This window comes from Enterobacter cloacae complex sp. 385G4, from assembly GCF_057320665.1.
This window is the reverse complement of the sequence record NZ_JBXWDD010000016.1, coordinates 1-54,263: the sequence shown is the minus strand read 5'-3', so window position 1 is coordinate 54,263 and position 54,263 is coordinate 1. Positions and strand designations below refer to the sequence as shown.

Here is a 54,263-nt window from a genome sequence, read left to right as displayed (position 1 = left end):
CCCCATGTGAGAGTAGGGAACTGCCAGGCATCAAATAAGTGAAGAGGCCATCCGAAAGGATGGCCTTTTTGCGTTTCTGCGCTGCACAAACTAATCCCCCAACGCCCTGCTTATACGGTAAACTACCTGCGTTTTTGCATCAGGATAGCGTCTATGAACCACTCCCTTAAGCCCTGGAATACCTTTGGCATTCAACGTAATGCTAATCAAATTGTACGTGCCGATACTGCACAGCAGCTGCTGGATGCATGGCAAAGCGCAACAGAAAATAACGAACCCGTACTGATTCTGGGCGAAGGAAGCAATGTCCTGTTTCTCGACGATTTCGCGGGAACGGTGATCGTTAACCGCATCATGGGCATTGGTGTGGAAGAGCATGCCGATAGCTGGCATCTGCACGTGGGGGCCGGAGAAAACTGGCATCAGCTGGTGCAATTTACCCTCGAAAAAGGGATGCCGGGTCTGGAAAACCTGGCGCTTATACCAGGCTGCGCCGGATCGTCACCCATCCAAAACATCGGTGCCTACGGCATCGAACTGAAACATGTCTGTGAATATGTCGACTGCATCGAACTGGCGACCGGAACGGCTAAGCGCTTAACGGCAGAACAGTGTCGGTTTGGCTATCGTGACAGTATCTTCAAGCATGAATATCAGGATCGCTACGTGATTGTCGCCGTGGGCCTGCGTCTGCCAAAGAACTGGCAGCCGGTGCTGACCTATGGCGATTTAACGCGTCTCGATCCAGCAACCGTCACTCCCCGCGACGTATTTGACTCAGTTTGCCATATGCGAATGACCAAACTTCCCGATCCGAAAGTAAACGGAAATGCAGGAAGCTTCTTCAAAAATCCGGTTATTAGCAGCGAAAATGCAAAAGCCTTTCTTGAAGGATGGCCCACTGCGCCACATTATCCTCAGGCAGATGGCAGCGTGAAGCTGGCCGCTGGCTGGCTGATCGATCAATGCCAGTTAAAAGGCACGTCCGTAGGTGGCGCTGCCGTTCACCAGCAGCAGGCTCTGGTACTGATTAATCAATGCGATGCGACCAGCGATGATGTTGTACAGCTGGCGCATTATGTTCGTCAACGTGTGGGCGAAAAGTTTAACGTCTGGCTGGAGCCAGAAGTCCGCTTCATTGGCCGCACAGGTGAAGTGAATGCCGTGGAGACCATTGCGTGAAGGACAATACCATTCCGTTAACCCTGATTAGCATCCTTGCTGACGGGGAGTTTCACTCTGGCGAACAGCTGGGCGAGCAGCTGGGCATGAGCCGTGCCGGCATTAACAAGCATATCCAGACGCTTCGCGACTGGGGCGTCGATGTGTTCACGGTGCCGGGAAAAGGCTACAGCCTGCCGGAGCCAATTCAATTGCTGAATGAAGACGTCATCCACAGCCAGCTTGAAAACGGCAACGTTGCGGTGCTGCCGGTGATTGATTCGACGAACCAGTACCTTATGGATCGGCTGAGCGAACTCTCGTCCGGCGATGCCTGTGTTGCTGAATACCAGCAGGCCGGTCGTGGCCGTCGCGGTCGCAAATGGTTCTCGCCATTTGGCGCCAATCTCTATCTGTCCATGTACTGGCGTCTGGAGCAGGGGCCTGCCGCAGCCATTGGCCTGAGTCTGGTCATTGGTATCGTCATGGCGGAAGTGCTGCACGATCTGGGTGCCGATCGGGTCCGCGTTAAGTGGCCAAACGATCTGTACCTTAACGATCGTAAACTTGCCGGTATTCTGGTCGAATTGACGGGTAAAACCGGTGATGCGGCGCAAATTGTTATTGGCGCGGGCCTCAATATGGTGATGCGTACTGTCCAGGATGATGTGGTGAATCAGGCCTGGACCAATCTCCAGGAAGCGGGGATCGTCATCGATCGTAACACCCTTGCCGTGCGCATGATTAAAGAGCTGCGTAGTTCACTCACGCTTTTTGAACAGGAAGGCCTGGCACCGTTCCTGTCTCGTTGGGAAAAGCTGGATAACTTCATCAACCGTCCGGTGAAGCTGCTGATTGGCGATAAAGAGATTTACGGCATTTCCCGCGGTATTGACGCACAGGGCGCGCTACTTCTGGAGCAGGATGGCGCGATAAAGCCCTGGGTGGGCGGTGAGATTTCCCTGCGAAGCGCCGAATAACCGGATGGAGTGAACGATGCGAAAATCCGTCTGCGCTACCCTGGCATTTAACGATGGGGCAGCCTTCCGGCGAGCCCGAAATCACCTCTAAAGACGACGACGATTCGGCAAGTCTGAAAATGCGGGTGTGGATTTCAGCGCAATAATGACGCACTGACTATCCCCTCTCCCCTATGGGAAGAGGGGGAAATCAGTTACTGCGGATACGGTACCCAGTCCCCGCCGTTCAGGCGAACGTACGGTTTGTTCTGATACTGAATCACCACCGCGTTGGCGTTCTCGGAGACTTCTGCCGTTTGCGGCAGGTTGCTGGTGAGCTGATCCCAGTTCACGCTATCTTCCACAAACAGCTTCCCGTCAACGGCGCGGGCAACCAGTTCTGAAATCGCCAGATAGCTGCTTGGCTGGGTAATCTCAATTGGTGCGCCCTGGTGCGGTGCCTTCATACCAAAGAATTTAATGCCTGCAGGCACGTTGGTAATGGACGGGCTTGGGATATCGCGCAGACCGGATACCTGCATTCTGTCGCCTTTCAGCGCGCCACCGTGCTCAGGTACCACGACCACCATCACTTTACGGCCAGATTTTTCCAGCTCCGTGAAGAACGCGTCCAGCTCGTCGAAGAATTTCTGCGCCCGCACTTTGTAATCCGCCGTTTTACTCACCCCCGGGAAGTGGTTACCGTCGTGAAGCGGCAGGGTGTTATAGAACGTTGCACTGCGCGGGTTACTGTCTTTTTCGATGGTCTGCAGCCAGCGCTGCAGCACGGCGGTATCGTCATAAACCGGCGAGCCATCGAAGCCCAGCAGCGTAACGGGAAGACCGGTTTGATCCATCAGTGGCGCCTGCATGCCACCCTGTTCACGTACCTCTTTCAGGAAGTTACCGAACTGACCGTTATGCCCCAGCATCAGGTGCTGCGTAAAGCCCAGCTTCGCGAGATTATCGAATAAATAACACTGGTTGCCAGCGGGCTGATACAGGTTTTTATGCGATGCCTGACCGCAGCTTGCTCGCAGCAGGCGGATTGCCGCCGGGCCGCTATACGAGGTGGCAGAGTTAAAATCTTTAAACTGGATGTCAAAGTGGGACCACAGCGGGTGAGACATCAAACCGGCGGCATCCACGTCAGCCCAGGAGAGGGAACAGATGTTAATCACCAGCAGCTCAAACGGCTGCGCATCGGCTGGCAGCGCATCCGGGAATTTCGTCTGTCGCTTATCTTCAGCGGTATAGAAGCTGGAGAGCCAGGCATTAAGATTGGTAGAGGTCGGCGGTGCGGTCTGAGTTGGAATATCGCCCACCACCGGCGTATCGCCTGCTGTTGTAACGGTAGCCGCTGCGCTTCCTCCCGTCGTGGTCACCGTTGTCGTCGGCTGGCCGGCAGGCCACAGGGAAAAGCTTGGCCCCGCCAGCGTCAGCACGTTAAGCCAGATCATAATGGCGACGACAAACACCGTGACGCGGATCCACTGAGACAGGAACAGCCAGGCAACCAGCAGTACAAAGACGGCGCCAATCATCTGCCAGTTAATGAAACGCTCAACCAGGTCAAGCATATAGTCTGCGCTGAAGCCCGCGACCTGCGATCCCTGGCTCATTATGCTTTCCGGACCAGGCAGCCAGGTATCGTGCCAGAACAGCGCAAAGCCGATGGGGATGGCCACCCAATGGCGTAAACGATGCAGCCTGATGTTCGGCAGAGGCATCAGCAGGAAGGCCATAAACACCAGGTTAAGCAGGGGATGGAAATTCAGATAACCTGCCCAAAGCAGGCCAAACTTCACCAGAAAGTAGAAGTTCCAGCCGGAAAGGCCGCGCCAGTATTGCCAGAGCGGCGAGGGTGACGAAGCGGTATAGGAAGAATTAGTCATGTTTACGGTCTGCCTTGACGTGTGATGCCCGTGTCAGTGTTCCGGCTGGTTTTACATAGCGAGGTTTTACAAACATCACTCTGGCCGTATCACGGATACGGCGTATGGAATGGCGTGCATAGTAGCCAAGCGGGAAAAAGATCAGCGCGCAGAATACGACCAGTTGGATGATATCGCTGATATTCATGATGGTGCGTTCTCCCCGTTCTCAGTTAATAAGCGAAGGGGTTCCGGAACCCGACGCCAGACATGTCCGTCATGTCTGGCATTGAGGATCGGTTTTACATCGCTCGTGATTGCGAGCGGTTTAACCCATTGTTCAGGCTGGAGAGCGCGCATTTGCACCAGCTCTGCGCTGATAGCATTATCTTCGAACCAAATCATACGGTTCGAGAAAATATCCCCGGTAGGCAGGGGGAAGATATGGTTAAGCGCGGTATCAAGATCGTTGACCCGGCAAAACGACAAAAATAGCACCAGGCGATTGTCGCCAATGGTCATGATGTCCCCTGTACGGTTCGGGCGACACAGGGTGAGCGCTTGCTCAACGCGAATGCCCGGGACCGGCCGCAGGGCAACCATAACCCCTTTCCCGTCCGCCGGAAGTAACGTGTTGCTCATCATGTTGCCGACGGCATCGCAGAACGTATCCCATTTCTGGTAGCCACGCAGCTTCATCGGCTGGGTCATGGAGAGCAGCGTGGAGATATCTTCCGGTACATGGCGGCTGAACTGCTGGCCCTGAACGCTTTCAATAAGCGTCAGGCAGCGTGACAGTGGCGCATTCCAGGGGATAACCATATTTGCCCCGCAGCCCAGAAGCAGACGCTCATCGGTAGCACGCAGGCTGGTATTATTTTCGCGCACCACAATTTTTAACGCGCTGCCGCGCTGGCGGCGCAGGGTGTGAATTTGTCTCGCCAGCGTTTCAATCTGATTATTCTGCATCAACGAGAAAACGAGGGTGGCTGCCTGGGTGGTGCGGGCTTCATGAAAAAGCGCTTCGTTAGACTCAAACAGTGTCCAGTTTTCCGAAAGCGCGGGCGCGCCCTCTAAAACCGCAATATGGCTCAGGATGCGCTTTTCATCGCTGCGCGGCTGCACCACGGTTTCTTCCTGCTGTGCCAAGTGCCATTTCCCCTCAATATGTTTAAGAGTCAGCTGTTGCCTGGCGCTCACGCCCTTTTCATTGCACCAGAAGGCAATATCGTAGAGATAGCTGCCTGCCTGGTCACGAAGACTTGCCAGTCCGAACAGGGAGCGATATTCGCCCATCAAAAGTGAGAACAGCTTGTCATTATTACTGCCGGGGTTGACGACCAATAGCGTGCAATTTTGAAACTTTGCCCATTTATTGATTTTTTCCAGCCACGACAGCAGTTTTTCAGCAGGAATATTTTGCAGTATGTTATTTGCACATTTAAGAATCACTAAATAGTGATCCGGATCTATAGAGCACTGAACGTCGCGGGACAAAAAGTATAGACTATCCGCTTCCGCTGACATGGAAAACAAACGTACTTTCTGGGGGCCGCTGTCGCTTTCGAGCGTAATTATTTTCTTCGGCTCTTCGCCCATGCTAATGACGGCCACGCGGGAATCCTTATCCTGAGCGGCAATTGTCTGGTTTACCAGGCTGATAGCGTCTTCATTACGATCCGTATTAATCCACCAGACTCCACCGACTGGCATGTGGCTCAATTCGTCCCATAATGACTGGATGCCAATAGAAAATATGGAGTCCACGATGTCCCTCTTTTCGTCTAATTTGCCTGTATCTCAGTTTACTAGCGAAAGCGTAGAAATAAACCTAACATTGAAATTAAAGAACATCAGATTTAGCATGTAAATGAAATTTGTCAGGGCAGGATGCCCCGCAACTTCCGAGCGTGCGATTTTCCTCAAAGGGATGGAATAAGAATGGATAATAACGAACCTGCAACCCCAGTCGACTCGACTCTGGGTTACACATTCCAAAACGATTTTCTGGCGCTGGCGCAGGCCTTTTCACTACCTGAAATAGATTACACCGATATTTCCCAGCGGGAACAGTTGGCTGCTGCTATTAAACGCTGGCCGTTATTAGCTGAATTCGCCCATCAACATTAAGGGAGCCATTGATGGCCATACTCGGATTACAGGGCGTCCGTGGCGGTGTGGGTACCACATCTGTTACCGCGGCGCTGGCGTGGTCATTACAGCTTTTAGGTGAATCGGTGCTGGTGATTGACGCCTGCGCCGATAATTTGCTGCGTATGTCGTTCAACGTCGATTTCACTCGCGAAGAGGGCTGGGCCCGCGCGCTGCTTGATGACAAAGACTGGCGGGATGCGGGGCTACGCTATACCTCCCAGCTGGATTTACTGCCTTTTGGCCAACTGACCACCACAGAACGCGAGAATGAAGCCGCCTATCAGCGTCTGTTTTCGCAGTTCACGCTTGCGCTGCAGAGCCTGAAAGAAAAGGGGCACTACCAGTGGATCCTGCTGGATCTGCCGCACGGCGCCGGGACGCTGACCCGGCAGCTCATCGCCCAGTGCGATCATGTACTTTCCGTGGTGAACGTCGATGCGAACTGCCATATTCGCCTGCATCAGCAAGGGCTGCCTCAGAACGCACATCTCCTGATTAACGATTTACGTATCGGTAGCCAAATCCAGGACGATCTCTATCAGGTGTGGCTGCAAAGCCAGAGACGCCTGCTTCCCATTGTGATTCATCGGGATGAGGGGATGGCGGAATGCCTCGCCTCCAAGCAGCCGCTGGGCGAATACCGCAGCGACTCGCTGGCAGCAGAAGAGATCCTGACGTTGGCGAACTGGTGTCTGCTGAACTTCGCCAGCAAGGCGGAGCCTGCTGGGAGTTCGGTATGAGTCGACTCGCCAGCTGGCTTCTTATCCCGCCGGTCAGTTCGCGTTTGAGCGACCATTACCGGCACTTTCGCCGGCATGGTGCTCCGGCATTTAGCGCCGCGCTCGGCTGTTTCTGGTTGATTCTGGCCTGGACGTTCATTCCACTCGAGCACCCGCGCTGGCAGCGCATCCGTGCGCGTCACGGCGAATTATACCCACACATTAACCCCGACCGACCACGGCCTTTGGACCCGGCGCGCTATCTTATTCAGGCCGTCTGGCTGGCAATATCGTCATCCCGAACGGAGAAAATAACGCCGCACTGGCGCAGCTATTCCCGCGTACAGCAGTTACGTGAACGCTATCACCAGTGGCTGGATAAACTGCCCGCTAGCGTCAGCGATAAGACCAGCCATCTGGATAACCATAAAGAGCTTGGGCATCTCCACCCAGGCTTGCGGCGTTTTATTCTCGGCGTGATTGTCGTGTTCTCGCTCATTCTGGCGCTGGTCTGTATTACGCAACCTTTCAACCCGCTGGCGCAGTTCATCTTCCTGATCCTGCTGTGGGGCGTGGCGTTGCTGGTTCGTCGTATTCCGGGCCGCTTCTCGGCGCTGATGCTGATTGTGCTGTCGCTGACGGTTTCCTGCCGCTACATCTGGTGGCGTTACACCTCAACGCTGAACTGGGACGACCCGGTCAGCCTGGTGTGCGGTCTGGTGCTGCTGTTTGCTGAGACCTACGCGTGGATTGTGCTGGTGCTAGGCTATTTCCAGGTGATCTGGCCGCTCAACCGCCAGCCGGTTCCGCTGCCTAAAGACACCACGCAGTGGCCGACCGTCGATCTCTTCGTCCCGACCTACAACGAAGACCTGAGCGTGGTGAAAAACACCATCTATGCCGCGCTGGGCATCGACTGGCCGAAAGATAAGCTCAAAGTCTGGATCCTGGATGACGGTAACCGTCCGGCGTTTCGCCAGTTTGCGGAAGAGGTCGGCGTTGAGTACATCGCCCGCCCGACGCATGAACACGCAAAGGCCGGGAATATCAACAACGCCCTGAAATATGCCTCCGGGGAGTTCGTCTCGATTTTTGACTGTGACCACGTGCCGACGCGCTCGTTCCTGCAGATGACCATGGGCTGGTTCCTGAAAGAGAAAGAGCTGGCGATGATGCAGACGCCGCACCACTTCTTCTCGCCGGACCCGTTTGAACGTAACCTTGGCCGCTTCCGCAAAACCCCGAACGAAGGCACGCTGTTCTATGGGCTGGTGCAGGACGGGAACGACATGTGGGATGCCACCTTCTTCTGCGGCTCCTGCGCGGTTATCCGCCGTAAGCCGCTGGATGAAATCGGCGGAATTGCCGTTGAGACGGTGACCGAAGATGCGCATACCTCGCTGCGCCTGCACCGCCGGGGCTATACCTCTGCCTATATGCGTATCCCTCAGGCCGCCGGTCTGGCGACGGAATCTCTCTCGGCGCACATTGGTCAGCGTATTCGCTGGGCGCGCGGCATGGTGCAGATTTTCCGCCTCGATAACCCGCTGATAGGCAAAGGGCTCAAGCTGGCGCAACGTCTCTGCTACGTCAACGCCATGTTCCACTTCTTGTCCGGCATCCCGCGGCTGATCTTCCTGACCGCGCCGCTGGCGTTCCTGCTCCTTCACGCCTATATCATTTACGCCCCCGCGCTGATGATTGCGCTGTTCGTTCTGCCGCACATGATCCACGCGAGCCTGACGAACTCGAAGATTCAGGGCAAATACCGGCACTCCTTCTGGAGTGAAATCTACGAAACGGTGCTGGCCTGGTACATCGCGCCGCCGACGATGGTCGCGCTGATTAACCCGCACAAAGGGAAATTCAACGTCACCGCGAAGGGCGGGCTGGTGGAAGAAGAGTACGTCGACTGGGTGATCTCCCGCCCGTATATCTTCCTCGTGCTGCTGAATATTGTCGGCGTGATCGCCGGTATCTGGCGCTACTTCTACGGCCCGGAAAACGAAATCCTGACCGTCTTTGTCAGTATGGCCTGGGTGTTCTACAACCTGATTATCCTCGGCGGCGCGGTGGCGGTGTCGGTAGAGAGTAAACAGGTTCGTCGCGCGCATCGCGTTGAAATCTGCATGCCTGCGGCGATCGCTCGTGAAGATGGTCACCTCTTCTCCTGTACGGTGCACGACTTCTCTGACGGTGGCCTGGGGATCAAAATCAACGGCCAGGCGAAAGTGCTGGAAGGGCAGAAGGTTAACCTGCTGCTTAAGCGCGGTCAGCAGGAGTATGTTTTCCCGACGCAGGTTGTGCGTGTGGCAGGCAGTGAAGTGGGTCTGCAGCTGATGCCGTTGACCAAAAAGCAACACATTGATTTTGTGCAGTGTACGTTTGCCCGTGCGGATACATGGGCTCTCTGGCAGGACAGCTTCCCGGAAGATAAACCTCTGGAAAGCCTGCTGGATATTCTGAAGCTGGGGTTCCGTGGCTATCGTCACCTTGCAGAATTTGCCCCGTCGTCGGTGAAATTAATTTTCCGGTCACTTACTTCGCTGGTTTCCTGGGTCGTGTCGTTCATTCCTCGTCGTCCCGAGCGGGATGAGACGAAGCAGGCGGACCCGGTTATGGCTCAACAATGATGATAACGCGATGAAAACAAAACTTTCCTGGTTATGTGCAGTGGCAATGGGAGTGAGTGCACTTCCCGCAACAATGGCTAACGCAGCACCCGGTAACGCAGCGGCGACGCCTGCGCCGACGGTACCTGTCGTCGCGCAGGCAACCGATCCGGTTGTTACGGCGGCACCCGGTCAAACAGAAAACATCATTCCGAACCAGCCAACGGAGGGGAACACCCTGCCGGTCGAGAATCCGGTCATCGGGCAGGTGATGCCGGGCGTGCGGGGGGCTAACGCGCCCGTTGTCGCGGATAATGTGCCGTCGCGGGACGTGAAGCTGACCTTCGCGCAAATTGCGCCGCCGCCGGGCAGCATGGTGCTGCGCGGCGTCAACCCTAACGGCAGCATTGAATTTGGTATGCGCAGCGATGAGGTTGTTTCAAATGCGGTACTGAACCTTGAATACACCCCGTCGCCATCCCTGCTGCCGACGCAGTCTCAGCTGAAGGTCTACCTGAACGATGAACTGATGGACGTTCTGCCGGTGACCAAAGAGCAGCTGGGTAAGAAAACACAGGCGCAGGTGCCGATTAACCCGCTGTTCATCACCGACTTTAACCGTATCCGTCTGGAGTTTGTTGGTCACTACCGCGATGTCTGCGAAAACCCCGCCAGCAACACGCTGTGGCTGGACGTCGGGCGTAACTCCTCGCTGCAGATGACCTACCAGCCGCTGGCGCTGAAAAACGATCTGTCGGCGTTCCCGGTTCCGTTCTTCGACCCGCGTGATAACCGTCCGCTCACGCTGCCGATGGTGTTTGCATCGTCCCCTGACGTAACCGAGCAGCTGGCGGCGACCATTGTGGCCTCCTGGTTTGGCTCCCGCTCCGGCTGGCGCGGTCAGAACTTCCCGGTAATGTATGACAAAATGCCGGACAGGAACGCGATTGTCTTTGCAACCAACGCGAAGCGTCCGAGCTTCCTGCGCGACCACCCGGAAGTCAAAGCGCCAACCATTGAGATGGTAAGTCACCCTGATAACCCGTACGTGAAGCTGCTGGTGGTCTTTGGTCGTGATGATAAAGATCTGGTCCAGGCCGCGAAGGCGATTGCTCAGGGCAACGTCCTTTTCCGCGGCAACAGCGTGGTGGTGGACGAAGTTAAGCCGCTGCTGGCGCGTAAACCTTATGACGCGCCAAACTGGGTGCGTACCGACCGCGCCGTGACGTTTGGTGAACTGAAAACCTATGAAGAGCAGCTGCAGGCCTCCGGCCTTGAGCCATCGCCGATTAGCCTGTCGCTGAACCTGCCGCCGGATCTGTACTTGCTTCGCACCAACGGCATTGATATCAATCTCAACTACCGCTATACCGCGCCAGCGACGAAAGACAGCTCGCGCATGGATATCAGCCTGAACAACCAGTTCCTGCAATCGTTCAGCCTGCAAAGTACCCAGGACACCAACCGTCTGATGCTCCGCCTGCCGGTGCTGCAGGGGCTGCTGGACGGAAAAACGGACGTCTCTATTCCGGCGCTGAAGCTTGGCGCGATCAACCAGCTGCGTTTTGATTTCCAGTACATGAACCCGATGCCTGGCGGTTCAGTGGATAACTGCATCACCTTCCAGCCGGTACAGAACCACGTTGTGATCGGCGATGAGTCGACCATCGACTTCTCGAAGTACTACCATTTCCTGGCGATGCCGGATCTGCGTGCCTTTGCTAACGCGGGCTTCCCGTTCAGCCGCATGGCCGATCTCTCTGAATCCATTGTGGTGATGCCAAAAGCGCCAAACGAAGGTCAGGTGACGACCCTGCTCGACACCATGGCAACCGTAGGCGCGCAAACCGGATTACCGGCAGTTAACGTCACGTTGACGGATGATGGCAGTCAGATCCAGAACAAAGATGCGGATATCATGGTGATCGGCACCATCCCGGACAAGCTGAAGGATGAAAAACGTATCGATCTGCTGGTGAAAGCCACCGAGTCGTGGGTTAACACGCCGCTTCGCCAGACCGAGTTCCCAAGCATTATGCCGGACGTGAACGACCGTAAGGCCAGCGCGCAGACGGCCGTAACCTCTCAGGGGGCGATGGCTGCGGTGGTGGGCTTCCAGTCTCCTTACAACGATCAGCGTAGCGTGATAGCCCTGCTGGCGGACAGCCCGCGTGGCTATGAGCTGCTGAATACCGCGATGAACGACAGCGGCAAACGTGCCGCGATGTTTGGTTCTGTGTCGGTGATCCGCGAGTCCGGCGTCAACAGCCTGCGCGTGGGTGATGTGTATTACGTCGGCCATCTGCCGTGGTTCGAGCGCCTGTGGTATGCGCTGTCGAACCATCCGGTTCTGCTCGCCATCCTGGCTGCGGTCAGCGTGGTCTTGCTGGCATGGGTGCTGTGGCGTCTGCTGCGCATCATCAGCCGTCGTCGCCTTAACCCGGATGAGTAAGACGTGATGAAAGCCATTCGCTGGTGTGTAGTCGCAGCGTTGATGCTGGCGGCGATCCCTCTTCGCGCCGCCTGTACCTGGCCTGCCTGGGAGCAGTTTAAAAAGGATTACATCAGCGAGGGCGGGCGCGTCATCGATCCGAGCGACACGCGTAAAATTACAACGTCGGAAGGGCAAAGCTATGCGTTGTTCTTTGCCCTGGCCGCTAACGATCGCAAGGCGTTTGAGCAGTTGCTGACGTGGACGCGCGATAACCTCGCCAGCGGCAATCTCAACGATCGTCTACCCGCCTGGCTCTGGGGACAGAAAGACAAAGAAAACTGGGGAGTGATTGATACCAACTCCGCCTCAGATGCCGATGTCTGGATTGCCTGGTCGCTGCTCGAAGCGGGCCGGTTATGGAAAGACCCGGACTATACCCAAACGGGCAAGGCACTGCTAAAACGCATTGCCAGCGAGGAAGTGGTGAAAGTGCCGGGGCTCGGCTCAATGCTGCTTCCCGGTAAAGTCGGTTTTGCCGAAGAAAACGCCTGGCGCTTTAACCCCAGCTACCTTCCTCCACAGTTAGCGAGCTATTTCACCCGCTACGGTGCACCGTGGACCACGCTGCGTGAAACCAATCTGCGGCTGCTGCTGGAAAGCGCGCCGAAGGGATTCTCGCCGAACTGGGTGCAGTATCAGAAAAACAAAGGCTGGCAGCTACAGCAGGATAAAACGCTGGAAGGGGGCTATGACGCCATCCGTGTCTATCTTTGGGTGGGCATGATGAGCGATAAAGATCCTCAAAAAGCCCGGCTGCTGACGCGCTTCCAGCCGATGGCGGCAAAGACAATCAAACAGGGCGTGCCGCCGGAGAAAGTGGATGTAGCGACGGGTAAACACACCGGCAATGGCCCGGTCGGGTTCTCTGCCGCGATGCTGCCGTTTTTACAGCAGCGCGATGCCCAGGCGGTTCAGCGCCAGCGCGTGGCAGATCATTTTCCCGATAACAATGCCTACTACAGCTATGTATTGACTCTTTTTGGTCAGGGATGGGATCAGCATCGTTTTCGCTTCACCGCTAAGGGTGAATTAATACCGGATTGGGGCCAGGAATGCGCAAGTTCACAATAAATCTACTCACTCTATCGCTTGGGCTGGCACTGATGCCGCTGGCGCAGGCCGTTAACTCTCCGCAGCAGAAACAGCTGCTGGAGCAGGTTCGGCTGGGCGAATCGACCCATCGTGAGGATTTGGTTCGTCAGTCGCTCTACCGTCTTGAGCTGATCGATCCGAACAACCCTGACGTCATTGCCGCCCGCTTTCGCTACCTGCTGCGCCAGGGCGATAACGCCGGAGCGCAAAAAGAGCTGGACCGCCTGAAGGGGATCGCCCCTGACTCCGGCGCGTACCAGTCCTCACGCAATACCATGCTGCTTTCCACCCCGGATGGTCGCCAGCAGCTTCAACAGGCGCGCTTACTCGCTACGACAGGGCACACGCAGGAGGCGATTGCCGCCTATGACAAGCTCTTTGACGGCAACCCGCCGGGCGGCGACGTGGCGACGGAATACTGGAATGTGGTGGCGAAAGATCCTGCCCGTCGCGCTTCGGCCATCAACCAACTGAAAAAAATAAACAGCAGCAGCCCCGGGAATACCCAGCTCCAGACGACGCTGGCCCAGCTTCTGTTCCAGAGCGGACGCCGTGATGAAGGCTTTGCGGTGCTGCAGGAGATGGCTAAATCCACCGGCGGCCGCGGCCAGGCCTCTGACATGTGGTATGAGCAGATCAAAGACCAGCCTGCCAGCAGCGCCAGCGTCACCGCGCTGCAAAAATACCTGACCGTCTTCAGCGACGGCGATAGCGTCGCGGCGGCGCGCGCCCAGCTTGAGGCGCAGCAAAAGCAGCTCGCTGACCCGGCGTTCCGCGCGAAAGCGGAAGGGCTGGCGGCGGTGGATGCCGGGCAGGGGAGTAAGGCGGTGGCGGAGCTGCAAAAAGCCGTCAGCGCCAACCATGCCGACAGTGAAGCGGTGGGTGCCCTTGGGCAGGCCTATTCCCAGAAAGGCGACCGCGCCCGCGCGGTGGCACAGTTTGAAAAGGCGATTGCCCTCGATCCGCAGAGCGATAACCGCGGTAAATGGGACAGCTTGCTGAAGGTTAACCGCTACTGGCTGCTGATCCAGCAGGGGGATGCGGCGCTGAAGGCGAATAACCCGGCGCAGGCGGAGCGTTACTATCAGCAGGCGCGCAACGTCGACAACACCGACAGCTATGCGGTGCTGGGGCTGGGAGATGCCGCTGCGGCGCGTAAAGATAACGACGCGGCGGAGCGTTATTACCGCCAGGCGTTACGTATGGACAGCAGCAACAGCAATGCGGTTCGAGGCCTTGCCAATGTTTACCGCGCGCAGTCCCCGGAGAAAGCCTCGCAGTTTATCCAGTCTCTCTCCGCCAGCCAGCGCCGGAGTATTGATGATATTGAGCGTAGCCTGACTAACGAGCAGCTTTCCGCCCAGGCAGAACAGCTGGAGAGTCAGGGGAAATACGCTCAGGCGGCAGACATTCAGCGTCGCCGTCTGGCACTCTCGCCCGGTGACGTCTGGATAACGTATCGTCTCTCGCGCGATCTCTACAGCGCGGGCCAGCGCAGCCAGGCGGATACCCTGATGCGCCAGCTTGCCAGCCAGAAACCGTCTGACCCGGAGCAGGTGTATGCCAACGGGCTCTACCTGTCCGGAAACGATCAGGACCGGGCCGCGCTGGCGCATCTGAATACCCTGCCGCGCAGCCAGTGGAACGGCAACATTCAGGAACTTGCCGACCGTCTGCAAAGCAATCAGGTGCTGGAAACCGCCAACCGCCTGCGCGACAGCGGCAAAGAGCAGGAGGCGGAAAATCTTCTGCGTCAGCAGCCTGCCTCCACCCGCATCGACCTGACGCTGGCGGACTGGGCGCAGCAGCGTGGCGATCTGAACGCGGCGAAAACGACGTACAGCGCCGTCCTGCAGCGTGAGCCGCAGAACGAAGACGCGATCCTCGGTCTGACCGAAATTTACAGCGCGGAAGGTAACAAAGATGCCGCCCGTGCAGAGCTCGCGAAACTGCCCGCCGCGCAAAACGGCCAGCCGCTGTCGCTCAATATGCAGCGCCGGATCGCGATGGCGCAGGCAGGTCTGGGCGATTCCGCTGCTGCAGAAAAGACCTTCAGCAAAATCATTCCGCAGGCTAAATCGCAGCCCGCCTCCATGGAAAGCGCGCTTGTGCTGCGTGATGCTGCCCGCTTCCAGACGCAAAACGGCCAGCCGCAGCAGGCGCTGGAGACGTATAAAGATGCGATGGTGTCGTCCGGCATTACCACGACGCGTCCGGTGGACAATGACAGTTTCACCCGTCTGACGCGCAACGATGAAAAAGATGACTGGCTGAAGCGCGGCGTGCGCAGTGACGCCGGTGATTTGTACCGTCAGCAGGATGTTAACGTCACGCTGCAGCACGACTACTGGGGCTCCAGCGGCACGGGCGGCTATTCCGACCTGAAAGCGCATACCACCATGCTCCAGGTGGACGCCCCGCTCTCTGACGGGCGCATGTTCTTCAGAAGCGATCTGGTCAACATGGACGCTGGCACCTTTGATAACAATAACGGAACCTACGACCCTAAATGGGGAACCTGCTACGACACGCCGTGTAGCGGCAACACCAGCCAGAGCGACAGCGGCGCCAGCGTCGCCGTTGGCTGGCAGAATAAAACCTGGGCGATGGATATTGGTACCACGCCAATGGGCTTTGACGTCGTCGACGTGGTGGGGGGTATCAGCTACAGCAGCGATTTAGGCCCCATCGGCTACACCGTCAACGCCCATCGTCGGCCTATCTCCAGCTCTCTGCTGGCGTTCGCCGGGCAAAAAGATACCAATACCGGCACCACCTGGGGCGGCGTGCGCGCGACGGGCGGCGGGGTAAGTATCAGCTATGACAAAGGCGAGGCGAACGGCGTCTGGTCAAGCCTGAACGCGGAAACGCTGACCGGTAAAAATGTGGAAGATAACTGGCGCGTCCGCTGGATGACGGGTTATTACTACAAGCTCATTAATAAAAACAACGAGCGCCTGACGGTCGGCGTCTCCAATATGCTCTGGCACTACGATAAGGATCTGAGCGGCTATTCCCTCGGTCAGGGCGGCTACTACAGCCCGCAGGAGTATGTCTCCTTCGCGCTGCCGGTGACCTGGCGTAAGCGTACGGAAAACTGGTCCTGGGAGCTGGGTGGCTCGGTGTCCTGGTCTCACTCCAAAACCAAAGACGAGCTGCGTTACCCGATCCAGAGCCTGATCCCGACCGATGAGCCAGGCCGCTATACCGACCGTGGCGCGATGGAAACCGGCAGCTCCTCCTCCGGGACGGGTTATACCGCGCGGGCAATTATCGAACGCCGGGTCACCTCCAACTGGTTTGTGGGCATGGGCGTAGATATTCAGGAAGCGAAAGATTACACCCCAAGCCATGCGCTAATTTATGTGCGCTACTCTGCTGCAGGCTGGCAGGGCGATATGGACTTACCGCCGCAGCCGCTTATTCCTTATGCGGACTGGTAATCGGATTTTCCTTAATCCATTTGTAAGTCTCTCTTAATAGCGCGGCAATCGGGTATACTCAGGCGCGCCAGGTTTACACCCTGGCGCGCCCTGCGCTTCGAGTTTTGTGGAGAGTCATTTTGCGTGTCAGCCGTTCCTTAACGATCAAACAAATGGCGATGGTCTCTGCCGTCACTATGCTGTTTGTACTGCTCTTCTGCGTAATTTTGCTGTTTCATTCCGTACAGCAGAATCGCTATAACACGGCTTCGCAGTTAGAAAGTATCGCCCGCTCGGTGCGCGGCCCGCTCTCCGCCTCGATCCTGAAAGGGGACATTCCCGAAGCGGAAACCATCTTAAAGCGCATTCAGCCTGCCGGGGTCGTTAGCCGCGCCGATGTCGTCTTACCCAACCAGTTCCAGGCGTTGCGGATGAGTTTTATCCCGGAGCGTCCCGTCCCGATGATGGTGATGCGCCTGTTTGAGCTGCCGGTGCAAATTTCTCTGCCTCTCTATTCGCTGGAACGTCCTGCCAATCCGCAGCCACTGGCCTACCTGGTTCTGCAGGCGGACTCGTACCGGATGTATAAATTCGTCATGAGTTGGGTGGTTACGTTAGTGACCACTTGCTTACTTATGACCCTGATCATCAGCGTAGCGCTGACGTGGTGTATAAACCGCCTCATTGTTCACCCGCTGCGCCGTATCGCCCGCGAGCTGAATGGGCTTTCGCCGCAGGATCAACTGGGGCACCAGCTTGAGCTGCCGCGTCTGCACCAAGACGATGAGATCGGTATGCTGGTGCGCAGCTACAACCTCAACCAGCAGCGCATCCAGCGTCATCAGGATGAGCTAAACAACAGCGCCACGCGCTTCCCGGTGTCGGAGCTACCTAATAAAGCGTTTCTGATGGCAATGCTGGAGCAGACCGTTGCGCGGCAGCAAACCACGGCGCTGATGGTGATTGCCTGTGAAACCCTGCAGGACACGGCGGGCGTGCTCAAGGAGAGCCAGCGTGAAATGCTGCTGCTGACGCTGGTGGAAAAGGTGAAGTCTGTCCTTGCCCCGCGCATGGTGCTGACCCAGGTCAGCGGTTACGACCTGGTGGTGATTGCCAACGGCGTGAAAGAGCCGTGGCATGCCATCACATTAGGTCAGCAAGTACTCACTGTCATAAATGAGCGGCTGCCCGTGCAGGGCATCCAGCTTCGTCCGAGCGCCAGTATCGGTATCGCCATGTACTACGGTGATTTATCGGCCGAGCAGCTGTACCGCCGCGCGTTCTCGGCGGCGTTTACCGCCCGGCGCAAAGGGAAAAATCAGATCCAGTTCTTTGACCCGGAGCAGATGGAAAAGGCGCAGCAGCGCCTGACGGAAGAGAGCGATATCCTGACCGCGCTGGATAACCGTCAGTTCGCCCTCTGGCTACAGCCGCAGGTGAATTTACAGACGGGGGAAGTGAAAAGCGCCGAGGCGCTGCTCCGCCTGCAGCAGCCGGATGGCTCCTGGGAGCTGCCGGAGGGGCTGATTGAGCGCATCGAATCCTGCGGGCTGATGGTCACCGTTGGCTATTGGGTACTGGAGGAGTCCTGCCGCCAGCTTGCCGCCTGGCAGGAGCGCGGCGTAACGCTGCCGCTGTCGGTCAACTTGTCTGCCCTGCAGCTTATGCATCCGACGATGGTCTCCGAGATGCTGGAGCTGATCCACCGCTACCGGATCAAGCCTGATACGCTGACGCTGGAAGTGACGGAGAGCCGGCGCATTGACGATCCTAACGACGCGGTGGCCATCCTGAAGCCGCTGCGCAATGCCGGCATTCGCATCGCGCTGGACGATTTTGGTATGGGCTACGCCGGGCTGCGCCAGCTTCAGCACATGAAAGCCCTGCCGGTGGACGTGCTCAAAATCGATAAATCGTTTGTCGACGGGCTGCCGGAAGACAGCAGCATGGTGCAGGCCATCGTTCAGATGGCGCGCAGCCTCAAGGTGCATCTTATTGCCGAGGGGATTGAAACCGAAGCGCAACGCGTCTGGCTGGCAGAGGCGGGCGTCGAGAGCGGCCAGGGCTATCTTTTTGCCCCCGCGGTGCCGCCAGATGTCTTCGAGCAGCGATACCTTTCTGGCGCTGACCATAACGCAAAAGTGTAATTTTGTTGCTGGCTTGTGCGAGCCAGTTCAAAGTTCTTAACATTTGTGTTTCAAATTTGAACCGGGTTTATTTCTGTCCTGTTATACGGGTGTTATTTTAGAGCCGCAGGTTAACCATAACCTTACAAAGCCTGTGGTTTTTCTTCCCAAGGACACCCTATGAAAACCTCACTCTTCAAAAGTCTTTATTTCCAGGTCCTGACAGCCATCGCCATCGGTATTCTGCTGGGTCACTATTACCCGGAGCTGGGCGCGCAAATGAAACCGCTTGGCGACGCGTTCGTTAAGCTCATTAAAATGGTCATCGCCCCGGTGATCTTCTGTACGGTGGTAACGGGCATCGCTGGCATGGAAAGCATGAAGGCGGTGGGCCGTACCGGTGCAGTGGCGCTTCTCTACTTTGAAGTGGTCAGTACCCTTGCGCTGATTATTGGTCTGGTCATCGTCAACGTGGTACAGCCTGGCGCGGGTATGAACGTTGATCCCTCTACGCTGGATGCCAAAGCGGTTGCGGTCTATGCCGAACAGGCGAAGGATCAGGGCGTGGTGGCCTTCCTGCTGGACGTCATCCCTGGCAGCGTCATCGGCGCCTTCGCCAGCGGAAACATTCTGCAGGTGCTGCTGTTTGCCGTGATGTTTGGCTTCGCCCTGCACCGTCTGGGCAGCAAAGGCCAGCTTATCTTCAACGTGATTGAAAGCTTCTCGCAGGTCATCTTTGGCATCATCAATATGATCATGCGCCTGGCGCCGATCGGTGCCTTCGGTGCGATGGCCTTCACCATCGGCAAGTATGGCGTTGGCACGCTGGTGCAGCTGGGTCAGCTGATCATCTGCTTCTACATCACCTGTATTCTTTTCGTGGTGGTGGTGCTGGGCTCCATCGCCCGTGCGACAGGCTTCAGCATTTTCAAATTCATCCGCTACATCCGTGAAGAGCTGCTGATTGTTCTGGGGACCTCCTCTTCAGAATCGGCGCTGCCGCGTATGCTCGACAAGATGGAAAAGCTGGGGTGCCGTAAATCGGTGGTCGGCCTGGTGATCCCGACGGGGTACTCCTTCAACCTTGACGGTACCTCGATATACCTGACGATGGCGGCCGTGTTTATCGCCCAGGCGACCAACAGCCATATGGATATTTTCCATCAAATCACCCTGCTGGTGGTGCTCTTGCTGTCGTCTAAAGGGGCTGCGGGCGTGACGGGCAGCGGCTTTATCGTGCTGGCGGCCACCATTTCTGCGGTGGGGCATCTGCCGGTGGCGGGTCTGGCACTGATTCTTGGTATTGACCGCTTTATGTCTGAGGCGCGTGCCCTTACCAACCTGGTGGGTAACGGCGTGGCCACGGTGGTGGTCGCGAAATGGGTGAAAGAGCTGGATCACAAGAAGCTCAACGATACGCTGAATAATCGCGCGTCTGATAGCAAAAATCCTGGTTTAACCTCCTAATCTTGTCACAATTGCCCGCATTCCCTTGTCGGGATGCGGGCTCCTGCGCATAATAACTGTTCATACCTGTCATAATTCGACAAGATTTTTTTTGGGTATATTTCACTTCGGATCGTGACGTTTTGCCGAACGCGCGGTCTAATCGACGTGTTTTCATCGTCATCTTTTAGAGTGCAGCGCGTCGCGAGACACTCTTTTTAACCAGGAATGTTGATCAGGGGTTCACATGCAGGGCACAAAAATTCGACTCTTAACCGGCGGTTTGCTGATGATGGCAGCAGCCAGTTATGTGCAGGCAGATGCGCTCCAGCCAGACCCGGCCTGGCAACAAGGCACGCTAGCGAACGGTTTTCAGTGGCAGGTGTTATCTACTCCACAGCGTCCCAGCGATCGTATTGAAATCCGTCTGTCCGTAAATACCGGCTCCCTTACGGAAAGCACTCAGCAAACCGGTTTTAGCCATTTTATTCCCCGTCTGGCGCTCACGCAGAGCGGCAGCTTGCAGGCAGTACAGGTGCGTTCGCTGTGGCAACAGGCCATCGATCCGAAACGCCCCCTTCCTCCGGCTGTGGTCTCCTATGACTACACCATGTTTAACCTGAGCCTGCCAAATAACCGTAACGACCTTCTTAAAGAAGCCCTTACCTATCTCTCCGATGCCTCTGGCAACCTGGCGATTACGCCGGACACCGTGAACTATGCATTGAGCAACGGCGACATGGTGGCGACCTGGCCTGCGGATACCAAAGAGGGCTGGTGGCGTTACCGTCTGAAAGGCTCAACGTTGCTGGGGCACGATCCGGCAGAGCCGCTGAAGCAGCCGGTGGACGTCGAACAGGTAAAATCGTTCTACCAGAAATGGTACACCCCGGACGCGATGACGCTGATCGTCGTCGGCAATGTGGATAGCCGCGCGGTGGTTGAGCAGATCAACAAAGCGTTTGGCGATCTGAAGGGCAAACGCGAAACGCCAGCCCCTGTCCCGACGCTCTCTCCGCTGCGCGCCGAGCCTGTCAGCATTATGACGGACACCGTGCGCCAGGACAGGCTCTCCGTGATGTGGGATAACGCCTGGCAGCCTATTCGCGAGTCTGCGGCGCTGCTGCGCTACTGGCGTGCCGATCTGGCGCGTGAAGCGTTGTTCTGGCACGTTCAGCAGACGCTCAGCAAAAACAACGTGAAGAACATTGGCCTTGGCTTTGACTGCCGCGTGCTGTTCCAGCGTGCGCAATGTGCCATTAACGTTGAATCGCCGGGCGATAAACTGAATGCGAACCTGGGTGTGGTGGCGAAAGAGCTGGCAAAAGTGCGTAAAGAGGGGCTCTCTGAAGAGGAGTTCAACGCGCTGCTGGCCCAGAAAAAACTGGAGCTGCAGAAACTGTTTGCCACCTACGCTCGCGCCGATACCGACATTCTGATCAGCCAGCGGATTCGCTCCCTGCAGAATCAGGTTGTCGACATTGCGCCTGAGCAGTACCAGAAGCTGCGTCAGGACTTCCTGAACGGTCTGACTGTGAATATGCTGAATCAGGATTTACGTCAGCAGCTGTCGCAGGATATGGCGTTGATCCTTCTGCAGCCGAAAGGCGAGCCGGAATATGACATGAAGGAACTTCAGAAGACCTGGGATTCCATTATGGCCACCGCGTCGCAGCCGGCGCAGGCTGCCACGGCTGATGATCTACACCAGGACGCGTCGGATATTCCGCAGGGGCAGTAACCCCCTCACGCTGACCCTCTCCCCTTTGGGGAGAGGGTTAGGGGAAACTAAACAGGCATCGCCTCGCGCGGAATAATCGCCCCGCGATACTGAATCACGGTGCTGGCCGTCAGGTGCCCACGCTGTGCCGACGCTTCCGGCGTTCCCCCCGTCAGGCGTACCGCCAGGTAGCCCGCGCTGAAGGAATCCCCCGCCGCGGTGGTATCAATCACTTTCTCTTTGTCCAGCTTCACCGCAGGGACCTCAATCACCGCTTCACCCGCAATCGCGACCAGGCACGACTCCGCGCCGCGCTTAATCACCACTTCGCTCACGCCTGCTGCGTGCGTGCGGGCAATCACGTCCTCAACCGGCTTTTCACCCCACAGGGCGTCTTCATCATCGAGCGTGAGGAAGGCGATGTCCGTGCACTGCAGCATCTGCTGATAAACCTGCTGCGTCTCTTCGCGGCTGGCCCACAGGCGCGGGCGGTAGTTGTTATCAAAAATCACCTTCCCGCCGTTGGCGCGGCATTCGCGCAGCAGCGAGAGCAGCTTTTCGCGGCTGGTCGGGCTTAAAATCGCCAGGCTAATACCGCTCAGATAGAGATAGTCAAACGTCGCCAGCTCTTCGCAGATGGCCCCAGCGGCGTCGCTCTCCAGCCAGAATTTGGCCGCGGCTTCGTTACGCCAGTAATAAAACGTGCGTTCGCCGGTGCTGTCAGTTTCGATGTAGTAAAGCCCAGGCAGGCGGTTTTCCATACGCTGTATAAGCGAGGTGTCAACATGTTCACTCTGCCAGGCTTCCAGCATCTGCTGGCTGAAGCTGTCCGTGCCGAGGGCGGTGACGTAGTTCACGGTGAGTGCCTCAGGCGCAACCTGACGGGCAATGTAAACCGAGGTGTTTAACGTATCGCCACCAAATCCGCGGCTGACTTCCGGGCCTTTTTGTGACAGCTCAATCATGCATTCGCCAATCACGGCAATTTTTTTGGACATAGTCGTGAACCTGAACAGAAGAATTTTCAGCAGTGTGCGCCGAGTGAATTAGATGGTCAACTATATTAAAACGGTGTTCCATTATTTTATTTGAGCCAGCGCGTGTTCCGGCAAATTTCTGTCATCTTAATTTCATTTTCACGGTGAATTGAACATAAAGTTCTCAATTATCGCGCCGATAATCCTGTGACGAGTCCAGAAAGGCTATCCCAACAACAGGACATCTGAAATGAAGTCAGAGCAGGTTATCCAGCGGCTGAGCACTACGCCTGAGGCAAGTATTGAGAACTTGCAGGAGCATCGCTACTGGCTGCAATGTGAGCGCGCGTACACCTGGCAGCCGATCTATCGAACGGACGGTCGGCTGATGGCAATTGAAATTTTGACCGTCGTTACGCATCCCTCAAACCCTACTCAGCGCATCGCGCCGGATCGCTATTTTGCCGAAGTTGCCGTTCGCCAGCGTCTGGACGTGCTGGAAGAGCAGCTCCGTATGCTGGCGACGAAACAGGCCTTTTTCGAGCAGCATACGATCCTCGCCTCGGTGAACGTGGATGGCCCAACTCTGCTGGCGCTGCGTCAGAACGCGAAGCTGCAGGAGCTGATCGCCACCCTGCCGTGGCTGCGCTTTGAGCTGGTGGAGCACGTGCGCCTGCCGCAGGATTCCTCGTTTGCGTCAATGTGTGAATTTGGCCCGCTGTGGCTGGATGACTTTGGCACCGGTATGGCGAACTTCTCGGCCCTCAGCGAAGTGCGCTATGACTATATCAAGGTGGCTCGCGATCTGTTCATCATGCTGCGCCAGACCCCGGAAGGGCGGAATCTGTTTACGCTGTTATTGCAGTTGATGAATCGCTATTGCCAGGGGGTGATCGTTGAAGGCGTGGAAACGCTGGAAGAGTGGCGTGATGTGCAAAACTCTCCCGCAGCGGCGGCGCAAGGCTATTTCCTCTCTCGCCCCGTGCCGATGGATCTCCTCGAAAGCGCCAGAACGACCCTCTGATAGCCCCGTTTCCCTTTGTCTGGACTATAGTTTTACAGGAAAGGTCATCAGGAAAGGGGATAACAATGACAAAAACAACCAGGGTCATTTCCTGGATTACAGGGATTTTCTTGTTGTTGATCGCGATCGTCGTCATCATTATCGCGACGTTTGACTGGAACCGCCTTAAGCCGACCATCAACCAGAAAGTCTCAACTGAGCTGAACCGTCCCTTCGCCATTCGTGGCGATCTGGGTGTGGTATGGGAGCGTCAGAAAGAGGAGACCGGCTGGCGAAGCTGGATCCCCTGGCCGCACGTCCACGCCGACGACATTATTCTCGGCAACCCGCCGGATATCCCCGAAGTGACCATGGTGCATCTGCCGCGCGTGGAAGCCACGCTGGCGCCGCTAGCGCTCCTGACCAAAACCGTCTATCTACCGTGGATCAAGCTCCAGCAGCCCGATGCGCGCCTGATCCGCCTCTCTGAAAAAAACAATAACTGGACGTTTAACCTTGCCAGCGACGGCGAAAAAGATCCGAATACCCAGCCCTCTTCGTGGTCATTCCGTCTGGACAATATTCTTTTCGATCGCGGGCGGATCGCCATCGACGATAAGGTCAGCAAGGCAGACGTGGAGATCCTGGTCGATCCGCTGGGTAAACCGCTGCCGTTTAGCGAAGTCACGGGCAATAAAGCGAAAGGCGATAGCGCCAAAGCGGGTGATTATGTCTTCGGCCTGACGGCAAAAGGGCGCTACAACGGTCAGCCGCTTAACGGGAAAGGGAAAATCGGCGGCATGCTGGCGCTTCGGAGCGAAGGCACGCCGTTCCCGGTGCAGGCGGATTTCCGCTCGGGGAATACGCGCGTGGCGTTTGTGGGGACGGTCAACGATCCGATGAACATGGGGGGCGTCGACCTGCAGCTCAAGTTCGCCGGTGACTCGCTTGGCGAACTGTATGAACTGACCGGCGTACTGCTGCCGGATACCCCGCCGTTCGAAACGGACGGGCATTTGGTTGCCAAAATTGATACCGAAAAATCGTCCGTTTTTGACTACCGGGATTTCAACGGCCGCATCGGCGACAGCGATATTCACGGCACGCTGACCTACACCACCGGAAAACCACGGCCAAAACTGGAAGGGGATGTCGAATCCCGCCAGCTGCGTCTGGCCGATCTTGGCCCGCTGATAGGCGTGGATTCGGGCAAAGGGACAAAGTCAAAAGAGGTTAAAAAGGACGTTCAGCCTGCGGGAAAAGTGCTGCCGTACGATCGCTTTGAAACCGATAAGTGGGACGTGATGGATGCGGATGTGCGCTTCAAAGGGCGCAAGATTGAGCATGGCAGCACGCTGCCGCTGAGCGATCTCTCGACGCATATCATCCTGAAAAATGCCGACCTGCGCCTGCAGCCGCTGAAGTTTGGCATGGCGGGCGGGACGATTTCCTCCAACATTCACCTGGAAGGCGATAAAAAGCCGATGCAGGGGCGGGCGGAGATCCAGGCGCGTCGATTGAAGCTGAAAGAGCTGATGCCGAACGTGGAGCTGATGCAGAAAACCCTCGGTGAAATGAACGGCGATGCGGACATTCGCGGGGTGGGGAATTCCGTGGCGGCACTGCTGGGCAGCGGCAACGGTAACCTGAAACTGCTAATGAACGACGGTCTGGTCAGCCGCAACCTGATGGAGATCCTGGGGCTGAACGTCGGTAACTTTATCATCGGGCAAATCTTTGGCGATGACGAGGTGCGGGTGAACTGCGCGGCGGCGAATGTGGATCTGGTTAACGGCGTGGCGCGTCCGCAGATTTTTGCCTTCGACACGGAAAACGCGGTGATTAACGTGACCGGTACCGCCAGCATGGCCTCCGAACAGCTGGATTTGACCATCGATCCGGAAAGTAAGGGGATTCGTATTATTACCCTGCGCTCGCCGCTTTACGTGCGTGGGACCTTCAAAAATCCGCAGGCGGGCGTCAAGCCCGGGCCGCTGATTGCGCGTGGCGCGGTGGCCGCAGCCCTCGCGACGTTGGTCACCCCGGCCGCCGCGCTGCTGGCGTTGATTTCGCCGTCAGAAGGCGAGGCGAATCAATGCCGGACGATTTTGTCGCAGATGAAGAAGTAACGCCTTTCTCCCTCTCCCTGTGGGAGAGGGCCGGGGTGAGGGCATCAGGCCGCAATGAATTACAGCGCCTGATGCTTAGTTTCATGCGTCAGCAGCAGCGCAATCAACGTCAGCGCCGCCATGGCCGCCAGATAAACGCCCACGTAGAACAGACCATAATTTGCCTGCAGCCAGGTGGCGATATACGGTGCCACGGACGCACCCAGAATAGACGAGACGTTATAGGAGAACGACGCGCCGGTATAACGCACTTCCGTCGGGAACAGCTCCGGCAGCAGCGCGCCCATCGGGCCGAAGGTCAGCCCCATCAGGCTCAGGCCAATCAGCAGGTACGCCATCACCAGCGCCGGGCTACCTGAACTCAGCAGCGGCGGGAAGACGAACAGAGCAAACAGAATGATCAGCGTGGTGATCGTAATCATGCTCGCACGACGACCAAACTTATCCGCCAGCAGGCCGGCAATCGGTACCATCACGCCAAACCCAATCACCGCCATCATCAGCATCCACAGCACTTCGTTACGCGGCAGGCCCAGCCCAACCGGTGCGGCAGCGGTACTGTAGGTCATGGAATACACCGTCATGATGTAGAACAGCGTGTAGGTCGCCAGCATGATAAACGTGCCCAGCACGGTCACGCGCACGTGTTTTGTCAGCAGGGTGCCCAGCGGCACTTTTACCTGTTTTTTCGCCGCGGCTACTTTTGCGAACACCGGCGTCTCATGCAGGGAAACACGCACATACAGGCCAATCAGCACCAGCACGGCCGAGAAGACAAACGGAATACGCCAGCCCCAGCTCATGAACTGTTCGTCCGTCAGCAGCCAGGAGAGCAGCAGGAAGGTCCCGTTGGCAAAGAAGAAGCCAATCGGCGCGCCAAGCTGCGGGAATGAACCGTACAGCGCGCGTTTACGCGGCGGGGCGTTCTCGGTCGCCAGCAGCGCCGCGCCACCCCATTCACCGCCCAGCCCCAGACCCTGACCAAAACGCGCCAGCGCCAGCAGGACCGGCGCCAGAATGCCGATGGTTTCGTAGGTCGGCAGCAGGCCGATCGCCACGGTGGAGATGCCCATCGTCAGCAGCGAGGCCACCAGGGTGACTTTGCGCCCAATACGATCGCCGAAGTGTCCAAACAGCGCGGAGCCAATCGGACGCGCCACAAACGCGATAGCAAAGGTCGCCAGAGACTGTAGCGTCGCCGCCGTCGGGTCTCCCTGCGGGAAGAAAATATGCGGGAAAACGATGACCGCTGCGGTGGCGTAAATGTAAAAGTCGAAGAACTCAATGGCGGTGCCAATCAGCGATGCGACGACAACTTTATTGCGCGAGTTTACCGGGACGTTTTCCGCACCAGAGTCGAGTGTTGTGGCTGTTGATTGCATAATATTTTCTTATTTTTTGTCGAACGAAAGGCCATATTACGCACAGCAAAAGCGACATTTCAATCTGTAACAAAATAGCTTACTGATTATAAAATCAACAAAAAGCGGATAATGTTCAGGCCAGCCAAAATGCTTCCATGAAATGCTTCACGTTTTTTAAATATTGGTGGATAAAACTGGTTTTCGGTTAAATAAAAGTTACGGACTGGATTTATATGCTGAAATGATGAGTCGGGCTGAAATATCAGCCCGAGAGCGGAATTAACGGTGTGTTTTTCCGGGCATTCGCGTGTCGCCTTTGTACTCGGCGGTGGCAATCCACGCCGCGCAGAACAGGGTTAAACGCGCGAAGAAGTAGAAGAACGCCATCAGCCCCAGCACCGAGCCAAATGCCGCGCCGGACGGGGATTTCACCAGCGACGGCAGGGTGTAGGTCATCACGATTTTAATCACTTCAAAGCCGATCGCCGCAATCAATGTGCCGCGGAGCAACGCCTTCTTACGCGGACGATGCCGAGGCAAGCGCCAGAAAATCCAGAAGAACAGCAGGTAGTTGGCGAAGATAGAAATCGCCAGCCCGATCCCGCGCCAGGCGGGCTTCAGCCATTCGATGTAATCAAGATAGAGCGCAGAAATAATCATCTGCTGCGCGGAGCCTGCCACGGAGGTAATGGAGAGCGTGACGACGAGCGCGATAAGCAGGCCAATCAGCGAAATAAAGTCGCGGAAATATTTAACCCAAATTTTCTCCTGATCCTGCGGTTTACGCTCCCACACCTCGCGCGACTGGGCGCGAATAGCTTCGCGGAGGTTGCCCATCCAGTTAACGCCGGAGTAAAGGGCGATGAGCAAACCGACGATCCCGACGGTGGTGCGCTGCTGAACGGCGGTGTTTATCGTGCTTTTCAGCGTGGTGGCGAGGGTTGGGTCACTGACGTTATTCAGGATCTTATTGAAAATATCCTGCAGCAGCGTTGGATGTGACGCGAGTACAAAACCGGCCGCTGCAAACGACACCATCAGGATGGGGATCATCGACAGGAACGAAAAATAGGTGATCGCGGCACCAAACTGGTTCCCCATGCGGTCATTAAAGCGCTCGGTCGCACGTATTAGATGCGCAACCATGGGAAACTGCTGAATTCTCTCCGCCAGGCTGGTAACGGTGCCCAGCGCCTTGCTGGCGGTACCAGGGGCTTTAGCCTCTTCCGGCTCGGTTTCCATCTTCTTGATGGGTTCATAATCTAAATGTTGGGTGGGTCGTTGCGGGTTATTTTCCGGCGTCACGCGTCTTTTCCTTTTTCGTTTGGCTGGATGTTACTGAATTATAGCTTGCGACTAGTCCACGTAAGCTTTTGTGAGTTCGGTTAGCCACTCCATAAACAGGTGAACCCGGCGAGAGAGGTTGCGCCGGTGGGGGTAAATCAGGGAGACAGGCATCGGTTCCGCGCGATACTGCGGGAGGATCTCAATCAGTTTCTTTGCGCGCAGCAGGTCGCGCACCCCAACGCGCGGGGCCTGAATGATCCCCAGCCCGGCAAGGCAGGCGGCCTGGTAAGTTTCCGTGCTGTTGACGGTTAGCACCCCGCCCGTTTTTATCCACTGCGTCGTGCTGCCGTTATAAAATTCAAAGCCCTGAGGGCGGCTTCCCAGCATCGCGGCATAATGAATCACGGCGTGCGAGCCTAAATCGTCCAGCGTGTCAGGGTAGCCAAAACGCACCAGATAATCCGGGCTGGCGCAGTTGATCACCGACAGCTTGCCCAGCGGACGGGCTATCAGCCCAGAGTCCTTCAGGGAACCCACGCGGACGACGCAATCAAACCCTTCCCGGACCACATCCACCAGACGATCGCTGCTGCTGAGCTCCAGTTCGATACCCGGATACTGCTGTAAAAACGCAGGCAGTTTGGGGATGACGACATTTCGAGCAACGCCAACGGGCATATCCACGCGCAGCCTTCCGCTGATGCTGGAGGGATCGTGCTGAAACATACCGTCCAGCTCATCCAGGTTCGCCAGCAGATCTTTTGCCCGTTCGTAATAGACCATGCCGTCCTGCGTCAGGCTGACGCGGCGCGTGGTACGGTGCAGTAGCTGGGTGCCAAGCCGGTTTTCCAGTGCCTGAATTTGCCGGGAAACGCTGCCTTTCGGCAGCGTTAATGTCTCTGCCGCGCGGGAAAAACTCTCCAGTTCCGCGACGCGAACAAACAGCTGCATTGCGTGAATTTTATCCATAGATGAAGCTCATTGTTGTTTGCAATGAAACAGTGAAGCGTTATTACCCATCTTTATTGATCTTCTATCACCTAATAAGCTCTTTCTCAATCTCCATAACAGCCAAAACGAGGTTTATGATGACTGAACGTATCGCATTAGTGACGGGTGGTAGCCGCGGCTTAGGTAAAAACGCTGCGTTAAAGCTGGCTGCTGACGGCACGGGAATTATCCTGACCTACAATCGTAGCCAGCAGGAAGCGCTGGAAGTTGTGCGCGAAATTCAGGAAAAAGGCGTCAAGGCGGCGGCATTAAAGCTCAACGTCGGGGATATCGCCAGTTTCGAAAATTTTGCTCAACAGCTTCAGGAGATCCTGAAGAGCGTCTGGCAGCGCGAAACATTTGATTGTTTATTGAACAATGCCGGAACGGGTTTATACGCACCCTATACCGAAACGACGGAAGCCCAGTTTGATGAGGCGCTGAACATTCACTTCAAAGGGCCTTTCTTCCTGACGCAGCGCCTGCTGCCTCTGCTTAACGACGGGGGGCGGATCCTCAATGTCTCCAGCGGACTGGCCCGCTTCACCCAGCCAGGCTCAGGAACCTACGCGGCCATGAAAGGGGCGATGGAAGTGCTCACCCGCTATCAGGCGAAGGAGCTTGGAGCGCGCGGTATCTCAGTCAATATTATCGCACCAGGCGCGATCGAAACCGACTTTGGCGGTGGGCGCGTGCGCGACAACGCGCAGCTTAACCAGATGCTGGCGTCGCAGACGGCGCTGGGGCGGGTAGGTTTGCCGGACGATATCGGGGATGCCATTGCGGCGCTGCTTAGCGATAAGCTTGGCTGGATGAACGCGCAACGTATTGAAGTATCAGGCGGCATGTTCCTGTGATGTCTGATGTTAAGGGGAGGGAACCCCTTAAGGACATCCTTAATATGGATGTGTCAAAATGCGGATAAATATAAAAACCACTGGTGGATTTGTAACCTCTCCATTCATTGAGTTTTTTCTTAAATAGCGTCTATGTAGAATCCCCCTTCGCTATTCTCAGAGGGAGAAATACGATGCGAGTAATCATGTTTGACAGGCAGTCGATATTTATTCATGGAGCGATACACGGTTTGCAGAAATTAATTCCTGAAATAAATATAACGGGGGCTTGTCAGGCAGATGATTTATGGACGCAAATATCCGCGTCACCGTCTGCTATCGTCATGATTGACGGCAATTTAATTCAGGATGAGGGGAGTTCTTTCCTGGATGAAATCATGCATCGCTTCCCGTCGGTCCGGGTGATGATGGTTCTGGCAAAAAAAGAGACCCGATGGGTTGAACAACTCATGCAGCGAAACGTGATGGCTATTATCCCCCGTAACGCTAACCCTGAGCGGTTTGCCGCCGTGCTGGATTCCGTGTCCAGAGGGATGGTCTGTTTTCCCGCTGAGTGGGTCAGCCAGCAATCGTCAGCGCAGGCGTTACTTTTCTTAAGCGAGCGTCAGCGTGAGGTGCTGAAGCTGCTGGCGGCGGGCGAATCAAACAAAGAGATTGGTCGCAATCTCAACATCAGTGCGGCCACGGTAAAAGCGCATCTGGAAGCGCTTTTTCGCCGGCTGGAGGTAAAAAACCGAACCCAGGCAGCCATGTACTACACCCGGGCGACGGCCTGAAGCAGCGCTTTCGGGAGTGAAGACGTCACGCCGAAACTCAGTATCATCAGTACCAGCGCGTCATGCTGCTGCTGGGTTAATGGATGTATACACTTTTCCCGCAGCAGCGTTTCACACAGCTGAATATCTTCATGGAGTAAATATTCCGCCTGAAGAGGCGTGATAAGGCCGTGAAAATTTTCCCGTTCGCGGATCACATGCCCATAGCCGATAACCCATACACCCTTTTCATCACGATATTTCTCCAGTGAAAGCCCTTGATGTTTCTTTATTAATTCTATGGCGGCAGAAGATATATTTAGCGCATGACCGTTCATATTCGTTTCCTCTTAATGGCGATACTGTAGAGGAATCGCGGTACGAGCAATATCCGCCAAATGGCTGTTGATCAGGAATTATTGTTCAGGTATTCCTGCCGTAATAACCCAAATAACCAGTCATTTTGCCAGCGACCGGAAAGGTAATAGCTTTCACGTAGCTCGCCTTCCAGCTGGAAGCGAGCTTTTTCCAGCAGGCGCCTGGAGGCGACGTTTCCCGCGGTGACGGTGGCGGTGAGCCGACGAATACCGCCCTGATGAAAGGCGTAATCGCAAAGCGCCTGCAGGGATTCGAAGCCGTAACCTTTGCCCTGCGCCTCGGGGGCAAAAAGAAAGCCCACTTCGGCGCAATCTTCTTCCCGATGAATATACCCGGTAACGCCCAGCGGGGCCTGTGAGAGGGCATCACGTACGACGAGGCACAGCCAGTGCGCGCTGCCTGGCGTCCAGGGCGTCAGGCGCGAATCAAACGCCTCCCGGATCGCTGCGACGGGGCGGTTCTCCGCCACAAAGCGCATGACTTCGGGGTGTTGCTGCAACGCCAGAAAAAAGGGCCAGTCTTGTTCCTGCAGGGGCGAGCAGTTCAGGCGTGAGGTCATTAAAACTGGCATTAAGATTCTCCTGAAGCATTTTAAATGATTTTAGGGTTGTCACTTTATTTCAACAGAAAGTCAGGTATGGTTAAGCGCGTATAAATAAAAAGAAAAACGGCCGTTAGTGCCCATTCCGGATGTCTTCGCTGTCGCTTAAGGAAAACAATGACTCTCAGCACATCACATCATATCCGCGAACAGTTTGAACACTGTCTGGCGGTCATTCGCCAGGCGTCGGTGGAAATCTTGCTTCTTCTGAATGTACATGTTTCTGAGGGAAAAGATCCACGCTGGTTTCTGGAACAGCTGGACAGCGCGCGTTTAGGCCTCGGGGGATGGGCTACGGTTGCGAAGAAGCTTAACCTGAATGATGCCGAGATGTCGGAATTTACGCTGCAGCTGCGCCTGCTGCAGCAGCGCGTCCCGCAGTACGAAAGCGGGCAGGATGTCAGTGAAAACCAGCTTATTGCGGCGATGCGGTTTGTGACTACGCTGGAACATCTTCGTCTGCAGCAGCCGCTTCTGACCTACAGCACCGAGCTGGCCCCGGGAAGTGAACTCCAGCAACAGCAGGCGCACAAGCAGGTACGCGCAATTGAGTTAATGATTAAAGGCCTCATTCAGCAGGCCTGGCCCGATCAGGTGCGGCTCAATAATCATCTTAAAACCTTATTTAACGCTGACCGCGTACGGCGCTGGCTGAAGCATGGCGAAATCAACGATGTCCTGAGCGGCATGATGTTCAGTGAACTGGCGCAAATGCTGGTGGATAAAAAAGAGTTCAGCCGCTATTACGCCTCGCTGTTTAACGACCCGTCCATGCTGACGCTCATGGTGGAGCCGCGCAAAACGCTGCAAACCTTCCTCGACGACATCCGGCAAATCCGCAACAGCATTACGGTGCAGAAAACGTTAAGTTCGGCGCAAATTCAGCTGCTGGATAACTACTACATGCAGATCTCCCGTCCGGTTCAACGCGCGTTTGAGGAGGGGAGAACGCGCGTCAACCCGGCCGGATTCATGGCGGTGGATGCCAGCGAGCTGCACGCGTTCTGGGAAAAGGCGCAAAAAATGGATCGGGTTACCGGTGGGGATCTGTTTGAAGTCCGCGACACGATTGAAAAGCCGACCCAACGCGCTCCGCGCACGCCCGAACAGCGTGAGCAGCTTATCTCCGGTGCGCTATGGGGAGCGGTCGGCGTGATGGTGATTGCCATCGTGGTAGGCGGCTTCTGGCTGGTGACCAGCAGCAAACCGCAGCCTGCGGCCGAAAATACGGCGCAAGCGGCGGCTCCGCCGCAGGAGATGCGCGAAACCCCTTCCTCGCGCGAGACGCTGACGCGCATGGGAGTGACCTGGGACGAGAGTAATTTCCGTTCGGCGATTAACCGCAACGATACCCGCGTGGCGCTGCTCTTTTTGCAGGGTGGGATGGACTGGAAGCTGTCATGGACCGAAGAGGCGATGTCGGCAGGCTATGACGACGTTCTGGAGCTTATGCTGCGCTATCGGCAGAACATGGCAGAAGAGAAGCCGTGTCGTCGTTTCATCAATACGCTCAGCCACGCCATGTCAAGCGGCGAGTCCCTGACGTCAATACGTAAAGAGTATCTGAAAGCCTTCTGTACCGTGCCGGCCGTGGTGAAGCGCCAGAAGCACGATCTTGAGATGGCAACGCGACGGGCGCAGTCACAGCCGGATGCCACCACGAAAAAATGGCAGTCTATTCAGACCGCCATTTATGAGGTGATTCGCTAAAATCTTCCCCTCTTCCCAGAGGGGAGAGGGGGGAAAAGACCGCTCCCTCTCAAGGCTCCCCATACAACCCAATCAACCGTCGCACCACGCCGTTCGTCCAGCCGAAGCCATCCTGTAGCGGATACTCCCCGCCGCCCCCTTCGCGCGGCGTACTGCTGGCGATGTGGTACTTCTCAATCAGCTTGTGGTGCGTCTTGTAGAAGTGGTTCACCGTATGCAGCCAGCTCCAGGCGATTTCATCCCCCAGCGAGTCGTTACCGTACTGCTTGAACCCCTGAATCGCCATCCACTGCAGCGGCGCCCAGCCGTTGGGTTTATCCCACTGCTCGCCGGTTTCGTACTCGGTTGCCAGAATTCCACCCGGCGTCAGCAGACGCGCTTTTACCGCGTCAGATAAACGTTCTGCCTGCTCGTGCGTCGCCATTCCAACATACAGCGGCACAATGCTGGCGGCAGAAAACAGCGCCATCTGCTCGCGTCGCCAGTCGTAATCGCGGTAACAGCCACTCTCCTCGTCCCACAGATAGCGGTTCACCGCCGCGCGGCGATCGGTGGCCTTCTGGCGGAACAGCTCGGCCGTCTCTTTATCCCCTTTCGACGCCGAGATATTGGCAATCGCGCTCTCCAGCTTAAACAGGAAGGCGTTCAAATCGATGGGGATAAATTGCGTCGTGCGAATGCTGGCGAGCCGCGCCGGATCGCGCAGCCAGCGGGAGGAGTAGTCCCAGCCAGACGCTGCTCCCGCACGCAGATCGCGATAGACCTCATTCGGCGGACGGCCCGAGTGGCGGGCGGTTTCCACGTCTTCAATCCACGATTCGTCGCGCGGGGTGTCACGGTCGTCCCAGTAGCGGTTGAGCAATGAACCGTCCGGCATGCGCACCGCGCTGCGGTATGCCTGATTAAGCAGGAGCGACTCCGCGCCGTCCATCCAGAAGGCGTGCTCCATTTTGAGATGGTCGAGGTAACGCTTCGCGCCGCGCACGCCGTCCTCTTCAAACAGCTCCACCATCAGGGCAAAGACCGGCGGCTGCGAGCGGCTGAGATAATAGGTGCGGTTGCCGTTAGGGATATGGCCGTAGCGTTCGATCAGCCATGCGAAGTTATCCGCCATGCACTTCAGCAGATCGTTACGGCCGCTCTCCGCCAGCCCCAGCATGGAGAAGTACGAATCCCAGTAGTAGGTCTCGCTGAATCGCCCGCCGGGCACGATATAGGCCTGCGGCAGCGCCAGCAGGGACGACCAGGGAATATGGTCCTGCGGTTCGCGCGTCAGGACGGGCCACAGGCTATCAATGTGCTCTTTCAGCGACAGGCCGGGGTCGGAGACATACTCCGTGCTGGAGGTTTCAGGCAGCCAGAAGTGGTTCTCAACGAACTGGCGCAGGTCGAAATCCCGGTGCCGTCTGACCTTACGGTAGCGGATCAGAATATCCAGCGGATCCATCTTCGGCGCGCAGTCGGGGAAGGTTTTGCTGTCCGCAAACAGCCGCGTCGACTGTACGTGCTCGAACAGTTCGAGGTAGCGATCGGCGGGCGTCAGGGCATCGGAGGCGGGTAGCCCCTCGATCATTTCGGGTTCCGGCTCCGCCTCAATCATCTCATCCAGTTTTAACTCGCAGGGATCGGTCTCGTAGCGCAGCTCTTCTGCAATCTCGAATTCGATGTTCTCGGTAGCCTGTAGTTTCTGGTTGAACATGGTGATAGGGACCTCCGGTTGTGTGTTCTGAAGACAGGTTTCTCCGGGCGTCCTATAAGCGTAGACATTCGCTTCGGTAGATGTGGAGGGATATGTGCGGTAGATCACTCTTTTCGGAGCATTCGTTTTGCAACGATTTATGTATGTGAATAAAAAAAGCCCCTCCGGAGAGGGGCTTCTGCATTATCGCATGGTGACAAACTCTTCCGCCGCCGTAGGGTGGATCGCCACGGTGTTGTCGAAGTCTTTCTTGGTCGCACCCATCTTCAGCGCCACCGCAAAGCCCTGCAGGATCTCATCCATGCCGAAGCCGATGCCGTGGATACCGACAATCTTCTCTTCCGGACCCACGCAGACCAGCTTCATGCGGCACGGCTGACGGTGAGAGGTGACGGCGGTATACATCGCGGTGAACGCGGATTTATACACTTTCACCTGGTCGTCGCCGTACTGCTCGCGCGCCTGCGGCTCGGTTAAGCCGACGGTGCCGATTGGCGGGTGGCTAAAGACCACGGTCGGGATATTGCTGTAGTCCAGATGCTCGTCCGGCTTGTTGTTGAACAGACGCTCGGAGAGACGACGGCCCGCCGCAACGGCCACCGGCGTCAGTTCAACCGCACCAGTGTTATCACCGACGGCGTAAATGCCCGGTACGCTGGTGTTCTGGAACTTATCGACGACGATGTAGCCTTTTTCGTCGGTTTTCACGCCGGTCACCGCCAGGTTAAAGCTGTCGTTCGCCGGTTCACGGCCAATCGCCCAGATCAGGCAATCAACGGTCTGGCTGCGGCCATCTTCCAGCTCAAGGGTCAGGCTGCCGTCCGCGTTTTTAACGACCGCTTTAGGCACGGCGTTGGTGTGCAGGGTTGGGCCTTCGGTGTTCATCACTTCAACCAGCGTATCGACGATCAGCGGGTCAAAGCTGCGCAGCGGTGCGTGTTTACGCACGAACAGGTGCGCTTCTGCACCCAGGCCGTTAATCACGCCAGCCAGCTCAACCGCGATGTAGCCCGCGCCCACCACGGCAACGCGCTCAGGCAAGGCAGGCAGCTCGAAGAAGCCGTCAGAGTCGATGCCGTATTCCGCGCCCGGAATATTCGGGTGGCTCGGGCGGCCGCCGGTGGCGATCAGGATATGATCGGCGGTGATCGTCTCGCCGTTCACTTCGATCGTTTTCGCGTCCACAAAGCGGGCGAAGCCGTGAATCACGTCGACGTTATTTTTGCCCAGCACGTTGTCGTACGAGGTGTGAATGCGGTCGATGTAGGCGGTACGGCTGGCGATCAGCTTGTCCCAGTCGAAATTGTTGATGGTGGTGTCAAAGCCGTAGTCCGGACCGTACATATGGATCGCTTCACGGATTTGCGCCGCGTGCCACATCACCTTTTTCGGTACACAACCCACGTTCACGCAGGTGCCGCCCAGCGCTTTGGCTTCAATCAGCGCACATTTCTGGCCGTACATGGCCGCGCGGTTGATGGAGGCGATGCCGCCGCTGCCGCCGCCGATGGCGATGTAGTCATAATGCTTAGTCATAGCTTTTGTCCTTAATCGTGAATTGCCGCGATTGTATACCTGAAATCAATAGTTTCCACCGATGGCTGCAATTACTCCGGCACGATCCAGCTGACGGTGGCGTGGCCCGTTCCGGCTGGCACCAGCGTTTTGTGCAGCCACGGCAGCACGTTGTTCATCTGCGCTTCCAGCTTCCACGGCGGGTTAATGACGATCATGCCGGAAGCGGTCATGCCGCGCTGGTCGCTGTCCGGGCGTACCGCCAGCTCAATCTGCAGGATTTTACGAATGCCGGTCGCCTCAAGGTCTTTGATCATGCGCTTGATTTGCGCGCGCAGCACCACCGGGTACCACAGGGCATAGGTTCCGGTCGCAAAACGTTTGTAGCCTTCGTTGATGCCGGTCACTACCGCCTGATAGTCGGTTTTGATTTCGTACGGTGGGTCGATCAGCACCAGGCCGCGACGGGAAACCGGCGGCAGCTTGGCTTTCAGTTGCTGGTAACCGTCGGCTTTGTCGACGCGGGCGCGGTTATCTTTCTGAAATTCCGAACGCAGCAGCGGGAAGTCGCTCGGGTGCAGTTCGGTCAGCTGGAGGCTGTCCTGCTCGCGCAGCAGCTGGCGGGCAATCAGCGGTGAACCAGGGTAGTAGCGCAGCTGGCCGTTGCGGTTGAAGTGATTCACCACGCCAATGTAAGGCTCCAGCTCGGCGGGCAGGTCGTCCTGCTGCCAGATGCGGGCGATGCCCTCAAGGTATTCGCCGGTACGCTCGGCATGCTCGCCGCTCAGCTGATAACGGCCCGCGCCCGCATGGGTGTCCAGATAGAGAAACGGCTTCTCTTTCTCTTTAAGCGATTCAATGATCAGGCTCTGAACGGTGTGTTTGAGGACGTCGGCATGGTTGCCAGCGTGGAAGCTGTGGCGATAACTGAGCATGGGTAATGGTATTCCGCTGAATTGACGATTTGCCACAGTTTACAGCAGAACGGCACAGATTACCCGCAGGCCCGGTAAGCGCAGCTATTGAAATCCTCTACACTTAACCCCATTACTGAAAACAATATGCACAGCGCCGGATGCGCGCTTCATTCACCTATTTCAACAGGACAGCGTTTATGACCAATCCATTACTGACGCCTTTTTCGTTGCCACCGTTTTCTAAAATCCTCCCTGAGCATGTGGTTCCAGCCGTTACCCAGTCGCTGGACAACTGCCGCGCGGCGGTAGAAAGCGTGGTTGCGCAGGGCGCGCCGTACACCTGGGAGAATCTGTGTCAGCCGCTGGCCGAAGTGGACGACGTGCTGGGGCGTATCTTCTCTCCGGTAAGCCACCTGAACTCGGTGAAAAACAGCCCGGAACTGCGTGAAGCCTACGAACAAACCCTGCCGCTGCTCTCTGAGTACAGCACCTGGGTCGGCCAGCACGAAGGGCTGTACAAAGCCTACCGCGACCTGCGCGACGGCGACCATTATGCCGAACTGAACACGGCGCAGAAAAAATCGGTTGATAACGCCCTGCGTGATTTCGAACTGTCCGGTATCGGTCTGCCAAAAGAGAAGCAGGTTCGCTACGGTGAAATCGCTGCGCGCCTGTCCGAACTGGGTAACCAGTACAGCAACAACGTCCTTGACGCCACCATGGGCTGGACGAAGCTGATTACCAACGAAGCAGAGCTGGCGGGTATGCCGGAAAGCGCCCTGGCGGCGGCGAAAGCCCAGGCCGAAGCGAAAGAGCAGGAAGGCTTCCTGTTAACGCTGGATATCCCGAGCTATCTGCCGGTGATGACCTACTGCGACAACCAGGCCCTGCGTGAAGAGATGTACCGCGCCTACAGCACCCGCGCCTCCGATCAGGGGCCGAACGCGGGCAAATGGGATAACAGCCCGGTGATGGCGGAAATCCTCGCCCTGCGTCACGAGCTGGCTCAGCTGCTGGGCTTCGACAGCTACGCGGATAAATCCCTCGCCACCAAAATGGCCGAGAACCCGCAGCAGGTGCTCGATTTCCTGACCGATCTGGCCAAACGCGCTCGTCCTCAGGGTGAGAAAGAGCTGGCCCAGCTGCGCGCCTTCGCGAAAGCGGAGTTTGGCGTGGACGAGCTGCAGCCGTGGGATATCGCGTACTACAGCGAAAAACAGAAGCAGCACCTCTACAGCATCAGCGACGAGCAGCTGCGCCCGTACTTCCCGGAAAACAAAGCCGTCAACGGCCTGTTTGAAGTGGTGAAACGCATTTACGGCATTACCGCTAAAGAGCGTACTGATATTGACGTCTGGCATCCGGACGTGCGCTTCTTCGAACTGTATGACGAGAAAAACGAGCTGCGCGGCAGCTTCTACCTCGATCTCTACGCGCGTGAGAACAAGCGCGGCGGGGCGTGGATGGACGACTGCGTGGGCCAGATGCGTAAAGCAGACGGTTCCCTGCAAAAACCGGTCGCCTATCTGACCTGTAACTTCAACCGTCCGGTAAGCGGCAAACCTGCGCTGTTCACCCACGACGAAGTGATCACCCTGTTCCACGAGTTCGGTCACGGCCTGCACCACATGCTGACCCGCATCGAAACCGCCGGCGTCGCCGGTATCAGCGGGGTGCCATGGGATGCGGTCGAGCTGCCAAGCCAGTTTATGGAAAACTGGTGCTGGGAGCCGGACGCGCTGGCGTTTATCTCCGGCCACTACGAGACCGGCGAACCGCTGCCCAAAGAGTTGCTGGATAAAATGCTGGCGGCGAAAAACTACCAGGCGGCGATGTTTATCCTGCGTCAGCTGGAGTTCGGCCTGTTCGATTTCCGCCTGCACGCCGAGTTCAGCCCGGAGCAGGGGGCGAAAATCCTCGAAACGCTGGCCGAGATTAAAAAGCAGGTTGCCGTTATTCCAGGGCCAACCTGGGGCCGCTTCCCGCACGCGTTCAGCCACATCTTCGCGGGCGGCTACGCGGCGGGCTACTACAGCTACCTGTGGGCCGACGTGCTGGCGGCGGATGCCTTCTCTCGCTTCGAGGAAGAGGGGATCTTCAACCGCGAAACCGGCCAGTCGTTCCTTGACAACATCCTGACCCGCGGCGGTTCTGAAGAGCCAATGGTGCTGTTCAAACGCTTCCGTGGCCGCGAGCCGCAGCTGGATGCGATGCTTGAGCATTACGGGATCAAAGGCTGATTGTTGCGTGAAGATCTGCTTAGTGGATGAAACGGGCGTCGGAGACGGCGCCTTATCTGTTCTGGCGGCCCGCTGGGGGCTGGAGCACGATGAAGAGAACCTGATGGCGCTGGTAATGACGTCAGCACATCTCGAATTACGCAAGCGCGATGAACCGAAGCTCGGCGGGATTTTTGTCGACTTCGTTGGCGGCGCGATGGCGCACCGGCGTAAGTTCGGCGGCGGTCGCGGCGAAGCGGTGGCCAAAGCGGTCGGCATTAAGGGGAGCTATCTGCCGGACGTGGTGGACGCCACGGCGGGGCTGGGACGCGATGCGTTTGTGCTGGCGTCGGTGGGCTGTCATGTGCGGATGCTGGAGCGTAATCCGGTTGTCGCCGCGCTGCTCGACGACGGGCTGACGCGAGGCTATGCGGACCCGGAAATCGGCCCGTGGCTGCAGGAGCGATTGCAGCTTATCCACGCGTCAAGCCTGACGGCGCTGACGGACATCACCCCGCGTCCGCAGGTGGTCTACCTCGACCCGATGTTCCCGCATAAGCAGAAAAGCGCGCTGGTGAAGAAAGAGATGCGGGTATTTCAGTCGCTGGTGGGGCCGGATTTAGACGCAGATGGCCTGCTGCAGCCTGCTCGTCAGCTCGCGACGAAGCGGGTGGTGGTGAAGCGTCCGGATTACGCGCCGCCGCTGGCGGACGTTGCTACGACCAACGCGGTGACCACGAAAGGGCATCGGTTTGATATTTATTCGGGGACGCCGGAATAAAAAAAGCCGGGTGGCGGCTTCGCCTTACCCGGCCTACATTCAGTGCCGCTTTTTTTGCACTTACTCGTCTTCTTCGTCGCGCAGCGGAACAATCAGCATGTCCACGTGAACGGTGTTAATCAGCTGGCGTGCTGAAGACATCAGCTTGCTCCAGAAGTCCTGATGGTGACCGCATACCACCAGATCCATATCGTATTTCTTAATCGCATCAACCAGCACCTGACCCAGGTCGCCGCTGCCGCTCAGGGTTTCGGTGATCGGATAGCCCGCGTTGGTGGAGAGCTCGCTCAGCGCGTGATGCGTTTCTTCAGAGATGCGTTTCTGCATATCGCCCAGATTGACGTCGATCAGACCGGTGTAGAGGTCGGAGTAATTCACATCAACGTGAATCAGGGAGACTTTCGCGTTGTAGGGACGTGCCATAGATACCGCTTTATCAACCAGCACTTTGCTCTCCGGGGAGAGATCTACCGCGATAAGAATGTGTTTGTAAGCCATAGTGTTACTCCTTCCTTAAGTTATCGATGACTAAATGGGAAAGCCGTCGTCTGATGCTTTCATTACGGCCCAGTTAAACATATTTTTCAAGCTTTGGTGTTGATAACGATTAACCTTGTGGCAAAAAAATTAACGGATCTCCTACACTATTTAATGAGCCGTTCGGATATTAAAACGCGAACCGGATCGACTTTTAGTCATTCTTTCACTGAACTGTCTGTCAGGGCATTGGGGTGCGGTAGCTCAGGAGCCTTGCTTCGTGGGCGGACGCCGGGGAGGATGTATGATTAGCACCGTCGCATTGTTTTGGGCGTTATGCGTAGTTTGCATAGTGAATATGGCGCGCTACTTCTCATCGTTACGTGCGCTGTTAGTGGTACTTCGTGGTTGCGATCCGTTGCTGTATCAGTATGTGGACGGTGGAGGGTTCTTCACCTCGCATGGACAGCCCAGCAAGCAGATGCGTCTGGTGGGGTATATCTACTACCAGCGCTACCGCGATCATCACGATGAAGAGTTTATCCGTCGCTGCGAGCGTCTGCGTCGTCAGTTCATTTTAACCAGCGCCCTGTGTGGGCTGGTCGTGGTCAGTATGATTGCGTTGATGATTTGGCATTGAGTACCACAGCAGGCGGGGATAACCCCGCCTGCTTTCCTCTGGTTCAGGGCTTCACTGAGAACCGCAGATTGGAGATATTGGTCTCAATCGAAATAACCTTCCCGCTATAGGCGATATTAACGTGTCCGTTTGTATCAATGCTGGCCGCAGTGATTGTACCCGTACCTTCAATGACAGGATGCTTCATTGCCAACTGATGGATAATGTCGGTGTCTTTCCCTGTTATCTTTTCCGAGAGATAGTAACGGTAGATTGTGGGTACGGTGGCGCCACCCTGATTGTTCACGGTCATATAGAGCCAGACGCTGTCAGATAATTTATAAACGCGTTGAAGTTTATCGCCCTCTTGCTGGTTGGGCTGGTGGTTGAGCCACACAAATCCAATGACCAGAGCCAGAAGCGAAACAGTAACAAGGCGATGCATCCATTTAGTAGCCGTTTTGAATGGCATAGTCTTTTCCGTCATGGGGGGAACTGAGAACATTCGCGGGGATAATAGTTATTTGTGCAGAAAAAATCTGAACAGATAATGTTCAGATTTTCCTATTCACAGCAATGGATTAAGTAACACAACAGCCATAAAAAAAGCGGGTCAGTTTCCTGACCCGCTTTTTGTCGCCTTCAGCCAATTAAATCAGCTTCAGCGAAATCCAGTACAACCCGCCTGACAGCAGGATAGAAGCCGGAAGCGTAAACACCCAGGCCATCAGAATGTTGGTCACGGTTTTGCGCTGCAGACCGCCGCCGTCAACAATCATGGTACCTGCCACGGACGAGGAGAGTACGTGGGTGGTGGATACCGGCATACCGGTGTAGCTCGCCAGACCGATAGACACTGCCGCCGTCATCTGCGCGGACATACCCTGCGCATAGGTCATGCCTTTCTTACCGATCTTCTCGCCGATGGTGGTCGCCACACGACGCCAGCCAATCATCGTACCGATACCCAGCGCCAGCGCGACGGCCATGATGATCCAGATTGGCGCATACTCAATGGTATTGAGCATATCGCTTTTCAGTTTCTTCAGCAGACGCTTGTCGTCACCATTCACCTCTGGCAGCTTCGCGACTTTATCGGTCACGTCGGAGATACAGAGCATGATACGACGCAGCTGACCACGCTGTTCAACGGCCAGTTTATCGTAGCTTTCGATGTTGCCCAGCATACCTTTGGCACGTTCCAGCGCGTTAATCGCGTTAGCCGGATGGCAGTGGAATTCGCCAGGCGCGGTGGTGGCACCGGCTTCCGGAGAAGGGATCAGCTGGTCAACGCCGGTCGCTTTTTTCAACAGCTCAGGGTGCTGCTGGAAATAGGTTTCAACGTTGTTGACCGCATCACGGGTACGGGTGATTTCGTAACCCGAGGCGTTCATATTCACCACGAAGCCCGCCGGTGCGACACCGATCAGAACCAGCATCACCAGACCAATGCCTTTCTGCCCGTCGTTCGCGCCATGAGAGAAGGCCACGCCGATAGCGGAAATGATCAGGGCGATACGCGTCCAGAATGGCGGCTTTTTCTTGCCGTCTTTCTTCTCACGCTCTGCTGGCGTCAGGTGGATACGCGCACGTTTCTTCGTGTTGCTCCAGTAGCGACGCAGGATGAAAATCAATCCACCCGCAACCACCAGACCCACGATAGGGGAGACGATGAGAGAAGCGAAAATGCCCAGTACTTTAGGCAGATTCAGCGCATCAACAACCGATGTCCCGGTCATCAGGGCGTTGGTTAACCCGATACCGATAATCGCACCGATGAGAGTGTGAGAGCTGGATGCAGGCAGGCCAAAATACCAGGTACCGAGGTTCCAGATAATGGCAGCAAGCAGCATTGAGAACACCATGGCGAGGCCATGACCGGAACTCACGTTAAGCAGCAGATCCGTTGGCAGCATATGCACAATCGCATACGCAACGCTCAGTCCGCCCAGGAGGACACCAAAAAAGTTAAATACCGCCGCCATAACAACCGCAAGCTGCGATCGCATTGCGCGAGTGTAGATAACCGTTGCTACTGCGTTTGCAGTGTCGTGGAAGCCGTTGATCGCTTCGTAAAACAGTACAAAAACCAGAGCAAGCAATAGTAAAAGCCCGGTATGTAAATCCAGGCCGGCAAACAAATGTAGCATAGGACGTTACGCCATTTTGAGGACATGAACGCGGCGCATTATCCAGGACAAATGCGCAACGGGCAAAGTGAAATATAGACTTTTTTTGACATACCACCTGATTTGGGAAAAGTGCCTGAAAGGATAATCGTTAAATTTCAATGGAATGGCTTTGTAATATCTTTTTACGCTGGTGTGACCACAGAGGAAACTTTACAATCCGCGGCAGTTAACGAAGAGGGTTTTGACGTGGAAAGGTTTGATGCCGTGGTTATTGGCGCCGGTGCGGCGGGTATGTTTTGTGCGGCGATGGCCGGACAGGCGGGTCGTCGCGTGCTGTTGCTGGACAACGGGAAAAAGCCTGGCCGCAAGATCCTGATGTCAGGCGGCGGGCGCTGCAACTTCACCAATCTTTATGTCGAACCCGCGGCCTATTTGAGCCAGAACCGTCATTTTTGTAAATCTGCGCTGGCGCGTTACACCCAGTGGGACTTTATCGACCTGGTGGGTAAGCATGGCATCGCGTGGCATGAAAAGACGCTCGGGCAACTCTTCTGCGACGACTCCGCGCAGCAGATTGTCGATATGCTGGTGGCCGAGTGCGAGAAGGGCGGCGTGGTCATGCGCCTGCGCACTGAAGTGCTGGAGGTGGCCCGCGACGAGCAGGGGTACACGCTGCAGCTGAACGGTGACACCGTCAGCGCCGATAACCTGGTGATCGCCAGCGGCGGTCTGTCGATGCCGGGGCTGGGCGCGTCACCGTTCGGCTACAAGATTGCCGAGCAGTTTGGCCTGAAGGTGCTGCCAACCCGCGCCGGGCTGGTGCCGTTCACGCTGCATAAGCCGCTGCTGGAGCAGCTTCAGACGCTGTCCGGCGTCTCTGTTCCCTCCGTTATTACTGCCGAAGACGGGACGGTATTCCGCGAAAACCTGCTCTTTACCCACCGCGGTCTCTCCGGCCCGGCGGTCCTGCAAATCTCCAGCTACTGGCAGCCGGGGGAATTTGTCTCGGTGAATCTGCTGCCGGACAGCGATCTGAACGCGTTCCTCAACGAACAGCGCGCCGCGCACCCGAATCAGAGCCTGAAAAATACCCTGGCTATGCAGCTGCCGAAGCGTCTGGTGGAGTGTTTGCAGGGGCTGGGGCAAATCCCGGATGTGTCGCTCAAGCAGCTTAACAGCCGCGAGCAGGAGACGTTGGTGGATACGCTGACGAACTGGCGCGTTCAGCCAAACGGCACCGAGGGGTATCGCACGGCGGAAGTGACGCTGGGCGGCGTTGATACGAATGAGCTTTCTTCACGCACGATGGAAGCGCGCAACGTGCCGGGGCTCTACTTTATTGGCGAAGTAATGGACGTAACCGGCTGGCTCGGCGGATATAATTTCCAGTGGGCGTGGTCGAGCGCCTGGGCGTGCGCGCAGGCGCTGCAAAATGCGCAATAAATTGCCGGGGAGTCTCCTCCCCGGCGGTGATGCCCATTCAGATGATGTAAGCATTAATCCGGTATGGCGTAATCCGCAATGCGGAAGGTGACCTTGCCCGTCCAGGTGTTATCACGGTAAGAACCAATGGCGAGACTGTCCTGAGTGAAGCCATTGAAGCTCCCGGCCGCAATGGAGGCGCCGAATTTTTCATACTGATTTTTACCCCAGTAGACTTTCGCAACGCCTTCTCTCACCAGCGTATTAATATTGATCATGCCTTCTTCATCGTCAGCGTAGTCATCCAGGCTTTTACCGCCGTTGATGACGTACACGGCGCCCACCTGCGTGCCGCTGCCGTTCACCGCATTCGGATCGCCGATCACCAGGTCTTTTTTACCGTCGCCGTTCAAGTCCACATTACCGAGAATGCTGTTCCCGAACCCTGCCAGCTTGCTGCCAGGCCTGTCGGCGTAAATAGCATAGCCATCATGTACGCTAAATGTTTTGTTGTAGTTCAGTCGGGTGTGCGCCGCATCGAGGAACAGAGACGATGGCAGCTTACTGCCGTCGGCCTTACCTTTAATAATCCAGACCAGCCCGGAACGTTTTTTATCAATACCCATGTCGGCAGGGGCGCTAATCGCAAAAGCGTTAGCGTGAGCATTCAGGAAGTTACCTAATGGCGTAATGGTGCCGTTATTGGGCTTATCCTGCGTATAGGCGCTATGATCGTTACTTCCTTCACCTCCGCCGGACTGACCACCCAGGAAAGCTGCCCCCATACCGTGAATGCGGGTTGCCTGCGTCGAGTTTAGCGAGGCGATGTCGAGATTCCCCTGGTTGAAGCTGCTGCCGTAGACGAGATAGGCCGTGCCGCGTCCATCAGTGCCGCTGTTCTCTGATTTACGGCCTTCATTGACCGATTCCGGGTCGACGATCAGGTAATCACTGAAGCCGTCGCCGTTAATATCCCCGACATCGCTGATCTGCTGCCCAAGGTTGTAGTTAAGGGGTTTATCCGGGCCGTTGGTGGCGGTCATCTGCGGACGAATATAGGCACCGGTCGCGGCAGGGATCTCCCAGTCGCCCAGGTTGTTGCGCTTAATATCAATGTTCTGCCACTGATCGCCTGGCTTCTGAGCGCCGTAGATAATGACGGCGCCGCCGCGTCCGCCCGTACCTTCGATATCGCCGATAGCAAGGTCGACCATCTTGTTAGCCACTGCAGAATTTTTATATTTAATTGGGCCTACCGCGGCGCCAAACCAGCCGCCGGTATTCGCATTGCCTGAAGAATTCACCGTACGGATGCGAATACCCAGGCGAGCGTCGCCGTTGTCGATATCATTGAGGTCAATCTGATTAGAAAGACGCGCGCCGGTACGGTGATGCGGTCCGCCCCAGATAATATAGACCTGATCATGCCAGTGGGAGGCGATGACTAAATCATCATATCCATCGCCGTTAATATCACCTATTTTACGTACCGCGACGCCCATCCATTTTGTCGTCACTGAGCCAGGCTTATTCGCTTTATTGCTGTGGATAATTTTAAGCGCGTTTTGCGGATCGAATTCACCTACGTTATTGACTTGCTGCATGGGTTTCCCACCGGAAGTCCCGAAAATGACGTACGCGATCCCTTTTGCGCCATCCCCCCAGGGAGCCGTAATGACAATATCTTCACCCGCGATATGCGAACCATTGTCCTTATCGGAAAACTTACCGATCGTGGTCATCGTCATACCGAAATAGTCTTTTTGTTTTTCACCCTTAATAGATACAGGGACAGAATAAGGCTCGATATCGCTGGCGATAACCTGTGATGCCGTGATGCCAGTACCTGATAAAGCTGCAACGCAAAGCGCTACACGCGTTTTCGTTTTGAGTTTCATAGTATATATCCTTATACAAATCCATTTTTCATACCCGGCAACTCATTTGTATAGCGCTATGTGTTGCCGGAAAATAAGAGGTTTCTACGCTGTATTAAGTTTTTTCTTTATTTAAACTCGAAATCCAGCGTGGATGTGGCTTCAAATTTTCCCGGTTGTGGAGACTTTTCTCCTTGTTGGACAGGTGTTGCTATAATAGTGACATTCCCCTCCTGCGTTGGTACGGCCGAACTGCTGCCATCAATTTTATTCCCGTTGTGTTCAAGTTTTATCCCTAAATCATTGCGCTCACCTTCATCATTATGGGTCTTGATAAAACCAGAGCCATTAAAATCGGACGCGCGGAACTTAATACTCACCTTGCTTTCATCTTCAGGGTTTTTGCAAGTCACACGAATATCCACGTTTTTTTGCTTACCGGTGGCCTCGGGCTTAAATTCATTCGCGGTAATACTGCCAAACGGAACCTTGATGGTTTGCCCGTCATTAATCATGCATTGTGGTGGAATATCAATTGACAGTTGGAAATTAAGTGTGACAAAAGGTCTGGAGGTGTCATAACTCCCCGTCTGTTTTTTAGCAAAAATGGTCACTAATTCCTGCATAGGAATATCAATGCGGCCTGAAGGAAGCGGTTTAGTTAATTCCAGAGAGACAGTCCCGCTGGAGCCGGTTGCGAACAGAGTATGGTCGTTTTTATCATCACAGTTATTTGTCGCAGGACGTCCATTATCAACACCGGCGGTATTACTCAAATCAACCGGGATATACCGCAATTCATCCTCGCCACCAAGAACGACATTTATACCGATATTAATACCTTTTTCCGCATCCAGAGGATAATAGATAAAGTCTGCGTTACGTTTGCCGCCTCCTGTACCCAGTTTCGCACTGGTAAATCGAAATAAGATACTTTCTGGCACGCTGGAGTCCTGACAGAGGCAGATACCATTAAAATTACCTTTATTATTCCACGTGGATTGGGTTGTGCCGGGTACGTCGTCAGCAGTAAGGTTTTCGATAATATCAAACTTGTGCGCCTGGCCAGATACGGTTGATGTCGGCCAGCAGCTTCCTACAACATCAGCATAAGCTGGCGCGCCCATCAATCCCCCTGCTGCCAGGCATGCGAGTAACGTTAATTTTTTCATTTTTAATTCCTTTATTTATTAACGGATGATTTGCAGGTCTGCGTTAACTGCACAATTCCGCTAATCGTGGGTTCCTGGCCAGAAAGCTGATAGTGAACCTGGCAACGCTGATCGGGTTTCTTACCCCAGCTCACGTCTAACGTCCCTTTTTCTGCCATCCCGGTGAGGAATACGCTGCCTTCATCACCCACAATGCTTGTGGTGGTATTCTGAGAAACAATGGCACCGAACGGAACGGGTTTGCCCTGCGCATCTTTCAGCGTCATCATCAGGCGTTTACCCACCGCCGTGGTGAAACGTGCCCGAACGATAGCCCCCCGGGTGGGAACGACTTTATGGCTGTTACTTTCCAGCTCGACATCGTCAGGTAATGTATCGGGACGCAGCTGGATATTGCTCTCCTGATAAGGTGTCAGGTAAGGCACCACCGCATAGCCCCAGGGGTCGGTGCGCACGCCAGTGTGGTTACGGACGCTGACACCTGCGGCATCCGGCGCTTCAACCAGAGCGACCGTTTCACCCAGCGACTGCGCCAGCGTGACGCCATGAGGATGAACCAGCACGCCCCCGCGCAGGCTGTAATTCAGCCGCTGCGCGTCCCGACTATAGCCATACCCGGCGCCAACCTGCGCATAGCGTCCGTTATAGCTAAGCGAGGCATCGCTGCTGTTTGCCTGGCTCCCTGGGTTGATATTCTGCTGTACGCTCCAGTTCAGGTTATTGTCCTCAAGGGCGCTGCCGCTCAGGGAAACACTGTGGCCTGGCGAGCGTTTTTCCGCCGCAGAGAAGGTGTAACCGGCACGTGTGGAGCGGAGCCATTTGTCCAGAGGGACGCTCACGCTCAGGCTGAACAGATTGTCCTGGTTATAGAGACGCTGGTTATCCTCTTTTGTCACGTTCAGATAGTGGTTGTAATTCAGGCTATAGCTGATCCCGTTCCAGCTGTTGCCATAGCCCAGCGTGGCGGAGGTCGTGCGTTTTTGGCTCGTGTGGTAGTCCTCGCTGACCAGCATGGCGGAGAGATAGCCGAGGTTTTCTCCCAGGTTTTGGTTTAGCGTCAGTTCTGTACGGCTACGGCGTCGATCCAGGCGCGAGGGTTGCGAGTGATAGCTGCTCAGGGTTTCACCGAGCGTGTAGAAATCGGACGTCGAGTAGCGATAGCCCGCAATCGCAACGTTAGTGCCGGTAGACAGCAAATTTTTGTTATAGCGCAGGCGTAGCGACTGTCCCCGGTTTTTCTCTGCCTGTTTAGTGGTGGCCCAGGCCTGGGTAATATCAAATGACAGTGCGCCAAAATCGCCCATGTTTTTACCCATGCCAAAAAGCAGGGACTGATATTGACTGGCAGCCTGCATGCCTCCGTATATCGAGGTTTCCCACGGCAGACCGTAAATCAGGCTCCCTTGTGAAAACAGGGCATTCTCAGCATCGCTGCTGCTGGAACGATAGCTGCCGCTAATGACTTCATATTTGTATTGCCCTTCCCGCTGCATAACCGCTAACGACGCGTAAGGCACTAAAGAGACTTGTTCGCTGCCATCCGCCTCTTTCACCACAACTTTCAGCTCGCCGCTGCTGCCGAGGTAAAGATCGTTGATGACAAATTCACCAGGCGGGACATAGCTTTGATAAATGCTGTAGCCGTTCTGAAAAATAGTGATCTGGGCATTAGTACGAGCAATACCGCGGATCACCGGCGCATAGCCTCGCAGGCTGCCCGGAAGCATCTGTTCATCCGAGTAAAGCTGAACGCCGCGAAACGGGGTGCTATCAAAGACTTCTGCGGTAGAACTGTTATCCCCAACAATCAGCTGGCTATTCAGGGCGCTGATATCACGCTGCAGATAGGTATAAACCGATTCCCAGCGCCCAGCTTGCCCCTGGCTGTTACTCCAGGTCGAGAAATTGCGTAAACGCCAGGGCCCAACGTTCAGACCCGGACGCAGGCTGAGGTACTGGCTATCGGTTCCCGTCCCGTTGTGCGAGGTCCACGTGGCGCCGCTGTAGTTGTAGCTGAGCATCAGGCCCGGAATACCCTGTTCCCGACGCGCAGGATCGATGTAGCCGTGAGCGTGGCTGTCCAGGGCCGCCTGGGGAATGCTGAGCCTTAACGCCTGCTCGCTGAAGTCAAATTCGCTGCTTGCGAGAGGGATCGCCGACAGATTCGCGCAGCCCTGGGTATCGTCCCGGAGCAACGGGAATGCCGCCGTTTTAACACCAAACGACTGGAGCGTCTCCTCGCTGAGGCACGGTGCGAGGATATTTTTATGCTGCGCGTTCTCTTCGAGTCGAAACGTGATATCGCGCGTGTCGAACATTTTATTGTTAATAAACAGGTCAACACGATAAACGCCGGGTGTCTGGCTCTCTTTGTTCTCAAAGAGAGAAAGATCGACGGCGGTACGCGGCGCGCCACCCGTTTCCAGAAAGGCCGGGTCGAAGTAATCACTGGCGTATAATGCGCTGGGTAATATCCAGGCAAAGCAAAGCGCTGGACGAATGCCCCAAAATATAGTCATGAAAAAATACCCCTGTGAGGTTATTGTTTTAAAATCGTTATTCTATTTTTTGTGTGATTAACTGGCTGTTGCCGCCATAATCATTGATATATTTCCATTGCACGGTGGCATTGTTTTTCAAAGGCGTGTTCCTGAGCGTGAATGTTGTGCTGCTTTTAGGCGCGAGCATGTCAATCTCTGACCATGCTTTGTTATTGATCTTCACCTCCGCAAAGGAAATGTAATAAGACGAGTTGTTGCGTACAATGAGTTCGTTATTTTTAACAGACCATTGCACATTCTTACTAATATCCGTGGGTTCATCCATTAAATTTGACGGACGATAAAATAATTTGATCCGGGTATTTACCGCTATCTGCAGTTTATTAATATCCTCTCTGGAAGAGGAGGGGATCGATTTTACGTTGATCCAGAAAAGCGACTCGCGATCCTGCGGTAAAGGCGCGCCGTTATAGATAATACGTAGCGCGTTGGACTTACCTGCATCCATGCGAAAAAGCGGTGGCGTCACAATAAACGGGGCTTTGGTGCCCTGTGAATCTTTGCCCTGTACCCAGCTCTGTACCAGGAACGGGCTGGCAGTATTATTTCTGACTGTAATATTGCTCTCTTTCTTGTCCGCATGATATACCACTCGCGTATTGGATAAGGTCACACTGGCGTGTGACATACAAGAGCCAAAGAGCAGAGCCAGCAGCGTCAGATAGCGTTTCCTTAACATAAAACGTCCTTGCGTTCCGGGCTGTTATTCATTGCCCGGAACTGAGTTGAATGATTTATTTATAGATAATGGTGTAATCCGCAACCGCATCTGCCTTACCGGCGGTCACAGCATCCAGGGATGCTTTATAACGGGCTGAATACAGCAGGGTGGCTGCCCCCGTGGTGCCATCACCGGTAATAGGAACAAATTTATTCGGGTTGTCGCCCAGTTTTAACGATGTTCCATCTTCATTCAGGAATTCAATACCCAAACCCGTTGCAGCGTCGCCATCGGTTTTAAGCGCGAGCAGATTATTATCATTAGCATCATAGGCACCGCCAAATCGTGCTCCGGCTGATTTAAGGACGGCGGTATCGCAGTTAGACAGTTCTATCTGGATACGGTGAATACCCGCAACGTCACCTTTTTCTTTAAATGCTGAAGACGAGATGGTACCCATATCGATCGTTGGGTTCCCCCCCTGACCGTTAATATCGACATCACAGGTGCTCGCGGTAATCATACCCGTGAATTCAATGGTCCCTGCGCCTTTACCTGGCGCTGCATGGCTGGAAGGACTGGCAATTGCAGCCAATAAAAATCCCATGGTAATAACGGATTTATTCATTTTTTAAAATATTCCTCAGTGTGTAAAAGGTAGAACAGTATTATTTCGGGTTAGTCACTCGAAAGCGTTGTTGTGGTCACGGGATGTGGATATTCCGCTAATATGAAACATTAAGGTGGATATTCATCATCGCTTACCAGTCCATGTGAAAAACTTCCATCACAAGAAGTCTGAATATTTTTCTGGGTCAGGTTAACAAGCGTTTAAAAAAAATAAAGTGAGAACATCATGATTTGTCTTTGGTTGTTTTAAAATCAATGAGTTATGTTGTTTTTATCAGGGTTTTATCAGCAATTCAGTGTGAGAATTTTACGGCTTATTTACTACTTGCCGTATGTCAGGTTCAGCTCAGATAATAAAACTTTCATAATAATGAAAGAATAATCTCCGGAAGAACACGTTGCCTTCCCGGAAGATGTAAGGGGAATCCTGGCGCTTTTAACATCACATTTACATTGCCGGGCTGGCGTCAAGAAGTGTTATTATTATTCTCTTGCCCGGTGATACGGGCGTTTTCTTTTTTTTGTTGCAAACGTTGCCTCTGCCAGCGCGCAGATGAAGGTTAAGGATAGATTCATGGCTTCTGCTCATCTCGGTTTCCCTACTGAAACCGTTGTTGTCTTTGTGGTGATGGCCGTTGGGGCGATGTTTATCGACCTCTTCATGCACCGTCACGATAAACCTGTTTCGCTGAAAAGTGCGGCCATGTGGTCCGTTTTCTGGTTCTCGATGGCGATGGCCTTCGCCGGTTTTCTGTACATCCACCACGGCGCCGAGATGGCGAGCCTGTTCCTCACCGGTTACGCGCTGGAAGAGGTGCTCTCCATCGATAACCTGTTCGTGATGATGGCGATCTTTGCCTGGTTCGGCGTGCCGGATAAGTACCGTCACCGTGTGCTCTACTGGGGCGTGCTTGGGGCGATTGTCTTCCGCGGTATTTTCGTGGCGATCGGCACCAGCCTGCTGAGCCTGGGGCCGTACGTGGAGGTTATTTTTGCGCTGGTCGTCGGCTGGACGGCGGTGATGATGCTCAAGCGCAATGAAGAGAGTGACGAAGTGGAAGATTACTCGGGTCACCTTGCCTATCGCCTGGTGAAACGCTTCTATCCCGTCTGGCCCAAAATCAGCAGCAACGCGTTTATCCTGACGCAGAAAGAGGTGGATGCGGAGCTTGAAAAGCCGGAAAACCAGGACGTAACGGTTGGCCGCGTGAAGAAGGCGAAGCGCTATGCAACGCCGCTGCTGCTCTGCGTGGCGGTGGTAGAACTCTCTGACGTGATGTTCGCGTTTGACTCCGTACCGGCGATTATTGCGGTAAGCCGCGAGCCGCTGATTATCTACAGCGCCATGATGTTCGCCATTCTCGGCCTGCGTACCCTCTACTTTGTGCTGGAAGCGCTCAAGCAGTATCTGGTGCACCTGGAGAAAGCGGTGGTGCTGCTGCTGTTCTTCGTGGCGTTCAAGCTGGGTCTGAATGCGACCGATCACTTCTGGCACCACGGTTACAGCATTGGCGCGACGGCCAGCCTGTTTGTGGTGTTAGGTGTGCTGGCGCTGGGGATTATTGCGAGCGTGATGTTCCCGGGGAAACGTGAGGCCTGATGCACCGCTTTTCTCCCTCTCCCTGTGGGCTGAGGAATCCCCAGTAATTTTTTCCTGAAACGATGAACATTGCTTCAGAGAAATGAATAACTAACAGCGATGTCCTGGTCCGGCTGTAAATCGCTGAGGCGTTTCCTGTAGGCCGGGGCGA

Annotated in this window: 41 protein-coding genes; 21 read left to right on the top strand and 20 right to left on the bottom strand. The window is 55.6% G+C overall.

Annotated features, from left to right (window positions below; genetic code table 11):
- The first annotated feature begins 153 nt into the window (after nucleotides 1-153).
- Nucleotides 154-1,182, top strand: coding sequence for a UDP-N-acetylmuramate dehydrogenase (murB, locus tag AC2FAJ_RS22490; RefSeq protein ID WP_060571551.1), 1,029 nt, complete (start codon nucleotides 154-156; stop codon nucleotides 1,180-1,182).
- Nucleotides 1,179-2,141, top strand: a complete 963-nt coding sequence (gene birA, locus AC2FAJ_RS22485) for a bifunctional biotin--[acetyl-CoA-carboxylase] ligase/biotin operon repressor BirA (protein WP_485454536.1) — start codon at nucleotides 1,179-1,181, stop codon at nucleotides 2,139-2,141. The genes murB and birA overlap by 4 nt, the downstream gene beginning before the upstream one ends.
- A gap of 194 nt (nucleotides 2,142-2,335) precedes the next feature.
- On the opposite strand, the gene bcsG is transcribed toward birA, so the two are convergent.
- From bcsG to bcsE, 3 genes are read right to left on the bottom strand one after another with little or no spacing between them, the layout of a single operon-like run.
- Nucleotides 2,336-4,015, bottom strand: a complete 1,680-nt coding sequence (gene bcsG, locus AC2FAJ_RS22480) for a cellulose biosynthesis protein BcsG (protein ID WP_028014764.1) — start codon at nucleotides 4,013-4,015, stop codon at nucleotides 2,336-2,338.
- Nucleotides 4,008-4,202, bottom strand: coding sequence for a cellulose biosynthesis protein BcsF (bcsF, locus tag AC2FAJ_RS22475; protein WP_072201618.1), 195 nt, complete (start codon nucleotides 4,200-4,202; stop codon nucleotides 4,008-4,010). Before bcsF ends, bcsG begins: the two co-directional genes overlap by 8 nt.
- Complete coding sequence (gene bcsE / locus AC2FAJ_RS22470) at nucleotides 4,199-5,761, bottom strand: cellulose biosynthesis c-di-GMP-binding protein BcsE (protein WP_060571554.1); 1,563 nt, start codon at nucleotides 5,759-5,761, stop codon at nucleotides 4,199-4,201. The genes bcsF and bcsE overlap by 4 nt, the downstream gene beginning before the upstream one ends.
- 174 nt (nucleotides 5,762-5,935) lie before the next feature.
- Here bcsE and bcsR point away from each other — a divergent pair, with 174 nt between their 5' ends.
- From bcsR to AC2FAJ_RS22425, 9 genes are all read left to right on the top strand, one after another.
- Entirely contained in the window at nucleotides 5,936-6,124 is a 189-nt protein-coding gene (gene bcsR, locus AC2FAJ_RS22465; protein WP_028014761.1) for a cellulose biosynthesis protein BcsR, read from the top strand.
- Nucleotides 6,125-6,135: 11 nt separating this feature from the next.
- Nucleotides 6,136-6,888 carry a cellulose biosynthesis protein BcsQ gene (gene bcsQ, locus AC2FAJ_RS22460; RefSeq protein ID WP_028014760.1) on the top strand — a complete coding sequence of 251 codons (753 nt, stop codon included), beginning with the start codon at nucleotides 6,136-6,138 and terminating at the stop codon, nucleotides 6,886-6,888.
- Nucleotides 6,885-9,500 carry a UDP-forming cellulose synthase catalytic subunit gene (gene bcsA / locus AC2FAJ_RS22455; protein WP_028014759.1) on the top strand — a complete coding sequence of 872 codons (2,616 nt, stop codon included), beginning with the start codon at nucleotides 6,885-6,887 and terminating at the stop codon, nucleotides 9,498-9,500. The genes bcsQ and bcsA overlap by 4 nt, the downstream gene beginning before the upstream one ends.
- Nucleotides 9,501-9,510: 10 nt before the next feature.
- Nucleotides 9,511-11,931, top strand: a complete 2,421-nt coding sequence (bcsB, locus tag AC2FAJ_RS22450; protein WP_319880501.1) for a cellulose biosynthesis cyclic di-GMP-binding regulatory protein BcsB — start codon at nucleotides 9,511-9,513, stop codon at nucleotides 11,929-11,931.
- A 6-nt stretch (nucleotides 11,932-11,937) separates the two neighbouring features.
- Nucleotides 11,938-13,044 (top strand): cellulose synthase complex periplasmic endoglucanase BcsZ, encoded by a 1,107-nt coding sequence (bcsZ, locus tag AC2FAJ_RS22445; protein WP_485454537.1) that lies wholly within the window; start codon nucleotides 11,938-11,940, stop codon nucleotides 13,042-13,044.
- Complete coding sequence (gene bcsC, locus AC2FAJ_RS22440; protein ID WP_485454535.1) at nucleotides 13,026-16,508, top strand: cellulose synthase complex outer membrane protein BcsC; 3,483 nt, start codon at nucleotides 13,026-13,028, stop codon at nucleotides 16,506-16,508. The genes bcsZ and bcsC overlap by 19 nt, the downstream gene beginning before the upstream one ends.
- Before the next feature lie 119 nt (nucleotides 16,509-16,627).
- Nucleotides 16,628-18,634, top strand: a complete 2,007-nt coding sequence (hmsP, locus tag AC2FAJ_RS22435) for a biofilm formation regulator HmsP (protein WP_163333504.1) — start codon at nucleotides 16,628-16,630, stop codon at nucleotides 18,632-18,634.
- Between the two features lie 159 nt (nucleotides 18,635-18,793).
- Nucleotides 18,794-20,080 (top strand): dicarboxylate/amino acid:cation symporter, encoded by a 1,287-nt coding sequence (locus tag AC2FAJ_RS22430; RefSeq protein WP_028014754.1) that lies wholly within the window; start codon nucleotides 18,794-18,796, stop codon nucleotides 20,078-20,080.
- Nucleotides 20,081-20,306: 226 nt separating this feature from the next.
- Nucleotides 20,307-21,800: a M16 family metallopeptidase gene (locus tag AC2FAJ_RS22425; RefSeq protein ID WP_041911852.1), complete on the top strand. Its 1,494-nt coding sequence runs from the start codon at nucleotides 20,307-20,309 to the stop codon at nucleotides 21,798-21,800.
- Nucleotides 21,801-21,847: 47 nt separating this feature from the next.
- Here the strand turns inward: AC2FAJ_RS22425 and kdgK are convergent, their stop codons facing one another.
- Nucleotides 21,848-22,777, bottom strand: a complete 930-nt coding sequence (gene kdgK, locus AC2FAJ_RS22420; protein ID WP_060571559.1) for a 2-dehydro-3-deoxygluconokinase — start codon at nucleotides 22,775-22,777, stop codon at nucleotides 21,848-21,850.
- A 229-nt stretch (nucleotides 22,778-23,006) separates the two neighbouring features.
- On the opposite strand from kdgK, the gene pdeH reads away from it, so the two are divergent.
- Nucleotides 23,007-23,780, top strand: coding sequence for a cyclic-guanylate-specific phosphodiesterase (pdeH, locus tag AC2FAJ_RS22415; protein ID WP_041911854.1), 774 nt, complete (start codon nucleotides 23,007-23,009; stop codon nucleotides 23,778-23,780).
- 65 nt (nucleotides 23,781-23,845) lie between these two features.
- Complete coding sequence (locus AC2FAJ_RS22410; RefSeq protein ID WP_485454534.1) at nucleotides 23,846-25,888, top strand: AsmA family protein; 2,043 nt, start codon at nucleotides 23,846-23,848, stop codon at nucleotides 25,886-25,888.
- A 59-nt stretch (nucleotides 25,889-25,947) separates the two neighbouring features.
- Here AC2FAJ_RS22410 and AC2FAJ_RS22405 read toward each other — a convergent pair whose 3' ends face one another.
- The 3 genes from AC2FAJ_RS22405 to AC2FAJ_RS22395 all read right to left on the bottom strand — a co-directional run bounded on the left by AC2FAJ_RS22405 (nucleotide 25,948) and on the right by AC2FAJ_RS22395 (nucleotide 29,508).
- Nucleotides 25,948-27,270 (bottom strand): MFS transporter, encoded by a 1,323-nt coding sequence (locus AC2FAJ_RS22405; RefSeq protein WP_028014749.1) that lies wholly within the window; start codon nucleotides 27,268-27,270, stop codon nucleotides 25,948-25,950.
- A 261-nt stretch (nucleotides 27,271-27,531) separates the two neighbouring features.
- Nucleotides 27,532-28,557 (bottom strand): inner membrane protein YhjD, encoded by a 1,026-nt coding sequence (gene yhjD / locus AC2FAJ_RS22400; RefSeq protein WP_041911856.1) that lies wholly within the window; start codon nucleotides 28,555-28,557, stop codon nucleotides 27,532-27,534.
- Between the two features lie 51 nt (nucleotides 28,558-28,608).
- Nucleotides 28,609-29,508 (bottom strand): LysR family transcriptional regulator, encoded by a 900-nt coding sequence (locus tag AC2FAJ_RS22395; RefSeq protein ID WP_045631430.1) that lies wholly within the window; start codon nucleotides 29,506-29,508, stop codon nucleotides 28,609-28,611.
- A gap of 119 nt (nucleotides 29,509-29,627) precedes the next feature.
- Here AC2FAJ_RS22395 and AC2FAJ_RS22390 point away from each other — a divergent pair, with 119 nt between their 5' ends.
- Nucleotides 29,628-30,386, top strand: a complete 759-nt coding sequence (locus tag AC2FAJ_RS22390; protein WP_333112589.1) for an SDR family NAD(P)-dependent oxidoreductase — start codon at nucleotides 29,628-29,630, stop codon at nucleotides 30,384-30,386.
- Nucleotides 30,387-30,559: 173 nt separating this feature from the next.
- Entirely contained in the window at nucleotides 30,560-31,162 is a 603-nt protein-coding gene (locus tag AC2FAJ_RS22385) for a response regulator transcription factor (protein WP_041911858.1), read from the top strand.
- Here the strand turns inward: AC2FAJ_RS22385 and AC2FAJ_RS22380 are convergent.
- Both AC2FAJ_RS22380 and AC2FAJ_RS22375 read right to left on the bottom strand, forming a co-directional pair.
- Nucleotides 31,141-31,479 (bottom strand): lysozyme, encoded by a 339-nt coding sequence (locus tag AC2FAJ_RS22380; RefSeq protein WP_028014744.1) that lies wholly within the window; start codon nucleotides 31,477-31,479, stop codon nucleotides 31,141-31,143. The genes AC2FAJ_RS22385 and AC2FAJ_RS22380 overlap by 22 nt on opposite strands.
- Before the next feature lie 71 nt (nucleotides 31,480-31,550).
- Nucleotides 31,551-32,090, bottom strand: coding sequence for a GNAT family N-acetyltransferase (locus AC2FAJ_RS22375; RefSeq protein ID WP_028014743.1), 540 nt, complete (start codon nucleotides 32,088-32,090; stop codon nucleotides 31,551-31,553).
- 147 nt (nucleotides 32,091-32,237) lie between these two features.
- On the opposite strand from AC2FAJ_RS22375, the gene AC2FAJ_RS22370 reads away from it, so the two are divergent.
- Complete coding sequence (locus AC2FAJ_RS22370; RefSeq protein WP_060571562.1) at nucleotides 32,238-33,830, top strand: STY4199 family HEPN domain-containing protein; 1,593 nt, start codon at nucleotides 32,238-32,240, stop codon at nucleotides 33,828-33,830.
- A gap of 49 nt (nucleotides 33,831-33,879) precedes the next feature.
- Here the strand turns inward: AC2FAJ_RS22370 and AC2FAJ_RS22365 are convergent, their stop codons facing one another.
- The 3 genes from AC2FAJ_RS22365 to AC2FAJ_RS22355 form a co-directional block, all read right to left on the bottom strand.
- Nucleotides 33,880-35,529, bottom strand: a complete 1,650-nt coding sequence (locus AC2FAJ_RS22365) for an alpha,alpha-trehalase (protein WP_193359190.1) — start codon at nucleotides 35,527-35,529, stop codon at nucleotides 33,880-33,882.
- Between the two features lie 183 nt (nucleotides 35,530-35,712).
- A complete protein-coding gene (gene gorA, locus AC2FAJ_RS22360) occupies nucleotides 35,713-37,065 on the bottom strand; it encodes a glutathione-disulfide reductase (protein ID WP_041911861.1) in 1,353 nt (450 codons plus the stop codon).
- Nucleotides 37,066-37,136: 71 nt separating this feature from the next.
- Nucleotides 37,137-37,979, bottom strand: a complete 843-nt coding sequence (locus AC2FAJ_RS22355; protein ID WP_041911862.1) for a 23S rRNA (adenine(2030)-N(6))-methyltransferase RlmJ — start codon at nucleotides 37,977-37,979, stop codon at nucleotides 37,137-37,139.
- Between the two features lie 179 nt (nucleotides 37,980-38,158).
- Here AC2FAJ_RS22355 and prlC point away from each other — a divergent pair, with 179 nt between their 5' ends.
- Nucleotides 38,159-40,201, top strand: coding sequence for an oligopeptidase A (prlC, locus tag AC2FAJ_RS22350; RefSeq protein ID WP_045631431.1), 2,043 nt, complete (start codon nucleotides 38,159-38,161; stop codon nucleotides 40,199-40,201).
- A gap of 7 nt (nucleotides 40,202-40,208) precedes the next feature.
- Nucleotides 40,209-40,961: a 16S rRNA (guanine(1516)-N(2))-methyltransferase RsmJ gene (gene rsmJ / locus AC2FAJ_RS22345; RefSeq protein ID WP_485454533.1), complete on the top strand. Its 753-nt coding sequence runs from the start codon at nucleotides 40,209-40,211 to the stop codon at nucleotides 40,959-40,961.
- A gap of 60 nt (nucleotides 40,962-41,021) precedes the next feature.
- Here the strand turns inward: rsmJ and uspA are convergent, their stop codons facing one another.
- Nucleotides 41,022-41,459 carry a universal stress protein UspA gene (gene uspA, locus AC2FAJ_RS22340; RefSeq protein WP_003861223.1) on the bottom strand — a complete coding sequence of 146 codons (438 nt, stop codon included), beginning with the start codon at nucleotides 41,457-41,459 and terminating at the stop codon, nucleotides 41,022-41,024.
- Nucleotides 41,460-41,742: 283 nt separating this feature from the next.
- On the opposite strand from uspA, the gene uspB reads away from it, so the two are divergent.
- The gene (gene uspB / locus AC2FAJ_RS22335; RefSeq protein WP_003861224.1) at nucleotides 41,743-42,078 is read left to right on the top strand and encodes a universal stress protein UspB; all 336 of its coding nucleotides are present in this window, start codon (nucleotides 41,743-41,745) and stop codon (nucleotides 42,076-42,078) included.
- Between the two features lie 43 nt (nucleotides 42,079-42,121).
- Here uspB and AC2FAJ_RS22330 read toward each other — a convergent pair whose 3' ends face one another.
- Nucleotides 42,122-42,529, bottom strand: a complete 408-nt coding sequence (locus AC2FAJ_RS22330) for a hypothetical protein (RefSeq protein ID WP_041911865.1) — start codon at nucleotides 42,527-42,529, stop codon at nucleotides 42,122-42,124.
- Nucleotides 42,530-42,707: 178 nt separating this feature from the next.
- Nucleotides 42,708-44,207: an inorganic phosphate transporter PitA gene (gene pitA / locus AC2FAJ_RS22325; protein WP_028014734.1), complete on the bottom strand. Its 1,500-nt coding sequence runs from the start codon at nucleotides 44,205-44,207 to the stop codon at nucleotides 42,708-42,710.
- A gap of 228 nt (nucleotides 44,208-44,435) precedes the next feature.
- On the opposite strand from pitA, the gene AC2FAJ_RS22320 reads away from it, so the two are divergent.
- On the top strand, nucleotides 44,436-45,632 hold the full coding sequence (locus AC2FAJ_RS22320; protein ID WP_485454532.1) for a BaiN/RdsA family NAD(P)/FAD-dependent oxidoreductase: 1,197 nt from the start codon (nucleotides 44,436-44,438) through the stop codon (nucleotides 45,630-45,632).
- 53 nt (nucleotides 45,633-45,685) lie between these two features.
- On the opposite strand, the gene AC2FAJ_RS22315 is transcribed toward AC2FAJ_RS22320, so the two are convergent.
- From AC2FAJ_RS22315 to AC2FAJ_RS22295, 5 genes are all read right to left on the bottom strand, one after another.
- Nucleotides 45,686-47,509, bottom strand: coding sequence for an integrin alpha (locus AC2FAJ_RS22315; RefSeq protein ID WP_041911866.1), 1,824 nt, complete (start codon nucleotides 47,507-47,509; stop codon nucleotides 45,686-45,688).
- Nucleotides 47,510-47,616: 107 nt separating this feature from the next.
- Nucleotides 47,617-48,660 (bottom strand): fimbrial protein, encoded by a 1,044-nt coding sequence (locus tag AC2FAJ_RS22310; protein WP_163333518.1) that lies wholly within the window; start codon nucleotides 48,658-48,660, stop codon nucleotides 47,617-47,619.
- Between the two features lie 11 nt (nucleotides 48,661-48,671).
- The gene (locus tag AC2FAJ_RS22305) at nucleotides 48,672-51,179 is read right to left on the bottom strand and encodes a fimbria/pilus outer membrane usher protein (RefSeq protein WP_041911868.1); all 2,508 of its coding nucleotides are present in this window, start codon (nucleotides 51,177-51,179) and stop codon (nucleotides 48,672-48,674) included.
- A gap of 37 nt (nucleotides 51,180-51,216) precedes the next feature.
- On the bottom strand, nucleotides 51,217-51,900 hold the full coding sequence (locus AC2FAJ_RS22300; protein WP_153657370.1) for a fimbrial biogenesis chaperone: 684 nt from the start codon (nucleotides 51,898-51,900) through the stop codon (nucleotides 51,217-51,219).
- A gap of 55 nt (nucleotides 51,901-51,955) precedes the next feature.
- Entirely contained in the window at nucleotides 51,956-52,510 is a 555-nt protein-coding gene (locus tag AC2FAJ_RS22295) for a fimbrial protein (protein WP_041911870.1), read from the bottom strand.
- 576 nt (nucleotides 52,511-53,086) lie between these two features.
- On the opposite strand from AC2FAJ_RS22295, the gene AC2FAJ_RS22290 reads away from it, so the two are divergent.
- The gene (locus tag AC2FAJ_RS22290; protein WP_028014727.1) at nucleotides 53,087-54,112 is read left to right on the top strand and encodes a TerC/Alx family metal homeostasis membrane protein; all 1,026 of its coding nucleotides are present in this window, start codon (nucleotides 53,087-53,089) and stop codon (nucleotides 54,110-54,112) included.
- The last annotated feature ends 151 nt before the right edge of the window (nucleotides 54,113-54,263 follow it).

Coding starts and splice junctions, on each gene's coding strand:
- murB (WP_060571551.1), top strand. CDS start 154: ATGAACCACTCCCTTAAGCCCTGGAATACCTTTGGCATTCAACGTAAT.
- bcsG (WP_028014764.1), bottom strand. CDS start 4,015: ATGACTAATTCTTCCTATACCGCTTCGTCACCCTCGCCGCTCTGGCAA.
- bcsF (WP_072201618.1), bottom strand. CDS start 4,202: ATGAATATCAGCGATATCATCCAACTGGTCGTATTCTGCGCGCTGATC.
- bcsR (WP_028014761.1), top strand. CDS start 5,936: ATGGATAATAACGAACCTGCAACCCCAGTCGACTCGACTCTGGGTTAC.
- bcsQ (WP_028014760.1), top strand. CDS start 6,136: ATGGCCATACTCGGATTACAGGGCGTCCGTGGCGGTGTGGGTACCACA.
- bcsA (WP_028014759.1), top strand. CDS start 6,885: ATGAGTCGACTCGCCAGCTGGCTTCTTATCCCGCCGGTCAGTTCGCGT.
- bcsB (WP_319880501.1), top strand. CDS start 9,511: ATGAAAACAAAACTTTCCTGGTTATGTGCAGTGGCAATGGGAGTGAGT.
- bcsZ (WP_485454537.1), top strand. CDS start 11,938: ATGAAAGCCATTCGCTGGTGTGTAGTCGCAGCGTTGATGCTGGCGGCG.
- bcsC (WP_485454535.1), top strand. CDS start 13,026: ATGCGCAAGTTCACAATAAATCTACTCACTCTATCGCTTGGGCTGGCA.
- AC2FAJ_RS22430 (WP_028014754.1), top strand. CDS start 18,794: ATGAAAACCTCACTCTTCAAAAGTCTTTATTTCCAGGTCCTGACAGCC.
- AC2FAJ_RS22425 (WP_041911852.1), top strand. CDS start 20,307: ATGCAGGGCACAAAAATTCGACTCTTAACCGGCGGTTTGCTGATGATG.
- kdgK (WP_060571559.1), bottom strand. CDS start 22,777: ATGTCCAAAAAAATTGCCGTGATTGGCGAATGCATGATTGAGCTGTCA.
- pdeH (WP_041911854.1), top strand. CDS start 23,007: ATGAAGTCAGAGCAGGTTATCCAGCGGCTGAGCACTACGCCTGAGGCA.
- AC2FAJ_RS22410 (WP_485454534.1), top strand. CDS start 23,846: ATGACAAAAACAACCAGGGTCATTTCCTGGATTACAGGGATTTTCTTG.
- AC2FAJ_RS22405 (WP_028014749.1), bottom strand. CDS start 27,270: ATGCAATCAACAGCCACAACACTCGACTCTGGTGCGGAAAACGTCCCG.
- AC2FAJ_RS22395 (WP_045631430.1), bottom strand. CDS start 29,508: ATGGATAAAATTCACGCAATGCAGCTGTTTGTTCGCGTCGCGGAACTG.
- AC2FAJ_RS22390 (WP_333112589.1), top strand. CDS start 29,628: ATGACTGAACGTATCGCATTAGTGACGGGTGGTAGCCGCGGCTTAGGT.
- AC2FAJ_RS22385 (WP_041911858.1), top strand. CDS start 30,560: ATGCGAGTAATCATGTTTGACAGGCAGTCGATATTTATTCATGGAGCG.
- AC2FAJ_RS22380 (WP_028014744.1), bottom strand. CDS start 31,479: ATGAACGGTCATGCGCTAAATATATCTTCTGCCGCCATAGAATTAATA.
- AC2FAJ_RS22375 (WP_028014743.1), bottom strand. CDS start 32,090: ATGCCAGTTTTAATGACCTCACGCCTGAACTGCTCGCCCCTGCAGGAA.
- AC2FAJ_RS22370 (WP_060571562.1), top strand. CDS start 32,238: ATGACTCTCAGCACATCACATCATATCCGCGAACAGTTTGAACACTGT.
- AC2FAJ_RS22365 (WP_193359190.1), bottom strand. CDS start 35,529: ATGTTCAACCAGAAACTACAGGCTACCGAGAACATCGAATTCGAGATT.
- gorA (WP_041911861.1), bottom strand. CDS start 37,065: ATGACTAAGCATTATGACTACATCGCCATCGGCGGCGGCAGCGGCGGC.
- AC2FAJ_RS22355 (WP_041911862.1), bottom strand. CDS start 37,979: ATGCTCAGTTATCGCCACAGCTTCCACGCTGGCAACCATGCCGACGTC.
- prlC (WP_045631431.1), top strand. CDS start 38,159: ATGACCAATCCATTACTGACGCCTTTTTCGTTGCCACCGTTTTCTAAA.
- uspA (WP_003861223.1), bottom strand. CDS start 41,459: ATGGCTTACAAACACATTCTTATCGCGGTAGATCTCTCCCCGGAGAGC.
- uspB (WP_003861224.1), top strand. CDS start 41,743: ATGATTAGCACCGTCGCATTGTTTTGGGCGTTATGCGTAGTTTGCATA.
- AC2FAJ_RS22330 (WP_041911865.1), bottom strand. CDS start 42,529: ATGCCATTCAAAACGGCTACTAAATGGATGCATCGCCTTGTTACTGTT.
- pitA (WP_028014734.1), bottom strand. CDS start 44,207: ATGCTACATTTGTTTGCCGGCCTGGATTTACATACCGGGCTTTTACTA.
- AC2FAJ_RS22315 (WP_041911866.1), bottom strand. CDS start 47,509: ATGAAACTCAAAACGAAAACGCGTGTAGCGCTTTGCGTTGCAGCTTTA.
- AC2FAJ_RS22310 (WP_163333518.1), bottom strand. CDS start 48,660: ATGAAAAAATTAACGTTACTCGCATGCCTGGCAGCAGGGGGATTGATG.
- AC2FAJ_RS22305 (WP_041911868.1), bottom strand. CDS start 51,179: ATGACTATATTTTGGGGCATTCGTCCAGCGCTTTGCTTTGCCTGGATA.
- AC2FAJ_RS22300 (WP_153657370.1), bottom strand. CDS start 51,900: ATGTTAAGGAAACGCTATCTGACGCTGCTGGCTCTGCTCTTTGGCTCT.
- AC2FAJ_RS22295 (WP_041911870.1), bottom strand. CDS start 52,510: ATGAATAAATCCGTTATTACCATGGGATTTTTATTGGCTGCAATTGCC.
- AC2FAJ_RS22290 (WP_028014727.1), top strand. CDS start 53,087: ATGGCTTCTGCTCATCTCGGTTTCCCTACTGAAACCGTTGTTGTCTTT.